The 57,671-nt window shown below is 64.1% G+C and carries 47 protein-coding genes (1 of these 47 running past the window's edge); 21 read left to right on the top strand and 26 right to left on the bottom strand.

Annotated elements, in window-relative coordinates:
• Positions 1-1,167 carry the 5' portion of a DUF885 domain-containing protein gene (locus NN4_RS30365; protein WP_222595199.1) on the bottom strand. 93 nt of this gene lie to the left of the window's left edge, so only the first 1,167 of its 1,260 coding nucleotides appear in the window; it begins with the start codon at positions 1,165-1,167; its stop codon lies beyond the left edge, outside the window.
• The gene (locus tag NN4_RS30360; RefSeq protein ID WP_147138706.1) at positions 1,164-2,876 is read right to left on the bottom strand and encodes an ABC transporter substrate-binding protein; all 1,713 of its coding nucleotides are present in this window, start codon (positions 2,874-2,876) and stop codon (positions 1,164-1,166) included. The genes NN4_RS30365 and NN4_RS30360 overlap by 4 nt, the downstream gene beginning before the upstream one ends.
• A 97-nt stretch (positions 2,877-2,973) precedes the next feature.
• Here NN4_RS30360 and NN4_RS30355 point away from each other — a divergent pair, with 97 nt between their 5' ends.
• From NN4_RS30355 to NN4_RS30340, 4 genes are all read left to right on the top strand, one after another.
• Positions 2,974-4,683, top strand: a complete 1,710-nt coding sequence (locus NN4_RS30355) for an ABC transporter substrate-binding protein (RefSeq protein ID WP_147138704.1) — start codon at positions 2,974-2,976, stop codon at positions 4,681-4,683.
• Between the two features lie 106 nt (positions 4,684-4,789).
• Positions 4,790-5,275, top strand: a complete 486-nt coding sequence (locus NN4_RS30350; RefSeq protein WP_147138702.1) for an SRPBCC family protein — start codon at positions 4,790-4,792, stop codon at positions 5,273-5,275.
• 138 nt (positions 5,276-5,413) lie between these two features.
• Positions 5,414-5,944 carry an SRPBCC family protein gene (locus NN4_RS30345; protein WP_222595198.1) on the top strand — a complete coding sequence of 177 codons (531 nt, stop codon included), beginning with the start codon at positions 5,414-5,416 and terminating at the stop codon, positions 5,942-5,944.
• Between the two features lie 31 nt (positions 5,945-5,975).
• A complete protein-coding gene (locus NN4_RS30340) occupies positions 5,976-7,322 on the top strand; it encodes a cytochrome P450 (protein ID WP_147138700.1) in 1,347 nt (448 codons plus the stop codon).
• A gap of 62 nt (positions 7,323-7,384) precedes the next feature.
• On the opposite strand, the gene NN4_RS30335 is transcribed toward NN4_RS30340, so the two are convergent.
• A complete protein-coding gene (locus NN4_RS30335) occupies positions 7,385-7,927 on the bottom strand; it encodes an EF-hand domain-containing protein (RefSeq protein WP_147138699.1) in 543 nt (180 codons plus the stop codon).
• 105 nt (positions 7,928-8,032) lie between these two features.
• On the opposite strand from NN4_RS30335, the gene NN4_RS30330 reads away from it, so the two are divergent.
• Complete coding sequence (locus NN4_RS30330; RefSeq protein WP_246181169.1) at positions 8,033-9,004, top strand: NAD(P)/FAD-dependent oxidoreductase; 972 nt, start codon at positions 8,033-8,035, stop codon at positions 9,002-9,004.
• A gap of 63 nt (positions 9,005-9,067) precedes the next feature.
• Here NN4_RS30330 and NN4_RS30325 read toward each other — a convergent pair whose 3' ends face one another.
• The 9 genes from NN4_RS30325 to NN4_RS30285 form a co-directional block, all read right to left on the bottom strand.
• The gene (locus NN4_RS30325) at positions 9,068-10,324 is read right to left on the bottom strand and encodes an MFS transporter (protein WP_147138698.1); all 1,257 of its coding nucleotides are present in this window, start codon (positions 10,322-10,324) and stop codon (positions 9,068-9,070) included.
• Between the two features lie 40 nt (positions 10,325-10,364).
• The gene (locus NN4_RS30320) at positions 10,365-11,189 is read right to left on the bottom strand and encodes an SAM-dependent methyltransferase (RefSeq protein ID WP_147138696.1); all 825 of its coding nucleotides are present in this window, start codon (positions 11,187-11,189) and stop codon (positions 10,365-10,367) included.
• Positions 11,190-11,510: 321 nt separating this feature from the next.
• Entirely contained in the window at positions 11,511-11,948 is a 438-nt protein-coding gene (locus tag NN4_RS30315) for an SRPBCC domain-containing protein (RefSeq protein ID WP_147138693.1), read from the bottom strand.
• Between the two features lie 307 nt (positions 11,949-12,255).
• The gene (locus NN4_RS30310) at positions 12,256-12,789 is read right to left on the bottom strand and encodes an EF-hand domain-containing protein (RefSeq protein WP_147138691.1); all 534 of its coding nucleotides are present in this window, start codon (positions 12,787-12,789) and stop codon (positions 12,256-12,258) included.
• A gap of 235 nt (positions 12,790-13,024) precedes the next feature.
• The gene (locus NN4_RS30305; RefSeq protein ID WP_147138688.1) at positions 13,025-13,399 is read right to left on the bottom strand and encodes a hypothetical protein; all 375 of its coding nucleotides are present in this window, start codon (positions 13,397-13,399) and stop codon (positions 13,025-13,027) included.
• Positions 13,389-14,078, bottom strand: a complete 690-nt coding sequence (locus NN4_RS30300; RefSeq protein ID WP_147138686.1) for a response regulator — start codon at positions 14,076-14,078, stop codon at positions 13,389-13,391. The genes NN4_RS30305 and NN4_RS30300 overlap by 11 nt, the downstream gene beginning before the upstream one ends.
• Entirely contained in the window at positions 14,079-15,671 is a 1,593-nt protein-coding gene (locus tag NN4_RS30295; RefSeq protein WP_147138685.1) for a sensor histidine kinase, read from the bottom strand.
• Positions 15,672-15,716: 45 nt separating this feature from the next.
• On the bottom strand, positions 15,717-17,447 hold the full coding sequence (locus tag NN4_RS30290) for an ABC transporter substrate-binding protein (RefSeq protein ID WP_147138682.1): 1,731 nt from the start codon (positions 17,445-17,447) through the stop codon (positions 15,717-15,719).
• Positions 17,444-18,772: an aminotransferase class V-fold PLP-dependent enzyme gene (locus NN4_RS30285; RefSeq protein WP_147138681.1), complete on the bottom strand. Its 1,329-nt coding sequence runs from the start codon at positions 18,770-18,772 to the stop codon at positions 17,444-17,446. Before NN4_RS30285 ends, NN4_RS30290 begins: the two co-directional genes overlap by 4 nt.
• A 330-nt stretch (positions 18,773-19,102) precedes the next feature.
• Between NN4_RS30285 and add the strand changes: the two genes are divergently transcribed.
• Together add and NN4_RS30275 are read left to right on the top strand one after the other, a co-directional pair.
• A complete protein-coding gene (gene add / locus NN4_RS30280) occupies positions 19,103-20,191 on the top strand; it encodes an adenosine deaminase (protein ID WP_222595197.1) in 1,089 nt (362 codons plus the stop codon).
• Between the two features lie 5 nt (positions 20,192-20,196).
• Positions 20,197-21,495 carry an ABC1 kinase family protein gene (locus NN4_RS30275; RefSeq protein WP_186818708.1) on the top strand — a complete coding sequence of 433 codons (1,299 nt, stop codon included), beginning with the start codon at positions 20,197-20,199 and terminating at the stop codon, positions 21,493-21,495.
• Here the strand turns inward: NN4_RS30275 and NN4_RS30270 are convergent.
• Positions 21,482-22,135 (bottom strand): NHL repeat-containing protein, encoded by a 654-nt coding sequence (locus NN4_RS30270; RefSeq protein ID WP_147138679.1) that lies wholly within the window; start codon positions 22,133-22,135, stop codon positions 21,482-21,484. The two genes, NN4_RS30275 and NN4_RS30270, sit on opposite strands and share 14 nt — an antisense overlap.
• A 66-nt stretch (positions 22,136-22,201) precedes the next feature.
• Between NN4_RS30270 and NN4_RS30265 the strand changes: the two genes are divergently transcribed.
• The 6 genes from NN4_RS30265 (at position 22,202) to NN4_RS30240 (ending at position 28,264) form a co-directional block, all read left to right on the top strand.
• A complete protein-coding gene (locus NN4_RS30265) occupies positions 22,202-22,900 on the top strand; it encodes a crotonobetainyl-CoA--carnitine CoA-transferase (protein ID WP_246181168.1) in 699 nt (232 codons plus the stop codon).
• A gap of 33 nt (positions 22,901-22,933) precedes the next feature.
• Entirely contained in the window at positions 22,934-24,253 is a 1,320-nt protein-coding gene (locus tag NN4_RS30260; protein ID WP_147138675.1) for an aminotransferase class V-fold PLP-dependent enzyme, read from the top strand.
• Between the two features lie 15 nt (positions 24,254-24,268).
• On the top strand, positions 24,269-25,141 hold the full coding sequence (locus NN4_RS30255) for a class I SAM-dependent methyltransferase (RefSeq protein ID WP_147138673.1): 873 nt from the start codon (positions 24,269-24,271) through the stop codon (positions 25,139-25,141).
• A 5-nt stretch (positions 25,142-25,146) separates the two neighbouring features.
• Positions 25,147-26,277, top strand: coding sequence for a trans-sulfuration enzyme family protein (locus tag NN4_RS30250; protein ID WP_147138671.1), 1,131 nt, complete (start codon positions 25,147-25,149; stop codon positions 26,275-26,277).
• On the top strand, positions 26,274-27,188 hold the full coding sequence (locus NN4_RS30245) for a homocysteine S-methyltransferase family protein (protein ID WP_147138670.1): 915 nt from the start codon (positions 26,274-26,276) through the stop codon (positions 27,186-27,188). Before NN4_RS30250 ends, NN4_RS30245 begins: the two co-directional genes overlap by 4 nt.
• 377 nt (positions 27,189-27,565) lie before the next feature.
• Complete coding sequence (locus NN4_RS30240) at positions 27,566-28,264, top strand: winged helix-turn-helix transcriptional regulator (RefSeq protein WP_147138667.1); 699 nt, start codon at positions 27,566-27,568, stop codon at positions 28,262-28,264.
• 12 nt (positions 28,265-28,276) lie between these two features.
• Here NN4_RS30240 and NN4_RS30235 read toward each other — a convergent pair whose 3' ends face one another.
• Genes NN4_RS30235 through NN4_RS30215 form a run of 5 tightly spaced genes read right to left on the bottom strand, consistent with a single transcriptional unit; the run spans position 28,277 to position 38,732 of the window.
• The gene (locus tag NN4_RS30235; RefSeq protein ID WP_147138666.1) at positions 28,277-28,753 is read right to left on the bottom strand and encodes an acyl-CoA thioesterase; all 477 of its coding nucleotides are present in this window, start codon (positions 28,751-28,753) and stop codon (positions 28,277-28,279) included.
• Between the two features lie 3 nt (positions 28,754-28,756).
• Positions 28,757-34,669, bottom strand: coding sequence for a type I polyketide synthase (locus NN4_RS30230; protein ID WP_147138664.1), 5,913 nt, complete (start codon positions 34,667-34,669; stop codon positions 28,757-28,759).
• Between the two features lie 3 nt (positions 34,670-34,672).
• Complete coding sequence (locus NN4_RS30225) at positions 34,673-35,734, bottom strand: RnfABCDGE type electron transport complex subunit D (protein WP_147138661.1); 1,062 nt, start codon at positions 35,732-35,734, stop codon at positions 34,673-34,675.
• A complete protein-coding gene (locus NN4_RS30220) occupies positions 35,731-37,710 on the bottom strand; it encodes a CRTAC1 family protein (protein WP_147138659.1) in 1,980 nt (659 codons plus the stop codon). The genes NN4_RS30225 and NN4_RS30220 overlap by 4 nt, the downstream gene beginning before the upstream one ends.
• A complete protein-coding gene (locus NN4_RS30215) occupies positions 37,707-38,732 on the bottom strand; it encodes a DUF1702 family protein (RefSeq protein WP_147138657.1) in 1,026 nt (341 codons plus the stop codon). Before NN4_RS30215 ends, NN4_RS30220 begins: the two co-directional genes overlap by 4 nt.
• A 500-nt stretch (positions 38,733-39,232) precedes the next feature.
• Here NN4_RS30215 and NN4_RS30210 point away from each other — a divergent pair, with 500 nt between their 5' ends.
• From NN4_RS30210 to NN4_RS30200, 3 genes are all read left to right on the top strand, one after another.
• Positions 39,233-39,973: a helix-turn-helix domain-containing protein gene (locus NN4_RS30210; RefSeq protein WP_147138655.1), complete on the top strand. Its 741-nt coding sequence runs from the start codon at positions 39,233-39,235 to the stop codon at positions 39,971-39,973.
• A gap of 450 nt (positions 39,974-40,423) precedes the next feature.
• Complete coding sequence (locus NN4_RS30205) at positions 40,424-41,872, top strand: MFS transporter (protein ID WP_186818707.1); 1,449 nt, start codon at positions 40,424-40,426, stop codon at positions 41,870-41,872.
• A gap of 486 nt (positions 41,873-42,358) precedes the next feature.
• Positions 42,359-43,540 (top strand): acyl-CoA dehydrogenase family protein, encoded by a 1,182-nt coding sequence (locus NN4_RS30200; protein ID WP_222595196.1) that lies wholly within the window; start codon positions 42,359-42,361, stop codon positions 43,538-43,540.
• A gap of 63 nt (positions 43,541-43,603) precedes the next feature.
• Here NN4_RS30200 and NN4_RS30195 read toward each other — a convergent pair whose 3' ends face one another.
• The 7 genes from NN4_RS30195 to NN4_RS30165 all read right to left on the bottom strand — a co-directional run bounded on the left by NN4_RS30195 (position 43,604) and on the right by NN4_RS30165 (position 49,111).
• Positions 43,604-44,293 carry a methyltransferase gene (locus tag NN4_RS30195; RefSeq protein WP_186818706.1) on the bottom strand — a complete coding sequence of 230 codons (690 nt, stop codon included), beginning with the start codon at positions 44,291-44,293 and terminating at the stop codon, positions 43,604-43,606.
• A 19-nt stretch (positions 44,294-44,312) separates the two neighbouring features.
• On the bottom strand, positions 44,313-45,554 hold the full coding sequence (locus NN4_RS30190) for an adenosylhomocysteinase (protein WP_147138650.1): 1,242 nt from the start codon (positions 45,552-45,554) through the stop codon (positions 44,313-44,315).
• Between the two features lies 1 nt (position 45,555).
• Complete coding sequence (locus NN4_RS30185; protein WP_281289429.1) at positions 45,556-46,140, bottom strand: phosphoribosyltransferase family protein; 585 nt, start codon at positions 46,138-46,140, stop codon at positions 45,556-45,558.
• Between the two features lie 13 nt (positions 46,141-46,153).
• On the bottom strand, positions 46,154-46,798 hold the full coding sequence (locus NN4_RS30180; protein ID WP_147138646.1) for a beta/alpha barrel domain-containing protein: 645 nt from the start codon (positions 46,796-46,798) through the stop codon (positions 46,154-46,156).
• 80 nt (positions 46,799-46,878) lie between these two features.
• Complete coding sequence (prs, locus tag NN4_RS30175) at positions 46,879-47,901, bottom strand: ribose-phosphate diphosphokinase (RefSeq protein ID WP_147138644.1); 1,023 nt, start codon at positions 47,899-47,901, stop codon at positions 46,879-46,881.
• Entirely contained in the window at positions 47,898-48,521 is a 624-nt protein-coding gene (locus NN4_RS30170; RefSeq protein ID WP_147138641.1) for an HAD family hydrolase, read from the bottom strand. Before NN4_RS30170 ends, prs begins: the two co-directional genes overlap by 4 nt.
• Positions 48,521-49,111 carry an LOG family protein gene (locus tag NN4_RS30165; RefSeq protein WP_281289431.1) on the bottom strand — a complete coding sequence of 197 codons (591 nt, stop codon included), beginning with the start codon at positions 49,109-49,111 and terminating at the stop codon, positions 48,521-48,523. The genes NN4_RS30170 and NN4_RS30165 overlap by 1 nt, the downstream gene beginning before the upstream one ends.
• A 79-nt stretch (positions 49,112-49,190) precedes the next feature.
• Here NN4_RS30165 and NN4_RS30160 point away from each other — a divergent pair, with 79 nt between their 5' ends.
• Positions 49,191-50,339, top strand: coding sequence for a LacI family DNA-binding transcriptional regulator (locus tag NN4_RS30160; protein ID WP_147138638.1), 1,149 nt, complete (start codon positions 49,191-49,193; stop codon positions 50,337-50,339).
• Positions 50,340-50,354: 15 nt separating this feature from the next.
• Positions 50,355-51,914 (top strand): glutamine-hydrolyzing GMP synthase, encoded by a 1,560-nt coding sequence (guaA, locus tag NN4_RS30155; protein WP_246181166.1) that lies wholly within the window; start codon positions 50,355-50,357, stop codon positions 51,912-51,914.
• A gap of 19 nt (positions 51,915-51,933) precedes the next feature.
• Here the strand turns inward: guaA and NN4_RS30150 are convergent, their stop codons facing one another.
• The gene (locus NN4_RS30150; protein WP_147138636.1) at positions 51,934-52,992 is read right to left on the bottom strand and encodes a LacI family DNA-binding transcriptional regulator; all 1,059 of its coding nucleotides are present in this window, start codon (positions 52,990-52,992) and stop codon (positions 51,934-51,936) included.
• Positions 52,993-53,790: 798 nt separating this feature from the next.
• Between NN4_RS30150 and NN4_RS30145 the strand changes: the two genes are divergently transcribed.
• The 3 genes from NN4_RS30145 to NN4_RS30135 all read left to right on the top strand — a co-directional run.
• Complete coding sequence (locus NN4_RS30145; protein WP_147138634.1) at positions 53,791-54,945, top strand: nitric oxide synthase oxygenase; 1,155 nt, start codon at positions 53,791-53,793, stop codon at positions 54,943-54,945.
• Positions 54,938-56,251, top strand: coding sequence for an APC family permease (locus tag NN4_RS30140; protein WP_147138632.1), 1,314 nt, complete (start codon positions 54,938-54,940; stop codon positions 56,249-56,251). Before NN4_RS30145 ends, NN4_RS30140 begins: the two co-directional genes overlap by 8 nt.
• A 214-nt stretch (positions 56,252-56,465) precedes the next feature.
• A partial coding sequence (locus NN4_RS30135; RefSeq protein ID WP_147138716.1) for a Tm-1-like ATP-binding domain-containing protein occupies positions 56,466-57,671 on the top strand: 1,206 nt, incomplete at its 3' end.

The raw sequence follows: 57,671 nt of genomic DNA, 5'->3' as shown, positions 1-57,671 counted from the left end.
TTCGGCGACAGGCTGATTCGCCGGTTTGTCGTCCAACCACGCGCCGACCAGCCGTGCCCCCTCGATGTAGGTGACCGTGTAGGCCCGCCACAGCGGGTCGGTCAGGAAGCTCACCATGTGCTGGGCTCGGTCGCGCGGCAGCAGCAGCCACCGCTGGAGATAGTCGGTGACGTCATCGATATCGGCGCCGCGGTCGTGCAGCATGATCGCCGCGTCCTGGCGAGCGGGCAACAGCCGCTGAAGCAGTGTCCGCACTCGCTCGACGAGCGCACCGTCGCTGGTTATCCCTTCTCCGGCAAGGATTCTCGCTGTCCATTCGCCCCACCCCGAGCCGAGGACCGCCACGTGCGCGAGTTCGGCCGTACCCTCCGAGATCAGGCACTGCGGCGTGTTCACCAGCGAGATGAGCTGTTCGCCGTGCCCGTGCTCGCGCACGAGCCCAGCCTCCTTGAGGCAATGATCGGTGTGGTGACCGGGATACGACTCGTGGGTGACGAGTATCGGCAGGGCCGCGATCGCGCGCCCGGCCTCGTCATTGAGCGCGACCTCGGAGCGAAAGCCGCCCAGATACCGGTTGAAGGCGTTCCAGGGCTTGCCGTGCACCACTTCGTAATCGACACGCTCGCCGACCGGCAAGCCGAACAGCGGTTGTGCGAGCACGCGCAGTTCGTCGGAGACAGCCTGCACGGCTCGCTGCAAGCGGTCCGGTGGAATGCGATTGCGCTCGTAGTACGCGTCGAGCCGCTCCTGCAAGCCGCCGCTGCCCGGTAACAACTCGGCGATCGCCTTGTGCGCGTTCGCATAGCACTCGGGATCGCCGATGGTGAGGTCGACGTCGAAGTACTGACGGATCTCGTCCAGGAAGGGTATGTCCGTGCCGGACAGCCGTTTTGCCACACATTCCAGCGCCGTGAGTTGCGCGGACAGATACCGCTGCCGCGCGTCGGACAGGTCCGAGTCGGCGAGTTCGGCCCGCAGCCCGGCCGCGTGCCGAGCCAACTCGGTGGGATTGGCGGGTGGTTCTTCGTCGACGCGGGCCGAGAGCCGGGGATCGCCGAACCAGCAGTCCACGAAACCGTCGATCAGTTTGCCCAGGCGCAGCCCCAACAGCAGATACTCGCGGACCACCGGCTCGTAGGACGGCAGGTCGTTATCGGGGACGCTCATTCGCCGGTATCGAGCCAGAGGTTGGACAGGTCGAACCAGCGATCGATGGTGGGCATGGCGATCGCATTGCGCACTCTGGCACCCCGGATGTGGGGGATGGTCGGTGCGTGCACCAGGATCGGCACGATGGCCGCGTCCCGCATCACCTGCAGATCCACCGCATGCCACGCCGCGTGCGCGTCGGCCGGATCGGTCGCCGAGAGCGCCTGCTCGATCATGCGGTCGACCTCGGGGTTGCTGTAGCACCCGTAGTTGCCGGTGCCGCGAACTTCGTTGGTCTGCAACATCGGTTGCAGGAAGGCACGCCCGTTGTTGCCGAACCAATCCGGTGTCCACGCCGGGGTCGACATGTCCCAGGCGCCTGCCCGTGCATTGGCCGGATCCCGGAGGAAGGGGTAGAAGTCGGCGTGCCCCAGTGCGATCAAACGCAGGGTGATGCCGATCTTCGCGAGGTCGGTGGCCAGTGCGTCGGCGACCTCGGGGTTCGCGTCCACATCGCGATGCGCGACCGTCAACGTCAGTCCGTCCGGATAACCTGCGGCGGTGAGGAGTTCACGCGCCTTCGCCGGATCGCCTCGATCGCCCGGTGTCGCATAGAGATCGAAGTCCTCGTAGCCGTAATTGCCCGGTGGAATGGCGGAGTGGGCGGGCCACATCACCGTACCGACGCTCAGCTTGTCGAAGATGTCGACCATTGTCGTTTTATCGATCGCGTAGGAGATCGCCTGGCGCACTCCGACTTTGCCCATGGCGCCGTCGGCGTTCGGGCTGACGGTGTTGAGCACGACGTAGGGATTCAACGCGTAGCCGAGGTTGTTACCCGGGTCGGTGGGATTCTCGTCGTAGGTTTCGGTGACCGGGGACGCCCAGGACAGGTCCGCGTGCCCGGCTCTGATCCGCTGCCCGACCTGCTCCGGTGTCGCCTTCTCCATGATGACCTCGACACCGTCCAGATACTGATGCCGCACCGGGTCGGTGTCCCGGCGCCACACCGGATTTCGGGCCATGCGCAGTTCCGCGCCGTGGCGGTAGTGGGTCAGCCGGTAAGGCCCCAACGACCGGACGTTTCGCCGGAACTCGGGACTGTCGGGGACGAAGTCGTCATATTCCGCGGGAGCCGGTGACGCGAACATCATCGAGATGATGTGAATGAAGTCCAGTGCAGGCCGGATCAACTCGAACACCAGGGTCCGTTCGTCGACCGCGGTGATCCCCGGGATATCGCGGGAGTTCTGGAACCGCGCCAGCTCGGCCGCCGTCGGATTCCGTTGCGGCACAGCGGCGGCGTAGTCGTCGCAGTATTCGGCTACGCCTTTGATGGTGCTGGTGTAGTAGTGGATCGCGCCGGCTCGGAGCACAGGGTTGCACATGCGCTTGAACCCACGGACGAAGTCCGCTGCGGTCACCTCGCGCGGCGGGGTGGTGTCCCACAGGACTCCTGGGCGCAGGCGGACGGTATAGGTCAGGTGGTCGCGACTGAGACCGCCGTTGTCGATCGTCGGGATCTCCAGTGCGACATCGGGTACCGGCGTCACTTGGTTCCAGTCGTTCAGATGCGCCACCGGACGATAGGTGAACAGCTGGCGGGTGAACAGTCTGATGATCTGCCCGGACAGCATGTAATAGGAGCTCGCCGGGTCGACATGGTCCATGCTTCCCGGCCCGTACAGGCGCAAGGTGCCGCCGTACCGTGGCTGATCACCGCTCATTGCCGACCTCCTGGTTCGGACCGTGCCGAAAGATCCTCTAGATCACTATATGTAATAGAAGTATACTTTGGGGCGGATGCGGAAAGGTGGTGTGGCAGTGCGGGAAACAACTACTCGAACTGCTAGCTCGACCGAGGAGCAAGCGCCCCGGCGTGGCGGCACGCTCACCCTGGTCGGGGCCGGCGACGTCGACTATCTCGACCCCGCGCTGGCGTACCACACGGCTACCCGCGGCATCGTCCGTGGCTACACGCGGCAGCTGGTCGGCTACGTCGCGAGCCGCAACCGCGCGGAAGCCGGAAAGATCGTCGCGGACCTGGCAACCGAGGTGCCGACCGTGGCGAACGGCCGGATCAGCACGGACGGCACGCAGTATCGGTTCACCCTCGCCGAAGACCTGCGGTGGAACACCCCGTGGGGCATCCGCCCGCTGGTCGCCGGCGATGTCGTCCGCGGGATCAAGCGACTGGCCCATCCACTCGCGAGCAGTCCCGGCCTGGCCTACTACCTGAGCACGATCGATGGCATGACCGAGTTCCGGGACGCGATGGCGGACGCGCCGCGCGACACCATCGCGGAAACCATGGAGCACACCGAGATTCGCGGTGTGCGCGTGCGCGGGGACCGGGAGATCTGGTTCGCCACTCGGTATCCCACCTCCGACTTCTTGAACATGCTCGCCTTGCCGTTCGCCACGCCGGCACCGGTCGAGTACCTGGATTTCGTCCCCGGCAGCCAGGAGTTCAACCGCGTTCTTGCCTCGAACGGCCCTTACCAGGTGGTGAATTACGTTCCGGGAGAACGGATCGTGCTCGAGCGGAACCCCGCATGGGAACCGAAGTCCGATAGCCTGCGGGCCGCATATGTGGACTCCATCGTCGTTCGCGAGGGGATGTCCGAGCGCGCGGCTCACGATCTGGTTGCCACCGGTGCGGCCGACATGCTGTGGGACATCCAACCGCTCACCGAGGAACTCCCGCCACTCCTGCACGGCGATGACCCACGGCTGGAGGTGTGCTCCGCCGGATTGTTCAGCCCCTATCTGGTGATCAACTTCGCCAGCCCCGTCATGGCCGGTCGGGAGGTTCGAGTCGCGCTGCAGTACGCGGTGGACAAGGCCGCGGTATCGCGCGTATGGGGCGGTCCGAGGCTGAACGACATCGCCGATCAGATCCTGCCCCCGTTGTGCACCGCGCATCGCGAGTTCCGTCCGTACGGAACAGAAGGGGGCCGCGGCGATCCGGAGCTGGCCGGAAAACTACTCGCCGATGCCGGCTACCCGGACGGGCTCACGCTGCGGTTGGTCTTCCGCGACCGCGACATCCACCCCGAGACGGCCGAGGTGGTCAAAGCGGCGCTGGCCCGGGCCGGTATCCGCGTCGAACTGGTCGGCGTCTCGATCAACGAGCTCTTCTCGGACTACTTCTCCACCTCGGTCACACAGAAGAGTTGGGACATCGCCCTTACCGGCTGGGAACCGGACTGGTACGGCAACAACGCCAGAACATATCTGCAACCCCTGTTCGACAGCCGGGGTGTGGTCGAGCACGGTGACTGGGGTTCCAACTTCGGCCGCTATCGCAGTGCGAAGGTCAACGAGTTGCTCGGCGCCGCACTCACTTCGGCCGACGAAGCACGAGCCGGTGAACTCTTCCGCCGGATGGAGGCCGAGGTGCTGCACGACGCCGCCGTGGTGCCCATCCTCTTCGCACACCAGTACTGGTTCCACGCAACGACCGTGCGGAACTGGCTGCCTTATCCGGTGCTCAACGGCGATCCGACCAACCTGTGGCTCGACGGAAAGTGAGTCCTCACATGCTCGAATGACGCACGACGACACCCATCCACCGTTACGGTGAATCCGAACCACTACCGAAAGAGTTATCGAATCCCTTCACCGAACAGGAGACACCATGGTTGCGCCGCAGCCGATCCAACCCCCGTCCGTTGACCTCGGCATGCTCATCCGCCGTTCGCCGCACGACGTCTTCGAGGCCCTCGCCGACCCCTCGATCACGTCCAAATTCTGGTACACGAAGAGCAGTGGCCGGATGGCAGAGGGTGCCGAACTCACCTGGGAATGGGAGATGTACGGCGTGGCGCGCACGATTCGGGTTCAGAAGTTCGACCCGGACAGCAGTATCCAATTCACTTGGGACAACTACAATCCCGACGAGCCGACCACCGTCGAGTTCTCGTTCACGCCGTATGAGAACGACTCCACGTATCTGCATATCACCGAGAGCGGGTACGGCGGCGATCTGCAAGCCCAGATCGACGGCGTCCGGGATTCGACGGCCGGATTCGCCTACCTGGTCGCCAGTTTGAAAGCGGCCCTCGAGCACGACGTCACCCTCCGGCTGGTGCTGGACGAGAACCCACCGAACCTGCGGCGGTAATTCGCAGGCGAGGTAGTACGGGTAGCGGGTGACGTCGTGATGCGGTTGCGACCGTGGTGCCGGGGCCAATTCGACTCGGGGCCGGGCAGCCGACCACGATCAGCTATAGCAGCATCGAAGTCCAGAAGGATGAGCACCATGGAATTCACCTACACGACACGCATTGCGACGACACCCGCGCAGCTCTGGGCAGCATTGACCGAACCGGAATTCACCCGCCGATATTGGTTCGGCGTCGGAATGCAATCCGATTGGCGAGTGGGTTCGCCGGTGAAATGGCAGAACATGCCGGAGGAGGAATTCCAGGATCTGGGCCAGGTCGTGCTGGCAGCGGACCCGCCTCGGCTGCTTTCCTACAGCTGGCACCTTCTGCAACCCGCGCACGCCCAACTCTTCGGCTGGACGGACGAGGAATTCGCGAAGTACGCCAAGGAACCGCGCACCAAGGTCACCTTCGAACTCGAACCCGACGGTGACGGCAAGGTTCGGCTGACGGTGACCCACGACGGCTTCGAGCCCGGCAGCGTCATGTATCGGGCGATCAGCGGCCAACTCGAAGGCAGCGGTGGCTGGCCGGGGCTGATGAACAATCTCAAGGCTCTGCTGGAAACCGGAACGGTTCTCGCCACCGTGCCATCGGCCGCCCATACCGCGCGCGGCGACGAATAGCTCGCGGCCCGATTCAGAAAGTGGCGAACCGATGACCACTATTGCTCGACAGCCGGCGATCACGCCCGGCGGCATGCCGCTACTCGGCCACGGGCTCGAGATGAAGCGACGTCCAGGCGAATTGCTGCTCTCTTTGCAGTCCGGCGATCCGGTGACCATGATCCGGCTCGGCCGCAGGCCGATGTACGTGATCAACGACGCCGACCTGATGCGGCAGGTCATGCGCGCACCGGAGATATTCGCCAGGGGCGGCCCGATCACCGAACGGTTCCGCGTGATGTTCGGTAACGGCCTCGGGATCTCGGACGGCGATTTCCATCGGCGCCAGCGCCGCCTGCTGCAGCCGGCCTTCCACCGTAAGCGGATCGTCCATTACTCCTCGCTGATCAGCGGAATAACCGTGGCGACGATGGAAGCCTGGTCCGAGGGTGACACCCTTCGGGTCGAGCGCGAGATGGACGAACTCGCCCTGGCCAATGTGACCCAGGTGATCTTCGCACCGGGTACCGCGCTGGACCAGCGTCGATTCATGGACGCCACCGGAGCCGTGCTCGGCGGACTCTTCCGGAAGATGACCGACACCACCGGCCTGCTGACGAAGCTGCCGACCCCGGCGAATCGCCGATATCGGGAGTCGGAGGAGTATCTGCGGCGGACCATTCACGAGACGATCCGGGCGGGCCGGGCCGACGGCGTCGACCGCGGCGATCTCTTGTCGATGATGCTGCTCGCCCGCGACGACGACGGCACGCCGAGCATGAGCGATCAGCAGATACACGACGAGGTGCTGACCTTCTTCATCGCGGGCAGCAACACCATCAGCAATACCCTGGCGTGGGCCTTCCATGAGATCGCCACCCATCCGGAGGTCGAGCGGCGGCTGCACGAGGAAGTGGACCGGGTGCTCGCCGGTCGGGCCGCCGAATACGACGATGTCGCTCAGCTGGAATACACCCGCCGGGTGCTCACCGAAACGCTGCGCCTGCGCACCCAGGGCTTCTTCCAGACCAGAACGACGACGCGGGACACCGAACTCGGCGGCTACCGCATACCGGCCGACGAGGTGGTGCTCTACAGCTTCTACGCGCTCAACCACAATCCCGAGATCTTTGCCGACCCGAAGGTATTCGATCCCGATCGCTGGTTGCCGGAGCGCGTGACCGGCGCCCAGCGCAACGCGTTCATGCCGTTCGGGGCCGGCGTCCACGGCTGTATCGGTGAGTCGTTCTCCTGGGCCGAGTTGATTATCGTGCTCGCGACGATCGCCGCGCGTTGGCGGCTGGTCTCCGTGCCGGGACATCAGCCCAAGCCGAAACCGGCTGTCACGATGCCGGTGGACGCGCTGCCGATGACGGTGCACCGCAGGGGCGTCGCCTAGGCCTGACGGAGAAGTCCGGCCGGAATGCTCATCCGGCCGGACTTCTCCGTAAAACCTGGCGGCTACAGCTCGCCGGCAATGTGATTTCCCCGCGCGGCCGGATCGTCGCTCAAATAGAATTCTCTGGAAGCCTCGACGTATTCATCCGTGGTGACGTAACCGTCACCGTCGGCATCCAATAGGGAGAATACTTTGTTCGTCTCCTGCTCGGACATTCCGCCTTTGAGCTGAGCCGCCATCATTTCCGGCATGGAAATTCGCCCGTCCTGATCCTTGTCTGCGGCCGCGAACACCGCCATGCTGAACGGTATCGCCGACGATTCGACGAATTTCCGGAATTCCGGATGGTCGCCCCACGCCAGCCATTCGTCGACGGTTACCTTCTTTATGCCGTCGGCGTCCACCGACCCCGGCATATCCCGGAACATTCGATGGGCTTGTCGATGAATTCGGTTCCACTCCGCCGATCGGGGTGGGAGATCGTATGTGTCGCACCACATCTGGGCCAGCGCCGTGACATCCAGTTCGTCCATGACGCCGTCCTGGTCGACATCGTATGCGCCGAACAACTTTCGGAGTTTACTTATTCTCAGTGCACTGGTCATCGCGTTATCTCCGTGTATTCGAACCGGATGCTGGAGTGCTGCCGATACTCGATCAGCTACCAAATGCTATCATCTTATATATCTATCTGACTACAGGAGGCTGGAGTGACGATCCCAGAGTCCGGAAATCGCTGCGATGTAGTGATCGTCGGCGGTGGCGCGGCGGGCTTGAGCGCCGCGCTGATGCTCGCCCGTGCGCGATACACGGTGGTTGTCGTGGACAGCGGCGAGCCGCGCAACGCCACCGCCACGCACATGCACGGGTTCCTGACTCGGGACGGCATGCCGCCGGGGGACTTACTGGTAGCGGGCCGCGCCGAGGTACGGCAGTACGGCGTCGAGTTCGTCACCGGCGTGGCGACGGCGGTGTCGGCGTCGGGCGAGGGTGTCAGGGTGGAGGTCGTCGATTCCGGGACCATTCACGGACGCCGCCTCCTCGTCGCGACCGGCCTCACCGATGATCTGCCCGAGCTCCCTGGACTCGCCGAGCGGTGGGGTCGGGATGTGCTGAACTGTCCCTTCTGCCACGGCTGGGAGGTACGCGACCAGATCATCGGCGTGCTGTCCACGACGCCGATGTCCATGCACCAGGCCATGCTGTTCCGGCAGTGGTCGGCGCAGCTCCGTTTCCTGCCGCACACCGGGCCGACGCTGACCGACAGCGAGGTCGAGGAGCTCACCGCTCGCGATATCGCGATCATCCCCGGCGAGGTGGCGGCGCTACAGATCGCCAATGATCGCTTGACCGGTGTTCGGATGCGTACCGGTGAGGTCGTCGAGCTGCAGGCGCTCGTGTGCGGGCCGCGATTCTCCGCGCGCGGTGACCTGCTCGCGCCGCTCGGGCTGACCCCGACCGCGCACCCGAGCGGGATCGGCGACTACATCGCCACCGACGCCACCGGCCGCACCGCGGTGCCGGGCGTCTGGGCTGCGGGTAACGTCGCCGATCCGGCCAAGCAGCTGATCGGCGCCGCGGCGATGGGTGCCGAGGTCGCGGCCGCGATGATCGACGATCTGATCTCGGAAGAGGTACGCGGCGCCGTCGACGCCCGGCGGGCAGCCTCCGGCTCGCGGTAGCAGCAGACTCCGTAGCCGGCAGGCCCGGCGCCGGCGGCTTCAGCCACCGGCGCCGAGCTGTGCTCACGGAGCCGGTGCGAACGCCCGCCGACGCTCGATAACGACGGAAACGAGGGCGGTGGCCAGCGCGAGCAGCGCGATGATCACGCCGACCCAGATGACATCGGCGATATCCGCGCGAGAAATAACGACGCCGCCGATCGCCGGACCGATCGCGTTGCCGATATTGAAGGCGGACATGACAATTGCGACGGCAAGGGTCGGCGCCGCCACCGCGAAACCGATCACGCGCGAGCTGAGCGCGGCGGTCATCGAGAACGCGCACACGCCGAGGATGGTGATAGCGGCGGCCGCCGCGATCCCGTGGTGCACGACGGCCCGCAGCACCAGCAGCATGACGATCATCGCCACCAGACTGCCGAGGACGTTCTTCATGGCGTTCAACTGTGCCAGCCGGCCACCGACGGTGTTGCCGACGAACAACCCGATACCGAACAAGAACAGCACGATCGGCACCTGGTGCACGCTGATGCCGCTGGCCTCGATGAGTAGCGGCTGGACGTAGGCGTACACGCTGAACAGGGCTGTCTCGAACAGCACGATGGTGGCGAGGGCGACGAAGACCCGAGCCTGGACCAGTGACCGCAGTTCGCGGGCGACCAGCGTGCCCAGCCCGACCGCGGGGCCGTGGTCGCGCGGCAACCTGGGCACGAACAATGCGACGAGTACGGCGCCGATGGCGCTCAGCACGCCGATCAGCACGAAGATGACCTGCCAGCTGAACAGCGCGCCGACCAGGCTGCCGAGCGGTACGCCCGCCACATTCGCCAGCGTCATGCCGCCGAGGATCACCGCGATCGCCTGCGGCATCCGCCCGGGCCCGGCGAGCGCGACGGCCATCACCTGGGCCACCGTCAGCGCGGTCGCGCAGGCCATGGCCGCGATCAACCGCATCGCGAACATGAGACCGAAGACCGGGATCACCGTCAGTAGATCAGCGACGCAGAAGACGGTCACGGCGACCAGGAGCACGGTCTTGCGGTCCCGTCCGAGGGTCAGGACGGCCATCAAGGGGGCGCCGATCAGCATGCCGAGCGCGAACGCCGTGATCAGCTGGCCGACCTGGGGCACGGAGACCCCGAGTGAGCCTGCGATCTGATCGACCAGCCCGGACACGATGAATTCCGAAGTGCCCAGGGCGAATACGCTGGCGCCGAGGACGTACACGCCGATCGGTAGGCGTTTGGAGGTGCGGGGTTCCCCGGTGGTGTGATCTTCCTGCGTAGTCGCTTTGAGCAGCCGCCGTCGGATCTCGGACACGCCCGATCACACTCCTTTTCATATAGTTGTGCCTACGACCTCACGGCTTTCGGCACACGATGAGGTAGTAACCGATCTTTTCGCGACAGAGTTCGAACATTGTCGTGATGCCGGATTCGAAGTTATGGATCCGGTCTTTGCCGTAGGCCGCGACCAAGTCGGCCCGTTGTTCTGCGAATCGAGTCAAAAATGCGTCATAGAATGGGCGCGCGTTGTCGCTGCAATCGAGTTCCTCGATCACCTCGAATCCGGCCGCGACGGCCGGCGCCACGGCCGCACCCATGCTGGTCGGCGGGTCCGGCACGGTGTTCGCCCGGAGTACTTCCCGCTGGGTCGGCGTCACGTCCGCGATCAAGGGGTACTCCGAGTAGATGAATCGGCTGCCCGGCCGGAGCACTCGGAATATCTCGCCCAGCCATTTGTGTTTGTCCGGCGAGTTGGGCACCGAATCGAAGGCGATGGCGGCGTCGAACTCGTCGTTCGGAAAGGGGAGTGCGGCGGCGTCGGCCCAGGTGATGGTGATTTTTTCGGCCAGGCCGGCGCGCGCGACACTGGTGGTCGCTTCCTGGACTTCCCAGCCGCTCACCGTGATGCCGGTGACCGATATGCCGAGTCGCCCGGCCAGCTGAATGGCCGGTTCGGCCACGCCGCAACCCACATCGAGGAGATGCTGGCCGGGGTGCAGGGGTAGTCGTTCGGCGATCATCCGCGTGAGCCTGGTCATGGCTTCGAGGAATGGCGTGTCGTCCTGGTCGTCGTCCCAGTAGCCGAGGTGCAGGTTGCCGCCGACGACCTGCACCAGTTCACCGACACCGTCGTAGTACTCGCCGACCTCATCGGTTGTGTCGCTTGATTTCTCGGCCATGATGATCTCCGCGTCTCTTGCCGGACCGCTGTTCGATTGAGGCCGCAGGGTTCGGTCGACTTCCGCGAAGGAGGCCCATCCCGCCGTGTGGTGCCTACGGATTGAATACTACCGTAATCTATAGTTAGTCGTGATCTATAGCAGTGGATTGCGGCAGCGCGTGGTCGAATTCGCGTGGGGCCCTGACTGATCCGGTTGTGCACGTCTGCGTGGTGACCCGGGACGAGTCCGTATTCTCGCGGGCAAGCCGGCTGCTCGACCACGGCCTGCCGGGAAACGGGCAGGCGGCCTGCGAATCTCGTGGCGCTGGTCGGTCCGAAGCTACTCCGCGTTGGCTTTGAGGACGTCCAACTGCATTTTCCAGCCGCCCTTGTTCTCCTCGGCCCGCTTCGCCCGCTCATCGTCGGGCAGGGCCAGTGCGGCAAAGCCGCTCTCGATCACCCGCACGCGGGTACCGCCGTCGCGCTCGGCGAGCCGGAACTCCACCAGGGTGGAATTGCCGTCGCCGGGCATCGCGCCGGGGAAGGCGGACGCCCACCGATAGGAGATGTAGTCCTGCGGCTGCACGGTCTCGACCCGGACGGGGAACCGGCCGTACTTAGGGTCCTCGATCACGTCGAAATCGCCTTCGCGCCTACGACTTTGACCGGATCTGTCACCGTCGCCGACCCACCAGCCCGGTTCGGTCACCAGCTCCCACACCCGTGCGACGGGTGCATTGATGTCCACCTCGTGCTCGATCTTGTCGGCTGTGATCATCGGGAATCTCCTCTCCGGGCGGCAATACTGTGTGCGGCAGGATGTTCGCTGTGGCGATGGAGTGCAGTCCTAAGGTAGCGCGTTCGGTGCTCTGCCGACGTCGAATCGGTCTCGACGGCAGATCTGTGCTCAATGTCCTAGCGTCGGAGGGCTTTTGCGATGCCGACCGACTTCGCACGGGCGAGAACCGAGTAGGTTGTTCGTATCGTCGTGATGTCGACGGAGATAGCATGCTGCGCGGGGGCCGACGTCATGACGGGACGACAACCCCCGTGCAGGTCTCGGATCTCGTGGCCGGTGCGACCTCTTACAGATGGCCTGCCAATTGAGCCCCTGCGGCTTGGAGGTTATCGCTGCCGAAGAATTCACGAAGCGCCGCGTCGTGCTCGTCGGTAGTGATGTATCCGTCGCCGTCGCCGTCGAGCGCTTGAAACATCTTCAACGCGTCGACCTGGCTGACACCGGAGATCGACTGCAAGGTCATCCACTCGCTCAATGACACGTTGCCGTCACCGTCGGTATCGCCGAGTTCGAAGGTGAGCTGAGCAAGTGGAATCGCGACCTCGTCGACGAAACGGGGATCTTCGTGTGCGGCGATCCATTCCTCGGTGTTGATTACCTTGTCGCCGTTGGCATCCGCGTGCCCCTGCAGGTCCTGCCACAGTCGGTTGGCTCGCTTGATGGTGCTCCGCCATTTGTCGGAGCCGGGTGGAATGTGGAATGCGTCGCACCACCTGTTGATCAACGCGTCGATATCCGACTGATCGATCTTGCCGTCTCTATCGGCATCGTAGCGCTCGAAGTGCTTCGCGAATTTCTGCTGCTGGGCTTTCGTGACCATGGGATTCCCTATCTCATCCAGTCTGCCAGTGTGCGGACCTCTACTATCCCTACTTTACTGCCGGGTCGGCGGCTCTTCAAGAGGTAATTATAGTTTAGTGAAGTTAGTTCGGGCGGCGGCGTCATCGAATGTGAAGCGCGAGCATGTCCGAACGTCGCGAGGGATGAACGCGGCCGTCGGCGGTGGTCGCCAGGGCGCGCGGAGGCAGGCGTGCACGGCGCGAGGCTGCGTCTTCCTACCATCGAGCAAGCATGAAAACGACCGAAAGCACCGCCGTCACCACGCCGATCGTCAATTTCACGAATACTTCGACGAAGAATGCCTTCGTCGCTTCGCCGATGAGATGTCGCGCCGGCAAACCTACGTCCGCGGCGCGCTCGATGGCCAACGATCTGATGGTTTCGATTCGCCAGCCCAACGTCGACAACGCCACCGCCGACACGAAGGCCGCGAGTGCGCACAGCAGCAGCGATCGTTGATTCGGCGGAGCGGGAACCGATCCGTAGGCCTCGGTGAAGGCATTCGCCGCCAACGACAGCACTACGGCACTGGCCAGGTAGAAGGCGCCCGGGTGGACCGAGCCGAGGCTGGCGCTGATCTTACGAATCATCGAGTACCCTCGCCGATTCTGCCTCGAACAATTCCACTTCACGCGCCAGCTCGCCCAGTGCAACCACGCCGCACCTGGCCTTCGCCGCCGCCTCCAGTTCGATGAGTTTCTCGGCTCGCCGGGTCAATGCGGTGCGGCTGTTCGCCGTCGGGTCGCGGCGCTTGGTGCCGCTACCGCTACGGAGTTGTTCCGAGAGTTGCTGTAGTCCATTGATACGACGGCGTAATTCGGTCTGCGCGGCAAGAGAAATGGAGGCGACCTCGTTCCGGGCCATTTCCCGACGTTGCCGATCCGAGCCGGCGAGCAGGTCACTCACCGTGTCGATCAGGTCGGTGGTCCCGTAGCCCTCCCTGTCGACATCACCTTTGATCACGATGTCGCCGACGCCGTATCGGAGCAGGATATTCTTGGCGATCGCGCCTTTCAAGCGAGAGCCCGTCACCACAGCGCGTGGCAAATCGGGCCGGTTGCGAAGGATGTAGGACAAGACTTCGTAACCGGAATAGTCGTCCTCATCGGTGAGGTTGAGATCGATCAGTGCGCAGTCCACCTCGGGATGCTGGAGTTCATCGATCGCCGCATCGACCCTGGTCACGTGTCGTACCTCATGGCCACGAAGTACGCGCTGCACCGCCCGAGCAAACTTCAAATTGTCCTCGAGTAACAATACGATCGCCATCTACGCCCTCCTGCAGATAGGCAGAACGACCAGAAGAGTGGCGCCGGGCGCGCGTTCGACGTCGACTGTGATCTGGCCGCCCAGGTCTGTAACAATTTCTCGTGCTCGGGCCAGGCCGAGCCCACGACCTTCGCCTTTCTTCGAAAACCCTAGTTGGAAAACACCTGCGACATCCTCGGGCTTGATACCGGGGCCTTCATCCGACACGGCGATGGCGACGGACCTGCCGGATACCGTCGCGCTCACCCGCACGCGTCCCTTGCAGTCCATTGCTTCGATGGCGTTGTAGAGCAGATTCTCGAACAGTGCCGTGACATCGCCCTTGACGCCACGGACGAGAACGCCGGCTATGTCATCGAGATCGAGTTCGATGATGCTGTCCGGAAACTCCAGGCCGAGCCGATTTCGCAGTGCGGTCAGTACGCCGCGCACGCTGATGCGGGCCACCTTCTGGGCCCGATGAAGTTCGGCAGGCGCGCGGGCCAGCTCGGTACAGCCTTCGGTGATATCGTCGATCCACTGCTCGAGTTCGCCATCCAATTTCACGCCGCGCAGCTCTAGTTCCTCGCGTATCGCATGAACGTCGCGCAGAATCGGATCCACTGCTTTGCGTATTCGATGGGCGAAGTCACCGTTGAGTCGTAGTCGAGTCGCCTCCGCCCTCGACTCGGCAGCCTCCTCCCGCCGCCTGCGAACTTCGGCGGCGAGTCGTGCGCTCGCCAGCACGGCCGAGGACAGGACGGGTAGCGCGTCTCGCTCGAGTTGGGTGAAAGTATGCGGGGCAGGCACCCGGATCAAATGAAGTCCCAGGAACACGCCTTCGGCGTGCAGTGGAATCATGCCCACCGTGTCGAGCGGCCCTTGGTGTGTGCCGAAAAGCTGCTTGAGCAGTCGGTGTGGGCGGGACCTCGAATCATGGAGGATCGGCTTGGTACTCGATCCGAACCACTCCAGCGCGCGGCCGATGTCCAAGCCGGGTGGAACTCGCCAGCCGGTGCTCCGAAATACCTCGCTGAACTGCTCGCCCCGGCCTGCGAGCCACACACTCGATTCGGCCTGCGCATTGATCGCCTGCCGAACGAGTTCCACGCCCAAGGCGAGAGCAGAGCGCTCGTCCTCGCCGGTACCCGACAACGTCAGGGCGCCCACCAGCCGGCGCAGTTGCTCCGAGAGATCCTCTCGCGCTGCGCTTTCGCTGATATGGATCGCTTCTTCGCGGGTTCTGGTGAGCCATACCGCGTCCTCGAGGGAAACGTCTGTTACCTCGATGCCGGTCTCGGCGAGGAGATGGGAATTTGTGGACTTGTCGAAGAGTGGAAAACGAATCGTGAGTAGCAATCGCTGTGAGCCGGAGAGTACGACATCGTCTACCAGGTTCCGAACCACCGTGCCGGTTCGCACTATATTGTCGTGATCTGCTATCGCCTGGTCGCGTTCGAGCTTGTTCGTCAACAGGTTGACATAGTTCTCGCCGATGGCTTCGTCACCTGAATAGCCGTACAGACGCTCGGCACCACGAGTCCACAGCCTGATGGCGTAGTTGGCTTCGGGGCCCGCCGCCGCCCACATGGATACCGAGGGGTCGGCCGCCATCACGGTGAGGAGACGCGCGTCGTGCTCATCCACTGCTTCTGTCCTTCACATCCACTTGTCGACGGCGTCCGCTCTCCCGGCCGGTGGGACGGTCAGCTCCGTCGGGGGTGGGTCGAGTCGCACGGTGGTCAGGTCGACCGTGAGACCGTGCGTGGGCAGCATGGCGGCGGCGCGAACGCGGCGGCCACCCCATTCCCGGGTCGTGGGGACCTGGAACAGCAGCGGCACGATCGGGGCGTCGGCCAGGGCGACACGTTCGGCATGGCGCCACGCGGTATCGGCCGATTCGCGGTCCGCCGCGGCGAGTGCCCGTCCGATCAGCGCGTCCACTTGGGGATTGCGGTAGCGGCCGAGGTTGGCGGGGGAGCCGGATTGCAGCAGCGGTTGCAGGAAGACGCGACCGTTGTTGTACAGCCAGGCCGGTGACCACGAGGCGAGCGCGATATCCCATTCGCCGGACTCCGCCCGTGCCGGGTCGGCCAGGAGATCCAGATACTCCGATGCGCCGAATTCGACTGGCTCGACGATGATTCCGGCCTCGGCCAGGTCGGCGGCGTATCGGTGGGCGACCAGGCGGGCGCGCTCGGTTGCCGGATGGATCGCGGTGATCCGCAGCTTGCCCGGATGGCCCGCGGCGGCCAGCATTGCCGCGCAGGTGGCAGGGTCGCCGCGATAGTCCGGCGTCGAGTAGGGGTGGAGGTCCTGGTGGCCGTCGTTGTTCGGTGGGACGACCGAGCCCGCGATGCGGATGATCGGATCGTCGCCCAGTGTGGCGATCTCCACCGCGATGGCGGCCTTGTCGATCGCGTGGGCGATCGCCTGGCGCACCGGTACCTTCCGCAATGCGCCCGCGGCGTTGGGGCTGCGGGTGTTGAACACCAGGTAGGGGTCCAGCGCGAAACCGAGATGGTGTTCGACAGGCGTTGCGGGATCGGCGATTCGGGCGCCCCACGCCAGATCCGCACGGTCCGTTCGGATTCGGTGCGCCACCTCGCCGGCGGTGACCTGTTCGGAGATGACTTCGACGCCTTCGACGTGCTGACGCCGCACGAGGTCGGTCTCCGCGCGCCACACCGGGTTTCGGGTCAGGCGTAGTTGGCGGCCCGGGGTGAAATCGATGGGCTGGTACGGGCCGTTCGACCTTATATTGCGGCACAGCTCGACGCTGCCCGGCACGAACAGGTCGTACTCGACCGGCGCGGGCGAGGCGCAGGGCAGCGCCAGCATGTTGATGAAATCCAGTGCAGGCCGCACCAATTCGAAGACTATTGTCTCGTCGTCGAGCACCAGCAGGCCCGGAATGTCATGGGAGTTCTGGTATTCGGCCAATTCGGGCCCGGTCGGCACGGCACCGGCGAACGCGGCGGCATAGTCGTCACAGAACTGCGCCATTCCCCTGATGGTGTCGGTGAAACAGGACAGCAACCCACTGCGGCGCAATGGATTACCCATCCGCTTGAAGCCGCGCACCACGTCATGGGTGGTGACCGGACGCTCGGGGTCGCTGTCCCAGTACACGCCGGGCCGCAGATGGACCACATAGCTCGTATGGCTCGCGCCCGTTCCCGCGTTGTACATGGAGGGAACAGCGGTCGCCAGATCGGGTGTCGGTGCCACGGTCTGCCAATTGCGCAGGTCGGACTGCGTTCGATAGGTGAAAAGCTGCCGGGCGAACAATCGCACGACCCGGTCGATCGGAAACCTCGGGCAGCACACCGGATCCAATTGGTCGAGCACGCCGGGACCGTACAGGCGCAGAATCGTCGGATCGGTCATGACATCTCTGCGGCGAGTCGGGCCATGATGTCGACGGCATTCGCGATCTCGTCGTGGTCGTTGAAGATGTGGGTCGTGATGCGTGACGCGTAGTGCTGGTGTGGCGATCCGGCGACGTCGAACTCGGTCCACCTGGTGAAGAGCCGGTACTCGCGCTGCAGCCGCATGGTGTACTCGTGCACCTTTTTGACATTCCACGCGTCTTCCGGCCGGCGGAACGGATGAAAGGCGATCAACGGCGACTGCAGCGTGGGATCCGCGCCGGGGGAGTACATCGCATCCCGTCCGAAACGCTCGGCGACGAGGTCGCGCGCGTAGTCGGCGAGCAGCATGATCCTTTGCTCGATCCGATCCCGGCCGATCTCGTCCCACATCTCGCAGGCTGTGGCGAGTGCGGCCCCGCGGGCGATGCTGGCACTGCCCGCGCTCTGCACGTAGTCGGCGATGTTGTCGCTCTCGAGCGAGGTTCGTGTCCGAGGCGGCGGGCTGCCCTTCATCGGGTACCAGGTGGAGATGATCGGCCAGAACGTCGGCAGTGGCAGCGGATTGTGTTCCGGATGAATCTTGTTGCGCACGTACAGCAATCCGGTGCCCAGTGGGCCGCACTGGAACTTGGATCCGGAGCAGGAGATGAAATCCGCGCCGATCGCCCGCATGTCGATATCGAGCATGCCGGGTAGCAGCGCGCCGTCGATCACCGTGATCAGGCCGTGCCGGTGCGCGAGTTCGCACAGTGCGCGCATCGGCAGCTTGGTGCCGGTGAACAGCGTGATCCCCGCGAAGGCAAGCACTTTCGTGCGCGGGGTGATCGCCGCCTCGAACAGTTCGATGATCTGCTCGGCGTGCACGTCGTACCCGGTGGGCAGGGTGATCGTGGTGAGCTCGATGCCGAAACGGTTGCGTAGCAGGTTGAAGTTGGACAGCACGGAGTAGCACTCGTGCGTGGTGGTGAGGACCTCGTCGCCGGCGTGCAGATCCAGACCGTGGATGACCCGCGCGACGCCCTCGGTCGCATTGTGGGTGATCACCATCTCGTCCGGATCGACCCCGTAGGCCTTGGCGATGGTGGCTCGGTGGTCCGGGTACATCCCCGGCGGATAGACATCGCCGAGACCGCCGGCCCACTGCCTGGTCACCCGGTCCACGGTATCGAGCACAGCGTGCGGCATCGCGCCGACGGTGCCGGTGTTGAGGTGTATGGCATCGGGATCCAGCGCGAACAGCCCACGGATCTCGGACCACTCTGCGGTGCGCAGGTTCGGCGATCGTTCGGCGATCATCGTCGCTGCTCGGTGCGCTGGGATGGGATCGACGGCGCCGTTCATGGGAACCTCTTCCACGATGGGCTCGGCAGGTTGAGCCGTTCACCTCCGTCGCCGGTCCGCCCGGTCGGCCGACCTTCGGCTGGCCATCGCCTCCGCGCGTGCCCGACGTTCAACTAACTATATGTTACATAAGTTTTCTCCAGAAATTGCGGCTCTCGACTTTTGTGGACCATGGCCTCTGGAAGCAACTCGCGCCCCTGGGGGCTTCGTTTGTTCTCGGACGGATGAGACTGTTCGCGCGCCCTCGCCTAGTTTGCTTCAAAAAGCTATGGTTGATCTCGTGGAGGGCTTCCGGAGCCGAAGTCGGCCTCGTGGCGCACCGTCAGCTCGATGCCTGACGGAGCCGAGCGCCGGCGCAGTGGTGCCGCGATGAGCGGCGACGAGGGCGTGGCGGCATTCCTCGCGGCGCTGCCGAAGGTGGAATTGCATGTGCACCTGCTGGGTTCGGCGGCGGTGGACACGGTAGCCGAATTGGCCGGAGCTCGACCGGATGTCGGGGTGCCTGCCGACCCGGTCGAACTGCGCCGGTACTACCGCTTCACCGATTTCGCGCATTTCATCGAGGTGTACACCGCGGTCAACAGGTTGGTCACCAGTGGTCCCGCCATGGTGCGGCTGGTGACCGGGCTCGGCGACCAGCTGGCGCTGGACAACGTGCGGTATGCCGAGGTGACCGTTACCCCGCTGTCGCACCTGCGCAGGGGTATCGCCGCCGCCGAACTCGCCGAGGCGCTGTCGATCGGTCGCCGTCTCGTCGCCGAACGCCATCGCATCCACCTGAATTGGATCTTCGATGTGTCGGCGGACGACGGTATCGCCGGCGCATTCGCCACGCTGGACTGGGTTCTTCGCTATCAGCCCGACGGGGCGGTCGGGTTCGGGCTGGGCGGCCCGGAACTCGGTGTGCCGCGCCGACTGTTCCGCACCGCGTTCGAAAAGGCAAGAGCCAATGGGCTGCCCGCCGTTCCGCATGCGGGGGAGACCTCCGATGCCGGTGAAATCTGGTCTGCCGTCCGCGATCTGGGCGCGGTGCGGATCGGGCATGGTATCCGAGCGGTGGCCGAACCCGGGCTGCTCGCCTACCTGTCGGATCGGAGTATCACCCTGGAGGTCTGCCCCTCGTCGAATGTCCGCACCGGCGCGGTGCGCGCGTTCGACGAGCATCCGCTGCCCGCATTACTGGCCGCCGGTGTCCCGATCACGCTCGGCTCCGACGATCCCGCGATGTTCGGCACCACGCTGACCCGCGAATACCAGCTGTGCCACGACCGGCTCGGCATTTCCCTTGCCACGCTTGTCGATTCGGTGTCGGCGGGGATCGACGCGGCCTTCTGTCCGGCGCCTGTGGCCAGGGAGATTCGCCGTGACCTCGCGCAGGCGCGGCATCGGCTCGATCGACCGCAGAGAACAGGGAGATGAGGCCAATGCGAGCACGATTCGCGCTCACGCTGCGGGCGGTGCGCGTCACCGGCACCGTCGTCGCGGTAGGCGTCCCGGCGCTGGTCGGCGGTTCGGTTCGCCGATTGCGCTACGGCCCCGCAGCTGGTCGGCGGCATATCTATCATCGGCTGGTCGCGCTGTTGATGCTGCTCGGACCGACCTTCGTCAAGGCAGGGCAGGTGCTCGGTACTCGCCGCGATCTGCTGCCGCCCGCGCTGTGTGACGAACTGTCGCTCTTGCAGGATTCCGTCGCGCCACTGAATGTGGCGCAGACCGCGGTCGCCTTGGCCGAGGCCTACGGCACCGAGGTGGATGACGTGTTCGCCTCGGTCGATCCGCGACCGGTCGCGTCCGGCAGTGTGGCGTCGGTGTATCGGGCGCGGCTGCGCTCGGGGCAGGATGTCGCGGTCAAACTGCGCAGGCCCGGTATCGAACGGACCATGTCCGAGGATCTCGCGCTGATTCGGGGCGGGTCGGCATTCGTCGCGCGGCTGCCGGTTTTTCGCGGCGTTCCGGTCGAGGAGGTCGTCGCGAATATGGCGGGCGCGATCCTCGGGCAGCTCGACTTCGAACGGGAGGCCGACAATCTGCGGCGGTTGCGCAAGAACCTCTCCGAGGTGCCGCGGGTCTGGGTGCCGAAGGTCTACCCCGAGGCCTGTCGGCCGCGGTGCATCGTGATGGAGTTCATCCCCGACCTGGCGGTGGGCACGGCCGATCAGTGTTCGCCGGTCACCCGTCGGCGCTTCGCGGCGTCCGGGATGGCGGCGATGTATCAGATGCTGTTCGTAGACGGCTTCGTGCACTGCGACATGCATCCCGGCAATCTCTACTTCACGCGCAGCGCCCAGGTGGTGGTGCTCGACGCGGGCTTCAGCGTCCAGCTCACCGACCGGCTGCGGCGCCTGTTCGCCGAGTTCTTCATGAACATGGCGATCGGACGCGGGCACCATGCCGCCGAGATCGTCATCCGGAGCGCGGCCAGGATCGCCGAGGACGCCGATCTCGCGGGCTTCACGGTGCGGATGGCGGATCTCGTCGAGCGCAGCCACGGCCAGCCCGCCAGCGAGTTCAGCCTGATCGCCTTCGCCATGGAGATGTTCGACCTGCAGCGCCGCTTCGGCATTCACGCCGCGCCCGAGCTGATCTTCCCGCTGTTGTCCCTGTTGGTGATCGAGGGGACCATCCGGGAACTCGATCCGAACATGGATTTCCAGGAGGCGGCCAAGCCGCAGCTCATGCGCGGCCTGTTCGGTACCGACGGCGGCCGTCCTACGCTCGGTTGACCAGCACCGAGTCGAGTTCGACGGCGCGCAGCGCGCGGGCGGGGAAATCGCAGTACCAGAGGTGACGGCCGTCCCAGGTCATGCCGGTCGGGTGGCCGGGGACGCGGAACGAGCCGGCCTCCGCACCGGTCTGCGCGTCCAGCGCTCGGACCGTCGAATCGCCGAAGTCGCCGTGCAGCACCATGCCATCGACGTAGGTGAGGCCCGAGGGGGACTCGCCGCCCACCGGGTATTCGCGTTCGATCTCCATGGTCGCGTAGTTCCGCAGCTGCACTACGGTCGGGCCGCGCAGGCACATCCACAGCCCCTCCGGGCCGAATTCGATCCCGGTCAGCCTGCCACTGGCGGGCAACACCGCCTTCTCGCCTGCGGATTCCCCGGTTTTCGGGTCGATGAGCAGGAGCCGTTTGGGGCGCCCGCCGACCTGGACCAGCCGCGCGCCGTCGTAGCCGAGGTCGGCACGGACGCGGGCACAGGCCCAGGAGCGCGTGACTGTCCCGTCGGCCGGGTCGATGGCGAAGATCGTCCCCGCGTCCTGGTCGGAATGCCACAGCATCGAGCCGTCCCAGGTGAGCCCGCACAGGTAGGCGGTGGGCGCGGGCAGTGTTCTGACGACGGGTGCTGATTCGCAGTAGGTCATCTCGGCCTCTCCTGACCTGGCGGCAATCTAACTTCAAGAATATATTGTGAACTAGAGGTGATGCTGATGGAAGCCGATCTGGCCGATCTTGCGCAGGCGTACGTCGATCGCCACCGGCCCGCGAGCGGATACCGGATCGCCGCATCGTCGACAGGCACGCTCGACTGGGACGAGGACTACTGCCGCCGGGTGGCCGCATACTTCGAGCAGGCCCCACGACTGGCCTACGACGCAGCCCTCGCTCAGCGCTACGACCGGTTCAAGCGGGAGAACCTTCAGCAGTACCAAGTGGTTGTCGATGCGGGAATCACGGTGCGGCCGTGGCTGGTTGCGGGCCAGCCCTACCGGCGCTCGGCCGAGCTGCGCGCGTCCGTGCGGAAAGCTAATGAGCTCTACGTATATTTGACGACCTCCGGCCATGGTCCGGTGTCCGACAACGAGTTTCACCCGATGCTGGAACCGTCCGGCATCGTGATCGACGGTGTAGCGCTCAGCCACAACGACGTGTTCCGGGTCGTGCACGACGTCTTCGGGCATGTGCTGTCCGGACGCGGGTTCTCCGCTCGGGGCGAGTTCGAAGCCGCTTTCTGTCACATGGGGATGTACTCCGCCGATGTGCATCCGGTGCTGTTCACCGAGCAGATCGCCCAGATCTGCTGGTTCTTCTTCGGCCCGCGCGCGCCCGAGCGTCGGTACCCGCCGCAGAAGGTGTTCGAGTTCCCCGGTCACTATCTCGCCGAGTTCCGGAAACTGTTCAAACTCTAGGCAAAAGTAGCTTCATTTAGATATGGTGATCTTATGACTGATCTGGTGAGCAACGGGAAGATCAGCACTTCGACACTGGGGGAGTCGGTCCGGCCGGACTTTCCCATCCTGGGGCGGCGCTTCGGCCCGAATCCGTTGGTCTACCTGGACAATGCGGCTACCTCGCAGAAGCCGCGCGCCGTACTGGACGCGCTCGTGAATTACTACTGCGACGTCAACAGCAATATCGGCAGGGGCTACTACCAACTCAGCATGGCGGCCACCGATGCCTATGAAGCGGCACGCGACAACATTCGACGCGCGATCAACGCGGAGCACGCCGACGAAGTGGTTTTCACCCCCGGCACGACGGCGGCCGTCAACCTCCTCGCCGATACCTTCGGCCGCTCCGCGGTGGCGGCCGGCGACCAGGTCGTCGTCACCGGGATGGAGCACAACTCCAACATGCTGCCGTGGCGGCGGCTGTGCGAGACCACCGGCGCCGAGCTCGTCGTGGTTCCGGTCGGCGCCGACGGGCGAGTAGCGATCGATAGGTTCGCCGGAGCGCTCGGATCTCGGGTGCGGCTCGCCGCCGTCGCGCATGTATCCAACGTGCTCGGCACCGTGAACCCGGTCCGGGAAATGATCGGCGAGGCGCATCGGCACGGAATTCCGGTGCTGGTCGACGGCGCCCAGGCGGTACCGCACCGCCCGGTGGACGTCCGCGACCTCGACGCCGACTTCTACTGCTTCTCCGGGCACAAGATCTACGGTCCGATGGGCATCGGCGTGCTGTACGGCAAGCGGGAGTTGCTGTCCCGGCTCGCGCCCTATCAAGTGGGTGGCGGCACCGTGAAGGGCGTGACCCTGGACGAGCCTGTCGCCTACGTTCCGGTGCCGGCCCGGCTCGAAGCGGGCACGCCGCACATCGCCGGAGCGATCGGACTGGCCGCGGCGTTCGATTACGTGCAGCAGCTCGGGTGGGACGAAATCCAGCGCCACGACGACCTGCTGGTGTACGCCGCTATCGAAGCGCTGCACAGCATTCCGCGAGTTCGTATTCTCGGTGACCCGGCGGCCCAGCCGAGCGGGATCGTCTCGTTCGTCGTGGACGGCATCCACCCCTACGACGTCGGCGGCCACCTGGATCGGCACGGTGTGGCGGTGCGCAGCGGGGTGCACTGCGCCAACGTCTTCATCGATACCTTCGGCGAAGTCGGCACAGTTCGCCTGTCGTTCGCGGTGTACAACACCGAAGCCGAGATCGATCTGGTCCGGCGCGCACTCACGACCGTGCAGCCCGGGTTCTGGACCGCGGAGCATCCCACCGAACGGTTCCTGGCGATCGATCCGTCCACCCAGAACCAGCATTGACGGGACAGGTGTGTCATGACGACTGCCGAATTCGATCCGGTGAGCTTCAAACGGACCCAACGCGCCAACTGGAATGCGATCAGCACAGGCTGGGTGTCCTGCTCGGACGACTTCGAAACAGGCGGCGCACCGGTGACCGCACGGTTGCTCGAACTCGCCGGCGTGCGCCCGGGGCATCGGGTGCTCGACGTCGGCACCGGCACGGGCGAACCGGCGCTGTCCGCCGCCGCCGTCGTCGGCTCGACCGGAGTGGTCACCGGAATCGACCTCGCCCCGGACATGATCTCCCGGGCCCGGGACCGGGCCCGCGGTGTGGACAACGTCGAATTCGCGGTCGGTGACGTCGAATCGCTGTACTTCCCCGCCGCGTCGTTCGACGTCGTGCTCAGCCGATGGGGCTTGATGTTCGCGGTCGATCATGTCGAGATGTTCCGGACGCTGGCGCGGGTGCTGGTGCCCGGCGGCACGCTCGCCGCCGCCGTATGGGCCGCTCCAGGGTCGGCGGCGCCGATGATGTCCCTCGGCTTCCAGGTGATCGCAGGCCGGCTCGGGCTACCACCCCCGCCACCGGGGGCGCCGGGACCGTTCAGCATGGGCGACCCGGCGGAGGTCGGCGCCGAGTTGACCAAGGCCGGTTTCCGCGAGGTCGAGGTGACCGCGTTCCGGGTGCCGTTCGTGCTCGAATCCCCGGAGCGCTTCATCGAATTCAACAAGGTGGTCATTCCGCCCGGCCTGAAGACCATGCTGCGGGAGAGATTCGGCAGCGCCGACGATCCGGAGACCTGGGCGGCAGTGGGCAAGGCCGTCGAGCCCTATCGCACGTCCGGCGGCAAAGTCGCCCTGCCGAGCAAGGCCTTGCTGCTGCGGGCCGTCGCGCCGATCGGCTGATCGCCATGCGCTTCGACACCAGGCTCGTGCACAGCGGGCAGCGCCCGTCGCCTGGCACCGGTGACATCGTCCCGCCGATCCATGTCGCCACCACCTACGATCGCTTCGCGCAGGAACCGTTGCGCCTCTTCTACTCCCGTGGCGAGAATCCGACCAGAGATGCATTGGAAGAATGCCTGGCTTCGCTGGAGGACGCGCGTTTCTGCGCGGTCTTCTCCTCGGGGCAGGCCGCCGCAACCACGATGTTGTCCGTTCTGACGCCCGGGCAGCGAGTGGTGTCCTCCGATGACGTGTACGGCGGTACCTACGCGTTGTTCGCGACCTTGGGTCGCTTCGGAATTCAGGTCGACTACGCGGATCTGACCGACCCGGCCGAGGTGCGGCGAGCGCTGGCGACCGACACCGCGATGGTGTGGGTGGAAACGCCGAGCAACCCGTTGCTGAAGATCACGGATGTGGCCGAGGTCAGCCGATCGGCCCATGCCCGGGGCGCGCTGGTGGTCGTCGACAACACGTTCGCGAGTCCGGCCCTGCAACGCCCCCTGGCGCTGGGCGCGGATGTAAGCCTTTACAGCACAACAAAATTCATTGCGGGCCACGCCGACGTGCTCGGTGGTGCGCTGGTGTGCGACGACGAGGCGTTGCATGCCGGATTCGTCGAACATCGGACGGTGACCGGCGGCGTACCCGGCGGCCTGGACTGCTACCTGGTGCATCGCGGCGTGAAGACACTGTCCTTGCGCGTGGCACGCCAGACCGCCACCGCACGCTCGATCGCCGAGGAGCTGTGCGAACGTCCTGCTGTCACCGAGGTTTTCTATCCAGGTCTGCCGTCGCATCCCGCGCATCGCCTGGCCGGCCGGCAGATGTCGGGACCGGGCTCGATCATCAGTTTCCGCTACCGCGGCGATCCCGAGAAGCTGATGGCGCGAACGCAGCTGTTCGCCTGCGCGGTGAGCCTCGGCGGCGTGCGATCGCTGATCGAGTGCCCGGCTTCGATGACGCACCGCCCGATACCGCGGGCGGTCCGGCACGCGGCCGGCATCACCGACGACCTGATCCGGCTTTCGATCGGGATCGAGGATCCGGCCGATCTGCTCGAAGATCTGACGACTGCGCTGGAAGGTGACTCATGACGAATTCTGCTGCTACCCAAGGATTCCAGCTGCTCGACGGTGGCAACGCGAGTGAGCTACAACGCGCCGGTTTGCCGGTGCGCCCGCCGTGGTGGACGTCCGCGGCCCTGCTCACGGACGCCAACCGGCGGGTGCTGCAGTCGGTGCACGAGGCGTATCTCGCCGCAGGCGCCCAGGTCATCACGGCGAACACCTTCCGGGCAAACCTGCGTGCCCTGAGCCGGACCAAGCTCGATGACGCGGGCCGGGCGTGGATTGTGCACGCGGCCGTGGGGGTAGCCCAGGCCGCTCGGAAACAGGCCGGCGTGCTCGATGCGCGGATCGCCGGATCGATCGGACCCGTCGAAGACTGTTATCGACCGGATCTGGTGCCGTCGGACGAGGAACTGCGCGCCGAACACGGCTGGCTGGTGCGCGAGCTTTCCCGGGCCGGGGTGGACCTGTTCCTGATCGAGACGATGAATACGATTCGAGAAGCCAGGATCGCGCTGGCGCAGGTGCTTTCCGCGGGCGGGCGGGCCTGGGTGTCGTTCGTCTGCGCCGATGACGCGACGCTGCTGTCCGGGGAGCCGCTGACCGGTGCGGTACACGCGGTGTCCCGCGATGGTGCCGAGGCCGTTCTCGTCAACTGCACCTCGCCGCACGGAACGGAAGTTGCGCTGAAGGCGCTGTGCCGCGGCCGGTCGGGGCTGATCGGTGCCTATCCGAATATCGAGGACCGGACCGGCCTACCGGCCTACGAACATGTCGATCGCGCCGTGCCCCCGGGGTTTGCCCCCGACGAGTTCGCGGAACTGGTCGCGCGGTGGTGCGCCGACTACGGCTTGGACATCATCGGCGGGTGTTGCGGCACCTCTCCCGACCACCTCGCCGCAGCGAAACGGTTGTTGAGTACGGCAGTCACGACGTGAGATCTGGGCCGGATGCGTAGTTGTTCGCCGCGTGGCGTAGCGCAGATTACTATATATTAAGATATTCTTACAGCGGAGATGTGCTGTGGGCTGTCGGGCGACGGTCGATCGGCACGTCGACGGCCAGGGCCGAGTGGCTCGGGCAAGCTACGGCCACGTCGGCTGCTTTCCCTCGGCCCCCAGCGTCGAAGTGTTATTTCCGGATGGCATGAGTTCCCGTGAAGCAGGCTGCGGCCGGTCCTGTGTCACCGGTGCCACACCGTTAGCTCGGAAGGTACTGACCGCTGGGTAGGCGGCCGCAGCTACCGGAGGGGAACATTTACCGTAGTATCAATGTCACTAGTAAGTTGTAGTGACCCGAGATCCGAGGTGCTCACATGGGAACGAAGCGCTACGCGCAGATGTGTGCAGTCGCGGCTGCGCTCGACCTCGTCGGTGAGCGCTGGACCCTGCTGATCATCCGCGATCTCATGACCGGTCCGAAGCGATACAACCAGCTACTCGAAGAGACGCTGGTCGGCATCGGACCGAACTTGCTCGCGGCGCGGTTGCAGATGCTCACCGAACACGGAGTGATCCAGCGTGAGTCCGTATCCGGTGACGGCCGCGGCGTCCAATATCGGCTCACGGCCAGCGGTGAGGCGCTCCGGCCGGTGATCATCGGGTTGGCGTCGTGGGGTTTGTCGCACATCTCCTCCTACGAGCAGGACGGACTCGTCCGTTCCGAGTGGGGGCGCTTGGCGCTGGAGGCGATGATCACCGTCGGGCCGCCGCCCGACGTCGACGAGTCGTACGAGTTCCGGATCGGCGACGAAGTGTTCCATGTGCTGTGCGAGAACCGCACCGCTCGCGTCGTCGACGGATCTCCGGATGACCCGGCCCTCGTGGTCACCGCCGACCCGGAGACGTTCATCCGGATCGGCACCGAGCAGCTCGGCATCCTCGACGCGATGCTGTCGGGCAACCTGACGGTCAGCGGTGATTCGACCTCGCTGACGCGCTGCCTCCGACTGCTCGACCTCGAGCTCAACTCGACGACGCAGGCCGATACTGAGGCGCACGCCGACGTCAGCTGATTCGACCATGATTCAGTCGGCGCGGCGCCCGGCGAGCACACGCTCGTTGCCCAGTTGGTGGGGTTCGGCGTAGGGCTCGAGTGCGCGCCGCAGACTCTCGGGTACCCGGGTCGGCTCGACCCGAGTTCCGTTGCCGCGCATACAGGCCACTCGTTGCCGACCACGGGCCACCAGGTGTTCGGTCCCCGTCCGGTCATCGATCTCCAGGTAGGCGAAGGCGAATTCGATCTGCGTCTGGGTGAGGTCGACCAGGGTCATCCGAATGGTGAGGCGTTGGAATGCGGTCAGTTCGGCGAAGTACTCACACTCGCACTTGATGGTGAAAAGCTTGAGGTCCCGGTGGATTTCGTCGAGCACATCGGGCGCGTGCTCCACCAGGAACATTTCCCGGCAGCGGCCCTGCCAGCGGAAGTAGTTCACGAAATAGACGTTGCCGACCAGGTTGGTTTCCTCGAAGCCGACGATGTGGGAGATCTCGTAAGAGCGCACGTATCAACCTTTCTCGGTCACCGAGAACACCACCGGCTGCTGCGGTGTCGGTGACGCCAGGGTGGTGCTGAAGGACCAGACGATGTCGGTACCGTGCCGCAGGGCCAGCCACCCGTCGGCCGCGGCACGGTTCTCCAGGGTCAGTCCTGGTCTGGTGACCGTGCCGCCGAGTTTCGTCACCGCTTCGCGTGCGCTCCAGACCCGCGTCGCGGCGGTGGCGAACGACTCGCCGGTGGCCCGGCAGCACATCTGCGCGAGCGCGACACCTGAATTGCCGAGCAGGCCGGTCCATTGCGCCTGCGTACGCTCCTGGACCGGTTCGATGTCACAGCCGACCGGGCATGCGGCGACCACGGCGACGGTGAGACCGGCACCGTGGGAGAAGCTCGCGTGCCCGTCCGGTATCTCCGGTCGCCCGTCAGGTCGGTGCCGGATGACCACCGCGCGTCCGAGCGCGGCGGCCAGCGCGCGCCGGGTTGCTTCGCGGCGGCCCGACATCCGCGGGTTGGTGTCGTCGTCGGCGACCGGTAGTTGCGCCCGTTCGCGCACGATCGCCAACTGAACCGGCGAAGGGAGCAGGCTATCGAGCCGCCTTTGCAGGTATGGACCGAGCAACTCGGGTATCCACCCGGACGGTGACGCGATCGGTGCGACCGCGGAAAGTTCGAGTGCCTCCCAGACCGCGACGAATGCGCCGTACTCGTCGCGCACGATGACGTCGTATATGTACGTCGACTGTTCGTGGGACCGTTCGCGCGCCGCCAGCACGACTGTCTGGACGTCCGGCGCTATCGGCAAGGACAGCACGCGTGCGACTTTGGACGGCAGCAGGGTCCAGTCGGGCACGCAGACCTGGATGGCGTGCATGAATGCGTCGCGGGCCGCCGGGTCGTCCAGCACCAGCGATTGCGGCAACATCGGGGAGAACCAGCGCTGGTCGCCGACGCGAATTCGGGCGACGCATTGTCGGGCGGCCAGCTGATGATAATCCTCGACGGACCGAAAGGTCGGCCCGTGGAACATGATTCGGTCGTAGAAGTCGGTGTCGACCGCGATGCCGAGGCCGGCCGTCGTCGTGGCGGCGGTGTGCGCGAATTCGGCCAGTCGCTGGAGTGGTTCGGTCGCCGACGTCGATATCGCAAGAGCTGCGCCGTCGGCCGTCATGTCGTGTCGGCAGACGCCGCGGAAATGGTCGATCTGAAATGCCGTGGTGTTCGACCGGATCGCCACCCGGACGGTGTCGCCCGATCTGAGGGCGGCCACCCGGATCGTCATGACCCCCTCCGGCGCCGCGATGATCGGCCGGAGGAATTCGAGATCGTGCAACTGCACCGGGCGCTGTTCGCCGAACAACGCGGTGGCGGCCTGCGCCATGGCCTCCATCCCCAGCACGGCGGGGAACAATGCGTCGCGGGAGAATTGGTGATCGGCGAGATAAGGGTCGGTCGCCGTGGAAATGTCGGCGTCGGCGAGCAATTCGATCCCGGGGATGTGCAGGCGCGGACGCTCCAGAAACCGCAGCAGCGGAAGTTCGACCTCGTCGAATCGGATCGTGGGCAAGCCGCCGGTTCTACCGATCGCAACCACACTGGTCGGGCAGGCCGGAGTGCGCAGCAGATCCAGCATGAGTTCGACACCCACGTCCGTCGGAATCGGCTCGATCCCTTCGCGGACAAGGGAATCCAGCACGCCGAGCCGTTCGCCCATCCCGGTGCCTGCCCAGACCGACCATTCGATGGTGAGGCACCGGCAGGCCGGCTGTTCGCCGGCGAGGGTATCGATGGCGGAGCGCAGCCAGTCGTTGGCGATCGCGTAATGCGCCTCACCGCGCAGCCCGGCCCGGCCGATGATGCTGCCGAAGCCGACGACCAGACGAAGCTCGGCAGGCCGCAGCGATTCGAGTAGGTTGCGTAGGCCGTCGACCTTGGGCGCGATGGTTCGCGCCACGTGGTCACCGGTCAATGATCCGATCGCCGCGGGGGTGTTGATGCCGGCGCCGTGCAGGATGCCGGTGATCGCACCGAGTTCGCGACGGATCGTGGTGATCGTGTCGGCGATCTGGTTCCGGTCGGTCACGTCGGCGGTGAAATAGTGTGCGGCGATCCCGGATTCGCGGAGCCGGGTCATGTTCGTGGCGATATCGGGATCGTCGGCGGGGCTTCGAGCGATGAGCGCAAGCGCGCATCCGGTCTGCTTCGCCAGCGCGACAGCGCATTCGATGGTGATGCCACGAACCCCGCCGGTGACAGCCACCACGTCACCCGCGCCGAGTGGCAGCTCGGCCTGGACCAGCGGCAGCTCGCGAAGTATCGGTTCGGCCCGCTTGCCCGCCTTGTCGTAGTGGACTTCCCGGAAGGTGGTGGTCGCGGCGATATCGGCGCACGCCAGCCGTGCGACGTGCTCGGGTGCCAGCTCGGGGGTTATATGGACGACGGTCGTCCGGACGGCGGGGGCCTCCAGATGCACCGTCTTGGCCAGCGCCGCCGCGTCTCGGCCGTCGTCGACAACGACCAAGCGAGAGCCGGTGTCGATCGCTGATCGAGCGGCGGAAAGCATACGGTCGATGGCGATTTCGGCCGGCTCGGCCGCACCTAGCTTCAGAAGCACACCGTCGCCGAAGCCGGCGGTGTCGAGCCGGTGCCGGATGGCCGCGGCGAACCGATCGTCCTGCGGTGCGAACACCCGCCACCGTCCCGGCTCGACGCCATGATCGGTGACCGGCGGCACGGCGGAGGCGACAAGGTCGATGGTGAACGGCCGCACCCAGATATCAACGCCGGTCAGCTCGTCGGCCTGCTTCGCCGGTGCGTCGTTGCGCGCCGTGTGCGCGAGGTCGTCGATCGCCTCGGCGAGCTGCGCGATCGTCGCGGTGGCAACGTTGGTGGTCGGCTCCGGTATTTCGGCGCCGAGCAGCGCGAGCGCATCCGCGACCAGTTGGGTGATGGTGATGCTGCTCAAATGCAGATCGTCGAGCGGGTGGATCTCGGGGGTGATCTCCTCGATGGGAAGTTCGACGCGCTCGGCGATCAGTCGCTGCAACGTCGGCAAGGACGAGGTGTCGTCCGCCCAGGCCGGGTCGGGTTGATCGGCCACAGCAGGCTGCGCTATGCCGGGCTCGATGGACAGCGCCTGGGGGAGGAACGAGTCGTTCGGTGCTTGCTCGCAAGGGCTTTCGATGAAAACGAACTGCTTGTCGAGCGAGATCGTCCGGTTGAAGCGTTCGGCGGCGAAGCCGTCCAGGTCGGGGCGGGCGCCGAGGACGTAGCAGGCGGCGAGGGTGCGCAGGATCCCGGCAACTGAGTCGCCGTCGGTTTCCATTGCGACAGTAGGAATTCCAGGGCACACATCAGCGGCGAGGGCCGACAGCGTCGAACCCGGCCCGACCTCGACGAGCAGATCGCAGGTCTGTGCGAGCTGCGACAACGCGGCGGCGAACTGGACCGGTGCGCGCACCTGGCGCTCGAGCAGATCGGCGACGGCGTAGCCGGGCTCCAGCGAGCCTGCGGTGACGGTCGAGAACAAACCGGACCGTTTGACCTTGCCAAGATCGATCTCGTCGAGGTAGCGGCGGAAGGCGTGGGCTGCGGGCGCGACCAACGGTGAATGGAACGCATGCGAAACCGGCAGTGTCCGGCAGCGCATTTCGGCTGCGCGCGCGCTCACCAGCACCGCGTCGACGGCGTCGGTCGGCCCCGCGACCACTGTGTGTTTCGGACTGTTGTATCCGGCGATCACCACGGGGCTGCCGTTCAGCAAGGCCGCCACCTGATCGGCGCCCGCGAAGATCGTCGCCATGGTGCCCGGCTCAGCCACGGCAGCGGTCTGCATCGCCTTGCCGCGGAACGCCGCTGTGCGTACGAGCTCGGTTTCGTCGAACACACCGGCCCAGTAGAGCGCGGTCAATTCCCCCAGGCTGTGCCCGACGCAGCCGACGACGTTCATGCCGACGGAGTCGAGCAGTCGCAAGCCGGCGAGCGAGGCCGTCACGATGCGCGGCTGCGCCTCCTCGGTGGCCGCACCTTCGGCGTGAACACCCACCTGCTGGTACAGGTCGGCGATCACGGCGAAGCGGCGAGCGGGTGCGCCGCCGTCGCCGTGCCCGGGGGCGCCCTGCCCGGGAAACATCAGTCCGATGCGCGGTGCGGATCCTATTCCGGCACTGAGGAATTGGCCGGATCCCGGAGCGAACCGGTGCCGTTCACCGGCGGCGAGGACGTCGGCCAGTTCGGTCAACCGGTCCGCGGCCTGTCGTTGTCCGGTGGCGACCACCGCCGCTTTGATCGGTAGCCGGGCGTCGATCCGGATCAGCTCGGCGGCGAGATCGCCGAGTTCGGCGAACGAACAACGCGCGGCGAGTGCGGCGACCCTGCGTAGCTCGGCTGCCAGCTCGGGGGGTGTGGCCGCTGACATCGCGAACAGTTCCGCATCCTGCGCGCTGCGCGCCAGGCGGGTACTGGCCGCGCGCGACAGCGTCCGCGGTGGCAGTCGGCTCTCCAGCACGACGTGGGCGTTGCTGCCGCCGAAACCCAGCGACGAGACGCCGGCCCGCCGGGGAGGGTTCGGGTCGGGTGCGGCGACGGCCGGTGCCGTGGTCTCTTCGCTGGGGTCCGGCCATTCGAATGCGCTGTCGGGGAGCCGAAGTCGATTCTCGACGTCGCCGAGGACCGGATGCGGCCGGTCGGTACCGGTGATCGGCGGAATGGTGCCGTGGTGCACAGCGAGGGTGGTCTTGATCAGGGCCGCAATGCCGGCCGCCGCCTTCGTATGACCGATGTTGCCCTTGATCGATCCGATCGCCACCGGTGGTCTGCCCGCACTCCGGGCGGCGACGGCCGTATTGAACACCTCGAGCTCGGTGCGGTCACCGACCACGGTGCCGGCGCCGTGGCCCTCGAGATAGTCGACGGTGTCCACCCCGAATCCCGCCATCCGGTACGCGCGTTCGATCGCCCGCAGGTGGCCGTTGTGTTCGGGCCGGGTGATGCCACCCCGACCGTCCGAGGAGATACCCCAGCCTGCGATCGTCGCGTATATCCGTGCACCCCTGGCGATCGCGTCCTCCTCGCGCAGCAGCACGAGGATCCCGCAGCCCTCACCCGGCCAGAAGCCGTTCGAACGTTGGTCGTACACGCGCATTTCCGACGTCGACAGGGCGCCGGTCTTCGCGAAGCCGACCAGTTCGAACGGGTCGATGGATATGTCGACGCCACCGACGATCGCGGCGTCGAGGTGACCGGCGAGCATGGCGTCACCGGCCTGTGCGATCGACAAGAGCGACGACGAGCAGGCGCCGTCGACGGTGAAACCGCCACCGCCGAAATCGAAGTGGTTGCAGATCCGCCCGGCGATCGTGTTCGCCAGGCCACCGGCCAGGCTGTCCTCGGTGATCGCCGGGAACGGTGCCTTGTAGTCCGCCTCGTACTCGTCGAGAAAGGCGGCGATCTGCGCCGCGGGCCAGCCTTTGCGGTGCAGTGCGCCGGCCAGGGTGCGACGCACATAGGGCCACCGCAGCCGCATGCCCGAAGCGCGGGTCATATCGCCGGTGAGCGTGTTACCGAGGATGACGCCGGTGCGTTTGCGGTCCAAGCCTTCGCCCGCCGGAAAGCCGGCGTCGTCGAGCGCCGCGGCCGCGGTGTCCAAGGCGAGCCAGTGGACGATGTCGGTGGATCGAAAGGTGTTGGCGGCGACGCGATGTCTGGCCCGATTGAAGGTCCAGCCTTCGATGACCGCCGCATGGGTCGCGTAATGGCGGTCCGCCGCCGCGGAATCACTCGCGTAGTAGTCGGCCGCGTTCAACCTGGCCGGTGGGATCGGCCGGAATGCACGCCTGCGGGCCAGGACGTTGTCCCACAGCTGAGCCGGGGTCGCGGCGTCGGGAAATCGGCACGCCATACCGACGATCGCTAGTCGAACCATCGGTCATGCTCGCTGAATAGTGGGGCCGGGGGACAACACCGGCACCCGGTCGGTGCTTCGGCGTTCAGCGGCACGGCCTTTGGCAGCCTTCGTCCAGTAGGCAATCCAGGCGTAGCTGCCCCGGATCGCGCAGACGATCGTGACGGCGAAGAACAAGGTGTAGACGACGTTGAAGACCATCAGCAGTCCGTAGACGGTGGCGGCCGATGCGCCGAACATGAATTGGGCTCGGGCCGGGAACGGCGTCGTGCCAGGGTCGGTGATCATGTAGTTGGTGAACAGGATGAAGGCGGTGCCGGTCATCATGCCGAGCGCGGCGACCAGGGCGACGTCGAACAGTGCGTGCCGGACCACGGCCTGGATCACGAACCCACCGAGCCAGCCGATGATCAGCGGCACCCGGCGGACCAGGGTGGCGTTGATCACCGTGCCCGCGACGAGCAAGACCAGCGGGACCGCTATCCGGAACATCGTGTTGATGTTCTCGCCGAATTCGTAGGGCGGCGCGATGCTGATCCAGGTGCTGAAGCACAGCAGCGCCACTGTTATCCCGAAGTTGGACGGGTTCAGGAAATGGCGCATCCGCCCGCCGAACGGGGCTTGGAACACATACTTGCTGGTGATCGCCACCGCTACGGCGAACAGGACCGGCCAGAATTGATTATTGGCGTAGAGCAGCATGTTCACCGCCAAGGCGGTGATGTGGGCCGGTAGGAGGAACTCGTACACGCCGCGGGCGCCGCGACCCAGGAATCGCGGTGCGGTGTTACGCGACCACGCGGTGATCATCTCGAAAGCCAGGTCGATCACGTAAGCCGACAAGATCGCCAGAATCGGCCAGAGCGGTGGCTGTTCGAAGCCGAGGATGGTGTAGCCGACGATATTGAGCACGGTCAGCGAGAGGGCGAAATTCCGTAGGGCCAGATAGCGCACATCTCTTTTGGCCGGTTCGGTGGTCGGCGCGGCACCGTTGGTGGTGGGCGGTACGACCGCGGTTGCACCGTTGCCGCGGGGTGGTGCGGAGGGCTGATCGCGAAGGCTGAGTTTACGGTTGAGCAGAGTCATGGTTTCGTGATCCCCTCGGCGATCTCGGTGGCCGTGTCGGTCAGCATCAGCGCGTGCGTGCCGGGCGCGAGCTGGAGTGTCTGGTGATGCCGGGCACCGGCGGTGTCGAGCCACTCGATATCGGCCGCCACCGGGGTGCTGGCGGCGCCGAGTCCGAAGTGCACGTCGAAACTGCGTTTGCCGCTGTGACCGCTGCCGCCGTCGAGTTGGCTGCGGGTGGTCCGGCCGTCGGCGGTGCGCACCGTGACGACCGCGTTGTAAGCGGGCTGCCCGGCGACCGTCGCGGGCGTACCGGTGGCAGGCTGCGCCGGTCGATACAGCCGCAATGTCAACGAGTTGCCCAGGGCCGGTGATTGATTCGCGAAGAACGCGGGCGGCCCCCACTGGCGGGCGACCGCGAAATCGAGCGTGCCGGTGCCGGTGGTGTCGCCGATGGCGACCCCGCGCGTCGGTATCGGCGCGTCGGTGCCGACCTGCTCGGTGATGTCGACGTACTTGCCATTGCGCCCCTTGGCGAACAGTGCCATCGGGTGCCCGCCCGCGATGTCGTCGCCGGGGGCGACTCGCGGCCACATCACCGGGTCGTGCAGCACGACGTCGTTGGTGGTCGCAAGCTCCTGCAGCCAAGCCCATCGGTTGCCGCCGTCGCCTTGGACGAACCCGGAGGTCTGCAGCACGTCGAGGGTTCCGGAGTTGCGCAGATCGGCGGCTTTCATATCCCAGCCCCAGCCCGTCCAGGCCAGTCCGAGCTGTTGCGCCTGTTGCGAGAACGGTGCGTGCCCGGAGACGAGTTCTCGACGCATGTCGTCGGGCGTGCTCGTGTCGTTGCGCCAGACGAAGTTGCTTTCCTGGATGCCCCACGGGGTGGTGATATTGCTGACCAGCATGTCGAATTTTCCGCGATCGTACATATCGACGAAATCGACGCCCATACCTTTGAACGAGTCATGCCCGAGCACGAACGATTTCGGGTCGGTCCAGGTTCGATTGCCCGTTGCCGTGCTGAATCGGATAGTGCCCGGCGTCGACTGGTTGTACAGCAGATGATCGCGGCCGAAGTCGTTGCCGATGTAGAGCTCGGGCAGCAGATCGCCGGTCAGGTCACCCGATCCGAGCGACAGGGTCCAGCCGGTGCTGTCGCCGAACGGGATCGCGCCCTTCTGCTCGACGTATTCCGGGCGTCCGGCGGCGTCGTTGCCGTTCCATCGAAATACGCGCTCGCCCGCGGCGTTCTTCGCATTCGACAACGAGTCGTTCATGACGACGTCGGGACGCCCGTTCGGGTCGAGCACACCGGAGTTCGGGAAGTAGTTCCCGAAGACGATGTCCGGATGGCCGTCACCGTCGAAGTCGGCGATGGACACAGAATTGGTGTTCCACTGTTCGCCGTGGTACTGATCGCGCGTGGTCCCCGACGGGATCAGCTCGGTCGGTACATATTTCGGCGCCGGATCGGTGGCATCGGCCCGGTGTAGGAAGATGATCGGTGTTCGTCCCCAGTAGTAGACGAGTAGATCCATTCCACCGTCGCCGTTGAAATCGCCGGGGGCGCAACCCATCGGCGCCATCGTCGAATCCATCGTGATCGGGTCCGGACGGAGCACGAATGGTGTGAAGCGGTCGGCATGAGGTGCGGTCGGGGTGTAGGTCACGATCACCGAGTCGGTTCGGGTGTCGACGATGCACATGCCGTCGGACCGCCCGTGCCCGACCAGGTCGTTGACGGCAATCGAGGCACCGACCGAGGAGATCCACGAGCGAATGCGGTGATATGACGGGTTCACCTCGCGCACGGATTTCATCGGCAGCTGGTCGTATCCGGGAGGCATGGCGATCGCCATGGATTCGAGCTTGTAGTCCTGCGCCACGGTGTCCGGATCGTCGGTGGCGACCTGTGCTTGCGCGACGAGGAAAGCGGATGCCAGCAGCACCACCGCGGCGATCGTCGGCGCCAGGGCTCTTATACGAGCGTTCATGATTCGGCCTTTGCGGTTGTTTCCGTGGCTGCGGAAGCGGTCGGGTCGGGAGGCTCGGAGGTCAGGCACCGTTGTCGAATCCGCTGTCGCCAGACCTCGTAACCGGCCAGGCCGTCGATGGTGGGCTCCGCGGGCCGGGTGTCGATCGCGATCCTGGATGTGTCATCGACGGGCCGGCCGGTGAAAACTCTTACGGCGGTCTCGGTATTCGGCTGCACGATGCGGGCGCGGGCACGTGCTTCGGCGGCAAAGGTTGCACCCTGCCCGATGTCTTCGCGATAGGGCGATGCCTGCTCGCGCAGCGTGGCGAGCTCGTCGGCGGTGGCACCGCCCGCGTAGGTCGCCGCCAGGCCGAGGCCGGCGAACAAGTCCGGACGCCGGTCAGCCGCGAACGCTTCGATCATCGTGCATGCGACTACCGGATCGGCGCCTGCGACGAACCACATCGCGCGCCCGATCCCCTGATCGATCGCGTGCGGCACATAGTCCGAGTGCCGGACCGACACGACGGGCGGGTTCGGATCCACATACTGCTGTTTCACGTAGCGATCGGTATGGAAATAGGCCTGGTGAAACCCGTAGCCATCCAAGGCGAGCCAAACCAGCACCGGATCGGTCGCGCCGGTGAGCGCCGCTCGGTGCAGTGGCCGCGGGAGCCGGGCCAGTGCCCAGCCGACGCCGACGTAGATCATGTAGAGGTGTTCGTCTGCCGCGGTGAGGAAGTCGGCTACGTGATGGCGGTGGCCGATCGGCAACGCGTCCCGGATCGCCATTGCCATCGCAGCGCCTTCGAACGCGAAACCTCTTCGCTTACTTTCTATTTCGGATAACAACGCCGCAGTCTCCGCTGCCGTGGCACGCTCGGCGCCGACACCGAATCCTTCGATGAACGTCGCGCCGGGCAGCTCCAGACACGCTGCGGCGTAGGAATTACGGGCAGGGAAGCCGCGAACCTGCAACGAGGCCTGTCGCGCGTCCGGCGTCAAGATCTTCCGGCGGAGCCCACCCAGAGTGAAGACCATCTGAAGCCCTCCTTCGCAGAACCTGTACTCAAGGTTCCCATCCGGTCGCGTCTGGGGCTTCTTCCTCGTTGCTCAATCTATAAAACGGAAGTATTCTACCGACCAGTTGCATAACATGAATCATGGTGGCGAACTGAGCCACCGTCGGGCACTCCGTTCGCCTGCCTCGCTGCATCGGGGCCATGGGGCTTGCGTCGGGGCTACGGGTTAAGGGGGTACTCGGAAGTAATGCAACCGCCACTGCGGATTCGACGGCTGCACTTGCCGAGCGTTCATCCCGCAGTTGAGGGGCCACCGGCATTTCGTAATGGCGCGCGGCCTTTGCGGCGACACCTGAATGGTTCGACCTCGGTGCCAGAGGCGGCCGGTCAGTTCCACCATCAGCGGCAGCGGCCACATTTCCTCGCACTAGCAAAGGCGCTATTTCGTAGCTATCTCGCAGCCGAACAGCTGCGGTAGGCTCACTTCTGCTGTCACCGGCTCAGGCATCCTGGATTGTTATGAGTTTGGGAGAGTTCGTGTCCGACCATATTGCTGACAGCATCAAGTACATGTGGGAAAACTGCGGGCAACAGGTTACCTTGGATGACCTCGCCGACGTCGCAAAATGCAGCAAGTTCTACTTCGTCAGACGGTTTCGCGCCGAAACCGGCTGGTCACCCGCCCGTTTCCTCGCCGCAATCCGTCTGGCGCGAAGCAAGAAGTTATTGGCCTCCACGTCGATGAGAGTGTCCGACATCTCCTATGCCGTCGGGTATCTCAGTTACGGCACGTTCACATCGCGGTTCACCGAAGCGGTCGGCCTGAGTCCGTCCCAGTATCGTCGCTACGTTCGCGGCGAGCAGGTTCCGTTGAGATGGTCCGAGCAGCATGACTGCAATCGCGAGACCAGCATGCCGTTATTGTGCGGCAAGCTGTTCGACCCGGAGGGGGCGGCAGTGCGCCGAAGGTACATGAGCATATTCCGCGCGGCCAATCCGCTGACATCGGCCGCCGCGTTGCTGATTGTCGCAAACCAGGGGGCTTTCAGTTTGAACTGTGTACCGCCCGGAAAATGGATCGCTCGCGCGATCGCGGTCTCCACCGTTCGCGACGACAGAAATTGTCGATTAACCCGAGATGTCCGCACGGGAATCTGTGAGTTCCGACTCCGGAAAAATGATCGACTCGAAATCGGTATCACCTTGACCGAACGAACGATTCGGACCGCGCCCTTTTTGCTGGCCCTGCCGCAGCTTTGAATATCGAACCTTTACCGAGGTGATTCAACAAGATCGTGAGCTCGCGACCGTTCGGCCCGGTCAGCAACCGCCTCGATCGACTCAGCCATGCCGACAGGCTATGACCACCGGCGTATCGCGCCGCTATCGGCTCCGCGACCGCGGGGCTGTCGCTCTACGCCGCTGCTCTTACTTGTCGTGCCACTGCCGTTTGGTACGCGGGTTCCGCTTTCAATTCGCCCGCTGTCCGTACGGTAAAGAACGGAGATATCTGTGTGTAGCCAAAGACATTTCGACTCATCGATCGAGCAAACCGACGAAGGACCCCACCCGGCGCCTATTCGGCGGCGTACCCGTGCCTTCTGGTTCGGGCTCGCCGCAACGACTTTGGGTACTGCGCTGCACTTTCCGATGTACTGGGAGTCCAGGCACATGGGTTATCACATGGCGGACATGCCCATGGATACCTCGATGCTTGTAGGAATGGTGTTGATCGTCGTCGGCCTCGTCGTCACCGCCTATGGACTGGTTCCTGTTGGGGCACAGCGTGATCAGGTGGCAAACCTGCGGGTACGTGCGCTCGATGATGCGCCGATCAATCGGGTACATGTGGTTCTGCTGCTGGTGATGGCCGCGGCGATCACCATCGATGTCATGAAGCCGACCACGCTGGCGTTCGTCGTGCCCGGGGTCGCCAAGGAATACGGGCTGAAAACCGCGACCAACCCTGGTGGCGGCCTGCCGGCTGCACTGCTGCCGCTGGCGGGGATCACCGGTACGGTGATCGGCTCGTTCATCTGGGGTTGGCTCAGCGACAAGATCGGCCGCAAGGCGGCGATTCTGCTGGCGGGGGTGTTCTTCGTGGCCACTTCGGTGTGTGGTGCGATGCCGAGTTTCGAGCTGAATCTGCTGATGTGCCTGATCATGGGCATCAGCGCGGGCGGCATGCTGCCGATCGCGTTCACCCTGCTCGCCGAGACGATTCCGGCGCGGCATCGCGGCTGGCTGATGGTGCTGATCGGTGGCGACATCGCGGGCGCTTACATCATCACCAGTTGGTTGTCGGCCACCGTCGGCGACAGCTACGGCTGGCGGGTGATGTGGCTGATCGGGTTCCCGACCGGGTTGCTGACCATTCTGCTCACCCGGTGGATCCCGGAGTCGCCGCGCTTCCTGCTGGCGCTGGGCCGCCGCCGGGAGGCGGAGCAGGTGTTGCGCGTCTACAACGCATCGATTACCGAGGTCGAAAAGTCGGAGCTCACAATCGAATCCGGTGTCAAGGGGGGATACCGTCGTCTGGTGCAGGCGCCGTTCGGCGGGATCACCACTGTGCTGGTGCTGGTCGGTCTCGGCGTCGGCCTGGTCGTCTACGGCTTTCAGCTCTGGTTGCCGACCAACCTGCGCCAACTCGGGTACAGCGGCGTCTCGGCCGATCAGATCCTGCGTGACTCCGCGCTGATCGGTTTCCCGCTCAATTTCCTGGTCGCCTACTGTTATCACCGCTCGTCGAAATGGACGATGGTGATACTCAGTGCGCTGCTTGCGGTTTCGTTGTTCGGGTTCGTCGCGCTCGGAGATCGCATCGCGGACAACAAGATTCTGCTGTACGCGTTGCTCATCCCGCCGATCTGGGGCGCGAGCTCGGTGGTGGCGGTACTCGTCGCCTATGGCGCCGAGGTGTACCCGACGCGAATACGTTCCCGCGGCACCGGTTTGGCGGCAGGCATGAGCAAGGCAGGCGGCATTATCGTGCTCGCGCTGGTGGTGCTCGCCGTTGCGGCACCATCGATTTCGATGACCGCGCTCATCAGCGCCATCCCGATGACCATCGCGGCCGCGGCGGGTGTCGCCTTCCTGGTCGAGACGCGACGGCGCTCGCTGGAGGAGATCACCGCCGAGGAACTGCGGGCCATCGCCTGACGCGCTACGGGTAGACGTGCAGCCAGCCGACCTTCAGCAGCCATGTCGCGACGCCGCAGAGCGCGACATAGACGATCAGCCAGGGGAGCGCCGAGAAGTGCCTTCTCATTCTGTCTCCCGTTCCGACGGTGCGTCAGCTCTGGTTCGACGAATCTGTCAGCGCAGGTACCGGGTGCCACCGCGGTACCCTCATGGAGCCATATACGTTGCGGCGCCAACGGATTGGACCTCTGCCGAGAGCGGAAGGCCGCGATGCCGATCAGGATAACAAGGGAGAACCGAGCTCACTCCGGATTCGACTTGCCCGGGTCCGATTGCCCTGAACACGGTGCAGACCGAGATCGCCGAACCCCCGGGGTCCGCTGAGCCGACCATGCACGTTGCGCGCGAGGGGTTCACATCGGAGAGTGGTGGTTGGTGCGGGAGAGCGTCCGGTGTGGCCGAAGACGCCGCCCCCACTGTGGTTTCGAATCCAGGAGGAAGCGTGTGACAGCCTCGGCTCGGCTACACATCAGCGAAAAATTCCCGGCGATGCTGGAACGGATCGACGCGCTCGGCGAGTCCATCGAAGCGGACGCGGAGGCGGCCGACACACTCGGCAGGCTCACCGCGGACGTCGCGAAGTCGTTGCTGGGCACGGGGATCGTCCGGGCAGGTCTGCCGGAGAATCTCGGCGGCTACGAATTCTCCCCGCGTCAGTTGATTCGCACGATCGAGCGGCTCAGCTACCACGACGCCGCGGCCGGATGGACGATGATGGCGCTGCAGATGATCACCGGCACCACGGCGGCCTATCTCGGTGCCGCTGCCGCCGCTGAGCTGTTCCCCGATGTGGCGAGCGGTGATCACGCCTTGCTGTCCGGCCATGGCACCCGGCCCGGCCGGGCTGTCCCGGTGGACGGCGGCTACCTGGTCAGTGGGGAATGGCAGTTCGCCTCCGGTATGGCGCTGGCCACGCACATCCACAGTGCGATCCAGGTCGAGGACACCGGCGAGCCCCGGATACTGGCGATGCCCAAGTCGCAGGTGACTCTCGTCGACAACTGGGACGTGCTCGGCCTCCGTGCGACCAGCAGCATCGACTACCACTGCACCGATGTCTATGTCCCGCAGACGCACACCTATCGCGCGACCACGATGGACCCCGCCAACGGCGGCGCGATCTATCGCATCGGCATTGTGAACATGTCCGCGATCGTGCACTCCGGATGGGCACTCGGCGTCGGCCGCCGGCTGCTCGACGAATTGAAGCTCTACGCGTCGAAGAAGTCGGGTACGTTCCACGCCGCCGTCGACACCGCGCAGTTCCACGCCGAGTACGCGACCGCCGAGGCCAGGCTGCGCGCGGCCCGCGCGTGGGTGCTGCAAGCCTGGCAAGAAAACGAAGAAACGCTTGCCGCAGGTGAATTGCTGAGCACCGAACAGGAGACGCTGATCCGGCTGGTACTCAACCACACGACGTGGACCGTGCACGACGTCGGCCAGACAGTGCACCGATGGGCCGCGACAACCGCGATCCGGCGCGGCCCGATCGACCGGTTCCTCCGCGATCTCGCCACCGGCACCCAGCACATCACCTCGGGCCCGATAGTCCTGCAGAATTGCGGAAAGTGGCTCAGCGGTGCCCAACCCGAAGCGCACTGGGAGTTCCTGGACCTGGTCGACTGATCACCCGGAACCGACGAACTGTGCGGCGCGGTGCGATCGGCTGATCGCACCGCGCCGGTGGCACTACCCTTCGTCTACCCTGTACACGATGTAGGTCATCAATTGATTCACCTCGATACGCCGGACACGGGCGACCTCTTGTAATTTCAGATCCGCTTCGGCGGCTATCGAGTTCAGCAACTCGATATCTCCGATGTCTGTCGTCCCCAGGAGCTGCTGCCCGCCGTCACGCAGGAACGCGCGACCTTCCGTCATGTACCTGCGCTGCAACGAGTATCCAGGATCGAATACCGCTCGTTCCAGGTCGTTTACGTACTGATACGAAGGTTCGGCTAAGCCCCACGGGACGTTCCAGAAAATCGTGTCGAACGACGAGCTCGGCGGTACCTCACTGAAGAGGTCACTCACCAGGCAGGTCATGCGGTGTGTCACATTGTGTCGCTCGGCATTCACCCGGCAGTTGTCGATCGCAGCGGGGTTGATGTCGAGCGCCGTTACCTGGGCTTTGCCCTGCATCGCTGCCATTACCGATATGACACCTGATCCGCAGCCGACCTCGCAGAACGTCTCACCGGGGTCAGGACACACAATATGACTGAAGACCTCCGTCCCCGAGGTAATCGTGCTCGGGAACACGCCGGGCAGTGACGACCAGGTCAGGCCGTGCATGACGAACTCTTCGGGGTAAGGGTCGACCTCCGACACCCATCGCATCGTTGCCTGAACCTGGGCGATATCTTCGGTGTAAGACAAGCTTTCATCCTTTCTCGGGTCAGGCGTGCGAACGGTCGAACTCGACCTGATCTTCGTGTTGCGTGTCGATGCGGACCGACAGGGCGGACAACTTGTCCCGTGCGACCGACACATCTATCTCGGCGGGCAGCGCCACGACCTCGGGTCCGAGCCGATCTCGGTTCTCGATCAGCCAGGCCAGCCCGCGGAGCTGATCGGAAAACGACATGTCCATCAGCGCCGCGGGATTCCCCTCTGCCGCAGCGAGATTCCCGATGTCGCCGTCGGAGAGAACGAGTACATGGCCGGACGAGCCCGCGTCGTAGCGATAGACGTTACGCCTCACGACCGCTGGCTCGTTGGGGCACAGTTCCTGCAGACCGGCCATGTCCAGTTCGTTTCGGAAGTGTCCGCAATTGACGACGAGACTGCCGCGCAGCAATGCCTTCCAATGATCGCCGCGAATGACGTTGCGGCTACCCGTCGCGGTGATGACGATGTCCGCTACGGCACAACCGTCCAGGGCAGGCAGCACGGCATGCCCGTCCAGATGAGCCTCCAACGCCGCAATGGGATCGATCTCGGAAACCAGCACCTGGGCGCCCAGGCCGCGCGCCGCGCGCGCAATGCCTTTGCCGCACATGCCGTAGCCGATGACCAGAACGCGCGAGCCGGCGATCAACGTGTTCGTCGAGCGCATGATCGAGTCCAGCGCGCTCTGGCCGGTCCCGTAACGGTTGTCGAACAAGTGTTTTGTTGCCGCGCCGTTGATGTTGACGACCGGAAACCGTAGCGTTCCCTCCTCGGACAGCGCGCAGATGCGGCGGACACCCGAGGTGGTCTCCTCCAGCGCACCGATGATGTCTAGTTGCCGGAACTGTTCGTCAACGTGGAGTAGCCGAATCAGTTCCGCCCCGTCATCAATGATGACGTCGGGCCGTGTCCGCAGCACGGACCGGAAGTTTTGGGCGTGTTCTTCGATTCCGATGCTTTCTCGATTGACCACTTCGATGCCGTCGTGTTCGAGCGACGCCATCACCGCCGCGTTCGCCGTACGGGGATTGGACGAACAGACGACGACCGACGCGGTGCCCGCGGCAGCGAGCGCCCGCGCCAATGCGGCGGTCTCCGAGGTGATGTGTACTGCGATCGCGCAACGCAGTCCACTGAATGTGTCGGTCTTCGCAAACGCCTGTGCGCTGGCGGTCAACACCGGCATTCGTGCTTCGGCCCATTCGGTCAGGAGCTGGCCTGCTTCTACCGATGACGACAGCCCCGCCATGTCAGCAGACCTCACTCGGGTTGACCGGCAGATGGACGAGGTGGGTTACGTCCGCTCGCCGCTCTCCTTCGGTGGCCACCACCAATGTCTGTACGACCTGTCCGCCTGCCTGCGCCACGAGCGTCGTCATCGCCTGCTGAGTGGCGCCTGAGCTCAGTACTTCATCGATGACAGCGACTCGCCGACCAGCGATGAGTCGCTGGTCGGCGTCGTCGAGGAAGAGCTCCTGAAGTCCGGGCGTCCCGATGGTCCCGACCGTCACCGAGACCGGGGAGACCATATGCGGTCGCCGCTTCTTACGAGCGATAGCACAGGGCAGGCCGGTCGCCGTCGCCACGCCGTGTGTCAGCAGGATGCCTCCCGCTTCCGCACCGACCAGGACCTCTACGGCGTCGGAAATCTGCTTGGCGAGTTCCTTGACACAATGGTCGAGAAGTTCCACGTCGCCGTATAATTTTAGGAACGCTATTTCGAGATCCGGTGCCACGGGCACGATAGGAAGATTCCGTACGAGGTGATCTCCAAAAGTTACGGACAGGGAAGGTGCCGAAGAATTTTCTGGACCGGCTGAGTCAATGGTGTTCATGAGAATGCCTTTGTTATCGATGGGTGCCGACGAGCGCTGGCGCCACAATGTCGTGATATTCCTGCTCGGAAAATCTGCGATTCTTGAATGCACTGCTACCGAGGACGAATTGGTGAGCTCCTGCATCAAGCAGCTGTCCGATCGTCCGGGCCCCTACCGCGCCGTCGACCTCGACACGTTCTATGACGCGTCGTTGCCGGAGTGTGTCGGCGTCGGCGATGTTCTGTAACGCGGAAGCGATGAAGGGACGGCCCGCACCGCCCGGCCTGACGGTCATGACCGTGATTTGCGAGGCGGTCACCGATTCGGCCAGATCTACGTCTATGCGCTGATCGGCATTGACCACGACACCGATCTGGGCGCCGTTCTCGCTGGCTTGCACGAGTACCTCGGCAACTGCCTCATCGATCTGGGACTGATGCACCAGGATGCGGTCGGACCCGAGTAACCGCACCTCATAAACGTATTCTGCGGGTCGGCCGACCATCAGATGCGTCTCGACGGTGAGGTCGAAATGCTCTTTGATATCGGCTATCAAGGTGGGTGGAAGTCCCAGATTCCCATAGTGTGGATCGATCAGGTCTATATGGACGGCCTTGACACCGGCGCCGATCATCCGTTCGATCTGACCGTGCAAAGTGACCTGGTCGAGACACATCAGAGAAGGTATAAAATTGATATGGGCAGGGCCGCCCGTTGACGTTCGCAAATCGAATCCTTCGAGTAAGTCGCTGTTGACTAAGCGGAAAACGCTCGGCCACCACGGAAATCTTCGGCGAAAGTTTCGTCGGTGTTCAATGCGGCAAGGATGTCAGTGGCGAGTTCGGCAACCGGAGGCATATGCGGGACCATCCGAAGCCCCTCGACGGGCGCGGCCAGAGTCACGGTCGCCAAGCCGATCAGGCAGCCCGCCGAATAGAGCTCGTTTATTCGGCGGATGCCGACCGGTGTCGGCCTGAGGTGTGAACACGCCACATACATATCGAGTGCGGGCCGGTGCCGCCGGAGCTCGGTGGCGAGGGCCACGATGGTCCCAGCGCTGGCCACGAGATCATCCACGACCGCGACCGGTGCCGCGTCGGATTCGATGCCGGCCGCGTCGACATTCAGCACCACGTTCTCTGCGTCCACCCGCTGCTTGGCGGCCACGACAAGTTCGCATCCCAGCCGCTCGGCGACTGGTTCAGCCAAGCGCACAGCCCCGCCGTCAGGTGCGACGAGGTACTTCGGCCGCACCGGTGCGAGCGCGGCGACGATCGGCGCTATCGGATCCACGGCGGTGAATCGCAGTGGGCGGTAGAGCATCTCGATACGCTGGGTGGCGCCGGCGGCGATGGTCACCACCGCGTCCGCTCCGGCGGAACGGAGCAGCCGCCCGATCAGTTCTGTCGTCGCGGGGCGGCCACGTTCCAGATCCGGGCGATCCTGCCGGGAGTAGGCCAGGAACGGCACGAAAACGATGATCCTTTCGGCGCCGGCCGTCTTGCAGCCGTGGATGGTGGCCAGCAGCGCGAGTAGTTCGTTGTCACTGAAAGGTGCATCGACGGAAAGGATCTGGCAGGCGAGAACTCGGCGACCGCGGAGCGAGCGCGCGATCTCGACGCACACCTCTCCGTCAGGGAAGCGCCGATCCACCGAGCGGAGTCTCTCGTTGGTCGGCAACGCCGCCATGATGTTGTCGAACAGGGCTCTGAGTAGGCGCGGTCCGTGAGTTTCGAAGGCCAGGCACGTCACGATTGATCTATTCGCGGCCGCACTCATGCCTGATCCACGTCATCCGACAGCGCAAGCATCATTGCATCGAATAGGTCATCCCCGCGGTATCGGTGGCGGGCGAGAGACTCGATCTGGTTGTCACCGTTGACCGCGACGGTTCGTGAAATCGCCTCGAACAGTGGACCGTCGGATGCCGAGTCGCCGAACGCGAGGATGCCGTCCGGCTCGATCTGATACTGGCGCGCGACTTCGAGGGCGATTGTCGGCTTGTCCTGTGGCGTGATGATTGTGTCGGGATAGGCCGAGCCGTGGATATGATCGAACTCTCCGAAATGGGCCGCGAAAGCCTTCGGGGCCATGGTGATCAGGCAGGTGGCATAGCCATGCTGGGCAAGGTGGGCGAGTGTGCGGTCGATATTTCGAATCTTCCGGGCAGCGATGTGCGCCGTCCGATAGAGCTCAGGGCCATGGACGGCCCAAGATGCATGGGTGATCTGCGCGAACTCGACAGCGGACAGGGAGCCGGCCGAGTAGCGTGCCTCCAGGTCGATCACCAGGTCGGTGGTTCCTGAAATATGTGCGATATATTGGCATGCCGTAGCTCCGGGCAACAACGTGCCATCCATATCGAATACGGCAAGCTTGCGTGACTCGTTCGACTCCATCACCGTGTGTCCATCCGCGAATCGCTGACGTAGTTACCAGCCGCGAACAGGGAAGGCGGGGCCGGTATGTGCGTGTCCAGTCGGTCCAAGAGTGCTTCAGGCTCATCGTCGACCAGAATGAAGTCGGCATATTGCGATTTGACGAACTCCATTTCTACGCAGTGTACGATCCATTTCAACAGGGGATCGAAGTATCCGTCGATATTGAGAAGCCCGATCGGTTTTGCTTGGAAACCGAGTTGGGTCCAGGTGATGATCTCGAACAACTCGTCTGCGGTGCCGAAACCGCCGGGTAGGGCGATAAACTTTTCGGCCTTGTCCGCCATGCGAGCCTTGCGCTCGTGCATCGACTCGACTATTTCCATCGCCGTCAGGTGTGGGTGAGCGATTTCATGTTCGACGAGGCCACGCGGTATCACACCCGTCACAGTCCCCCCATGTGCGAGAGTAGCATCGGCAAGTATTCCCATGAGCCCGGTGCTCGAACCGCCGTAGATAAGCTCGTCGCCCCGACTTCCGAGAATTTTACCGAGACGCATCGCAGCGTCTGTAAATATCTTGCCGCGGCCATAGGATGCGCCACAGAACACAGTCACTCGGGCAACCAAGATTTCCGCACTCCTCCACTGTAGTGGATCATGATGTCATACGTATGATACCCATCACATCATGCGTATGAGCCTTTTGGGCGTCATACGTATGAATGCCTGCTATCATACGTATGAACCAGATCGCGTCAAGACCCCGGATCGGCACGTACGAGGAGTGGGTAGCGAAGGGAACGGCATGAGCGGAGCTCAGCAAAGGCCACGCAAGGTCACCAGTCAAGACGTCGCACGTGCGGTGGGTGTGTCTCAATCGGCGGTATCGATAGCGCTCAGCAACCACTGGCGCGGGCGTCTGGCCGCGGGCACGGTCGATGAGATCAGACAGATGGCCGCCAAGATGCACTACACGCCCAACGTCGCTGCGCGAAATCTGCGGCAGGGGACAGGTGGCTTGGTGTTCATGTTGGTGCCAACTCTGGGAAACCCGATGTTCGCCGAGATTCACGCCGGTGCGTCGGCGGAGGGCGTGAAACATGGTCGCGGACTGGTTGTTTGGCCAGTGCCCGACGGAGGGAGTCCGGCCGCTGACGCCCTGAGTGGTGCGAATGGGGTTATCGGATGCTCGCTCGACCCCGCTACGTTGACCCGGCTCGCCAACGGTCAGCCCACGGTGGCGATCGACATGGATCCGGCGGTCGATTGCCCCGTGGTCAACGCGGATCTGGGCTCCGGCATGCACGAAGCGCTCAACTATCTGAAATCTCTGGGGCATTCTTCGGTGTTGCATTTCGCCGGAGATCCAGCATCGTGGACATTTCGGCGCAGGTCGGAGTCTTTCGACGAACACAGTTCCGCACTGGGTATTCAGGGAGCCCGGATTAGGGTAGCTCCGACCGTGGCCGACGCCTACCGTGCCGCAAACAATCTGATCGCTGGATATGGCAGTCGAACACCGTGGACGGCCGTTGTTTGCGACACCGATCAGATCGCGACGGGTATGTATTTCGCAGCGGACAGACTGGGCTGGAAGATTCCGCAGCAGATTTCTGTCGTCAGCTTCGAGAATTCAGATGTCGCTGAGCTTCTGCAGCCGAGTTTGACCAGCGTAAGCATTCCTGCAAAAGCGCTCGGCGAGCGGGCTATGCAGAAGTTGATCACACTGACGGCGGGAGGAGCGCTGGAAGTGGACACATTGCCCACCGCATTGATCGTTCGCGAGTCGGCAAGTAAATCATGCACTATGGGAATTTCGTTGGACGCAACCGAATAAGAATTGGAGTCAATTTTGAAGAGCGCTCGTCGGCCCGTCGTCATCATTGATTTCGGCGCACAATACGCGCATCTCATAGCCCGCCGTGTGCGAGAGCTCGGTTACTATTCGGTCGTGGTCTCGCACGATACCGCCGCTGTGGAGATCGAACAGTCGAAGCCGTTGGCCCTGATATTGTCCGGTGGTCCGAGCTCGGTTTATGCTCCGGGTGCGCCGGCGATCGATCGGAAAGTTCTCGAATTGGGTGTTCCGGTATTCGGTATATGCTACGGATTCCAGCTCATGGCCTTGCTGCTCGGCGGACAGGTAGCCCACAACGGTGTTGCGGAGTACGGCAGAACGGACATTCGGGTAAAAGGCGGTGCTTTGCATGGCGGGTTACCCACCGAGATGCCTGTCTGGATGAGTCATCGCGACGCGGTAGTGCGGGCGCCTATCGGGTTCGATGTCATGGCTTCGAGTGATCGAACCGCGATCGCGGCATTCGAGTCGCCGGCGCTGCGAATGGCGGGTGTTCAATATCATCCAGAAGTACATCACACACCCCACGGTCCAGAGGTGCTTCGGAGGTTTCTGGAGGTCGTCGCCGACTGTGCGCCGAACTGGTCGATGGGTGATGTCGCCGGTGAACTAATTGATGACGTCCGAGACAAGGTTGGTGACGGTAGGGCGATCTGCGCCCTGTCGGGTGGTGTCGATTCGGCGGTCGCCGCGGCCGTGGTGCACGCGGCAATCGGTGACCGGCTTTCCTGCGTACTTGTCGACAACGGGTTGCTCCGGGAAGGCGAACGCGAACAGGTGGTGCGTGATTTCGAAGGGGCGACCGGCGCCGTACTGACGGTTCGGAACGAACAGAAGCGGTTCCTCGACAGCTTGGCCGGAATTTCGGAGCCCGAGCTGAAACGTAAGGCGATCGGCCGATCGTTCATCGAAAGCTTCACCGACGCGGTATCGGAAATGGCGGCCGACGACGGTTTCGATCGACACTTCTTGGTGCAGGGAACGCTCTATTCCGACGTCATCGAGTCCGGCGGCAGCGGTAACACTGCGGCCAACATCAAGAGCCACCACAATGTCGGCGGACTGCCGGAGGAGATGCGCTTTTCGCTGGTCGAGCCGCTGCGTCAGCTGTTCAAAGACGAGGTACGCAGGCTTGGCGCAGAACTCGGTCTGCCGAAGTCGATCATAGGCCGCCAGCCCTTTCCTGGCCCGGGTCTGGCAATACGAATCGTGGGCGAAGTGACGCAGCAGCGCCTCGAACTGGTCCGGAAAGCTGATGCGATCGTCCGCGAGGTGATGGCGAAGGAACCAGCAGACGCCGACGTATGGCAGTTCCCCGTCGTTCTCTTGGCGGAGGTGCGCAGCGTCGGTGTCATGGGGGACGGTCGCTCGTATGGACATCCACTCGTGCTGCGGCCGGTAACAAGCGAGGATGCGATGACCGCTGACTGGACTCGGCTGCCGCACGAACTCATCGCGGCGCTATCGAATCGGCTGACGAACGAACTTCCCGAGGTGAACCGCGTCGTGCTGGATGTCACGAGCAAGCCCCCTGCGACGATCGAGTGGGAGTAGGGCTGACAGGGTGGCCTCTTTACGCTCCGCCCGATTCGGGAGGCGCGATCGGGCGGATACCTGGGGCCGCCATCGGCGGGGCACTTGTCGAGCCACGGATGACGAGCGATGTCGGCAGCAGCGTGGCGGCGGCATGATCGCCACGGACTTCTTGGATCAGCGCCCTGATTCCGAGCGTTCCCAGCTCATCGCCGGGGACGTGAATCGTCGTCAACGGCGGACGCATCACCGCGCTGATCGGGGTGTCGTCGAAGCCGATCACCGAGATATCGCGGGGAATGCCGAGGCCGGCTTCGTGTGCGGCCCAATAGACACCGAGTGCCAGCTGGTCGTTGTCACACACGATGCCCAACGATTCGACGTAACCCTGCATCAGCGCCAGTGCGGTGCGGTATCCATCTTCGATGCTCGGCCTGCTGGTGGCGCGCAAGGAAGTGAGGCCGTGCGCTGCGCATGCTGCGTCGAATGCGGAGCCGCGCTGGCGGAATGTCCACGTGGTGCGGTCAGCGGCGAGGTGGACGACCCGACGATGACCGAGCTGGGCGAGATGTGTGACGGCGCGGGAAGCGCCACCCGTGATGTCCGCATTGATCGCGCAGACATTCGGTGGTGGCGCGCCGTCGATGACTACGAAGGGTAACCCGTCGACGAGTTCACTTATTCTCGCCGGATCCACCGAGCAGGCCAGAATGCCATCCGCAATCTGTCGGCTGGAGGGAAAAGGCGTCATCTCGTCGTCGGCGTCGAGTGGATACACGACGATGCTGACGCCGCTCATGGCCGCCTCGCGAACCGCTGCGGAGTGGACGGCGGCGAAGAAGGGGTTGCTCAGCACAGGTACGACCATGAGTACGGTATTCGTACTTCCGGTGCGTAGGCTGCGTGCCGCCAAATTCGGCCGGTAACCCATGCGTTCGGCGGTGCGCAATACGCGCATGGCGGTCAGTTCTGAAATTCGACCGTGCCAGCGTTCGCTCAATACGATGGAAACCGTCGATTGTGAGACGCCAGCAGCTTTCCCTACGTCGCGGCTGGTGACTCGCTGTGTGGATCGTGATCTGCCATCGCGATCGCTCATCAGCACCTCTCGTGTCCAATAAGAATAAATGCACCCGAAGTTTACCGCGTTGACGTCGAAAAGACGGCCGAAAACCGCGCGGCAGTGTGATCGCGACACATAATTCTATGCTCGACCAAGAATGTCTCTGTTGGCGACCACTACATCTGTACGTTCGCTGCCGGTCCGAACGTTCGGCCGGTACGGGGACGCGGTCACCTCGTCGTCGATCGCGCGGTGCTCGGCGGCGTTCTGCTGCCTTGGCTGTGACGGATGTGGTTGTCCACCAACTGTTCCCCACTAGCCGTGGCGTTTGATGAGGTCGGTGCCGTAGCTTATCCCGGCGTCGCCGCTGCCGATGTAACAGGTATCGCCAGGTTCTGTTACCGGATTATGAACAGATCGCGAAGGATTTGTCATGAGACAACCTCCTCGTAAGACGCGCGGGGCGTCGACGGTCTTTCGAGTGGATCAGTTGCGCAAAGTCATACGTGTGACTAACATGAGTGATATGACGTTTGTTCGGGAGAGGGAAGGAACCTCTTGTAGCGTTTCTCGGTGAGATATTCACTGTATTCTCGTGTGAAATATGCGTCAGACTTCAGGTTGTCGCTGACCAAGTGAAGGGTGGCAGCGAGTACTTGATGTCTGCTGGTGGCAGAAATTTGGCGCCCGGTCGAAGGTGTATTCCGTATGCGACGAGCACTATGCGTGTACGCCCGGCAGTAATTGTGCTTCCGTTCGATAATTTTATGCAAGTGGGGAGATGTTCGGATGAGTGTCCATTTATCTGATAGCGGCGATTCTTGTACTTACTCAATGAATAATGAGGATATCTGTAGTGCGACTCCCGGTATAGCGGGCGTGACGCCGGAGAGCTCGCTGATCGGCGAATTTCAACAACTTGGTAAAGCGCTGAAAGAATTCGTCACAGTGCCAGATTCCAGAATATACGGTATTGGTGAGCAGATAGCAGAAAGCGGCTCGTACGAACTCACCGGGGAAGAGCTTCGGTTGGGCGCGATGCTTGCCTGGCGCAATCATGCCCGCTGCAATGGCAGGATGCATTGGCGCACTCTGCAGGTTCTCGATTTCCGTCGAGCCAATACGGTCCAAGACGTCTTCGAGGGGTGCTTGGAGCACCTCGAGTACTCGACCAACAACGGTGCCCTCCGTGCCGTGATCTCCGTGTTCCCGCAGTCGAGTAACGGTATGGGGTTCGAGATTTTGAATCCCCAGCTGATCAGATACGCGGGATATCGCCGAACGGACGGGTCGGTGATCGGTGACCCGCTGCATCTCGAGTTGACCGATTTGGCCCTCGAGTGGGGTTGGGTACCTGCGCGAACGGCATTCGATGTGCTGCCGTTGTTGATCAAATCCCCGTCTGGACAGATATCGATGTACGAGATTCCTCCCGAGTACATCATGGAAGTGCAGATCGAACACCCGGAATACCCTGGAATCGGGGAATTGGGTTTGCGATGGCACGTTAACCCCGCTATCAGTGACAAAGTACTGTCGATCGGTGGCCTCGAGTTCCGCGCTGCTCCGTTCAGTGGATGGTACGTCTCGTCCGAGATCGGCGCTCGGAACCTTTCGGATGAGAGCCGCTACAACATGCTGCCGTGTGTGGCTCGCGCTATGGGCCTGGATACTCGGCGGGACGCGACATTGTGGAAAGATCGTGCAGCAGTGGAACTGACATACGCTGTGCAATGGAGCTATGGCAAGGCGGGCGTTCACATCGTCGACCACCATACCGCTGCGAAACAGTTCATCAAGCACGTGGAACGTGAACATCGGAGTCTAAGGAAAGTTCCTACCGACTGGTCCTGGATCAACCCACCGATCTCCGCGTCCACCACACCCACATTTCATCGCGCATATGACGACCCGGATTTTGCACTCCGTCCGAATTTTTTGACGCGAGGCATGCAGTCCGCACCGGCGGAATGCCCGGCGCATGGTTGATTCGGGAACTAAGAAAATAGGAACCCCAGCGGCACTAGCGTTCGCGGTATCGATCGTTACCGGCAGCGGTCTGCTTGCCCTGCCCGGGCAAGTAGGGCTCGTCGCCGGGCAGGGCGCACTCTGGACCTGGATCATAGGATCTGTGCTAATGGCCGGCATTCTGTGGTGTCTGTATCGTCTGGAGACGTATGTTGACGGTAGTTCTGGAATCCACGAGCTGGTACAAGCCGGCCTCGGACGGCATGTGGCCGACTATGTAAAGGTTTTGCTGGTCGCTACATTCAGTGTCGGTATTCCTGGCATAGCGCTCGTCACCGGTAATTATATCTCGACGATGTTCAGCTGGACGCATCTCATCCCGGTGGTCGCCATCGCTGCGACGGTAAGTTCTGGCCTGGTAATGTGGCTCGGCACAAAATCCTCATCACTATTTCAAACAACCACAAGCTTGCTGTCATTATTTATTGTCGTGTGTGTCGTGTTGGGTGCGTTGTGGAAGCATGGTAGCGCCAACGCTCTCGACAATGTAGGCGCTACTCCATCCGCGGCCTCGATCAGCGCCGTCGGGATGGCCTTTTTCGCTTTCGCCGGTTGGGAGTTGGTGACTTTCCTGAGCAAGGACATGCGAGGAGGGCGTGGAGCCTATCGCGCAGTGTTGGCGGCCAGTTGGTTTATTGTCGTGGGGTTATATTTGCTGCTGGTAGTGAGCAATAGCCTATCTTCGGGTGACGACGACGTCTTGTCGCTCGCGGCTCCTGCGTCAATTCTCGGCATCGACTCGACCACCATCTACTCTCTTGCCGCGCTTATTATGCTGGCGAGTCTCTTCGCGAACTTGTACGGATATGTCTCGTTGATCCACACGTTCTCGATCGAGAGAGCTCTGCCCACGGTTCTCTCGATGCCTCTGTTCCGGGATAGCGCTGTCGTAGCTCTGCCTGCGGGTATCGGAATAATATCAGTCGTCAGTGTGCTGGGCTTCTTCCGGGACGAGGCTGCCGCAGTTCTGTTTTCGATAGCCGGGGTCAATTTCCTCCTGATCTACCTCCTTGCGTGTGGTTCATTATTACGTCTCTGTCGATCACTGGCCGAACGAACGATCTCGGTCGTCGCTCTGGGTGGTGGACTCGTGATGCTTGTCGCCTCGTGGCGTGACCTGATTTTAGCGATTGTGATTTTCGTCTGTGTACTTCTATGGCGAGGTATGCGGTATGCGAAGGCGAGTACGGCGCTGCCGGGCATGAATTCTGCACGCCGCCTGAACCTCCGAAATCACTCAAAACAGGGGATGAAGGGCGCCGAGTAGGGCCGCCGCGCCAACTCGACACGCCAGTAAGTGACGGACAGTGAGCGATCGGTGTGGAGCCGTGCGCACCGAACCGGTATCCACCTCGAGGTATCGAAAGCGAGTGCCGGGCCACTCATCTCGCCGATCAGCCCTCGCAGGCACGTTGTTTGGGCCAGATTATGAGTCGGGAGTCTTCCGCGTTGTGAGATAGGAGGAGCGGCGCGTGGCCATCATGTTGTTGGGAACCTTCGACACCAAGGGGGAGGAGTACGCATACGTCCGTGACTTGATCGCCGAGCGCGGCAAGGAGGTCGTTCTGGTCGACGCCGGTGTCTTGGGGACCTCGGCCCTCGTCGCCGACGTGGACTCGTCAGCGGTCGCTGCGGCGGCGGGCGCCGATCTGGCGGTGCTCAGGCGCCGACGTGACCGTGGTGTTGCCCTCGAGGTGATGGCGGCCGGCGCCACTACCGTCGCCGAGCAGCTGTACGCGCAGGGTCGGCTCAGTGGCGTGCTCGCGCTGGGTGGTAGCGGCGGTTCCTCGATTGCCGCGACGGTCATGCAAGCGTTGCCCGTCGGCTTGCCGAAGCTGCTGGTCTCGACAATGGCTGGTGGAGATGTCTCGCCGTATGTCGGGTCGACCGACATGACGTTGATGTACAGCGTCGTCGACGTGGCGGGAATCAACTCGATCTCCCGTCAGGTGCTGGGTAACGCCGCGGCGGCGATCGCGGGAATGGCCGACGCGTACGCGACCAGACGATCGAATCCTGCTGGGGCACAGGACAAGCCGCTTGTCGCCGCCACCATGTTCGGCGTCACCACCCCCGCCGTGGATACCGCTCGACGCCGGTTGGTGGAACTGGGGTACGAGGTGCTGGTATTCCACGCCACCGGCTCCGGCGGTCGCACCATGGAGAATTTGGCCGCTCACGGGCACTTCGCCGGTGTCCTCGACCTCACCACCACGGAGATCGCCGACGAGGTCGTCGGCGGGGTGTTGTCCGCCGGGCCTGATCGGCTCACCGCGGCGGCAAAGGCGGGCATTCCTCAGGTCGTCAGCCTCGGCGCCTTGGACATGGTGAACTTCGGGCCGAAGGACACCGTGCCGGAGCGGTTCCGCGAGCGAAACTTGCTCGTCCACAACGAGACAGTCACGTTGCTGCGCACGAGTGCCGTCGAAGCGGCCCGCATCGGTGCCGTGCTCGGCCGGAAGCTGGCAGCGGCCACCGGGCCCACCGCGTTGTTCGTCCCTCGCGGCGGACTGTCCGCGGTCGACGTGGACGGCGGACCATTCTGGGACCCCGCGGCGGACGCGGCGTGCATCGACTCGGTACTCGACGCGGTGGCCGGAACCCGCGTCGAGGTGATCGACAGCGACCAGGACATCAACGGCTCGGCGTTCGCGACGGCGGCCGCCGAGCATCTGCATCAACTGATC

This window comes from Nocardia ninae NBRC 108245, from assembly GCF_007990755.1.
Lineage (GTDB): Bacteria > Actinomycetota > Actinomycetes > Mycobacteriales > Mycobacteriaceae > Nocardia > Nocardia ninae.
This window is presented reverse-complemented; position numbering and strand designations above follow the sequence as displayed.

What these genes read in the sequence shown, in the direction of transcription:
- NN4_RS30360 (WP_147138706.1), bottom strand. Translation starts at nt 2,876, where the DNA reads ATGAGCGGTGATCAGCCACGGTACGGCGGCACCTTGCGCCTGTACGGG.
- NN4_RS30350 (WP_147138702.1), top strand. Translation starts at nt 4,790, where the DNA reads ATGGTTGCGCCGCAGCCGATCCAACCCCCGTCCGTTGACCTCGGCATG.
- NN4_RS30345 (WP_222595198.1), top strand. Translation starts at nt 5,414, where the DNA reads ATGGAATTCACCTACACGACACGCATTGCGACGACACCCGCGCAGCTC.
- NN4_RS30340 (WP_147138700.1), top strand. Translation starts at nt 5,976, where the DNA reads ATGACCACTATTGCTCGACAGCCGGCGATCACGCCCGGCGGCATGCCG.
- NN4_RS30335 (WP_147138699.1), bottom strand. Translation starts at nt 7,927, where the DNA reads ATGACCAGTGCACTGAGAATAAGTAAACTCCGAAAGTTGTTCGGCGCA.
- NN4_RS30320 (WP_147138696.1), bottom strand. Translation starts at nt 11,189, where the DNA reads ATGGCCGAGAAATCAAGCGACACAACCGATGAGGTCGGCGAGTACTAC.
- NN4_RS30315 (WP_147138693.1), bottom strand. Translation starts at nt 11,948, where the DNA reads ATGATCACAGCCGACAAGATCGAGCACGAGGTGGACATCAATGCACCC.
- NN4_RS30310 (WP_147138691.1), bottom strand. Translation starts at nt 12,789, where the DNA reads ATGGTCACGAAAGCCCAGCAGCAGAAATTCGCGAAGCACTTCGAGCGC.
- NN4_RS30305 (WP_147138688.1), bottom strand. Translation starts at nt 13,399, where the DNA reads ATGATTCGTAAGATCAGCGCCAGCCTCGGCTCGGTCCACCCGGGCGCC.
- NN4_RS30300 (WP_147138686.1), bottom strand. Translation starts at nt 14,078, where the DNA reads ATGGCGATCGTATTGTTACTCGAGGACAATTTGAAGTTTGCTCGGGCG.
- NN4_RS30295 (WP_147138685.1), bottom strand. Translation starts at nt 15,671, where the DNA reads ATGGCGGCCGACCCCTCGGTATCCATGTGGGCGGCGGCGGGCCCCGAA.
- NN4_RS30290 (WP_147138682.1), bottom strand. Translation starts at nt 17,447, where the DNA reads ATGACCGATCCGACGATTCTGCGCCTGTACGGTCCCGGCGTGCTCGAC.
- NN4_RS30285 (WP_147138681.1), bottom strand. Translation starts at nt 18,772, where the DNA reads ATGAACGGCGCCGTCGATCCCATCCCAGCGCACCGAGCAGCGACGATG.
- add (WP_222595197.1), top strand. Translation starts at nt 19,103, where the DNA reads ATGCCTGACGGAGCCGAGCGCCGGCGCAGTGGTGCCGCGATGAGCGGC.
- NN4_RS30275 (WP_186818708.1), top strand. Translation starts at nt 20,197, where the DNA reads ATGCGAGCACGATTCGCGCTCACGCTGCGGGCGGTGCGCGTCACCGGC.
- NN4_RS30270 (WP_147138679.1), bottom strand. Translation starts at nt 22,135, where the DNA reads ATGACCTACTGCGAATCAGCACCCGTCGTCAGAACACTGCCCGCGCCC.
- NN4_RS30265 (WP_246181168.1), top strand. Translation starts at nt 22,202, where the DNA reads ATGGAAGCCGATCTGGCCGATCTTGCGCAGGCGTACGTCGATCGCCAC.
- NN4_RS30260 (WP_147138675.1), top strand. Translation starts at nt 22,934, where the DNA reads ATGACTGATCTGGTGAGCAACGGGAAGATCAGCACTTCGACACTGGGG.
- NN4_RS30255 (WP_147138673.1), top strand. Translation starts at nt 24,269, where the DNA reads ATGACGACTGCCGAATTCGATCCGGTGAGCTTCAAACGGACCCAACGC.
- NN4_RS30250 (WP_147138671.1), top strand. Translation starts at nt 25,147, where the DNA reads ATGCGCTTCGACACCAGGCTCGTGCACAGCGGGCAGCGCCCGTCGCCT.
- NN4_RS30245 (WP_147138670.1), top strand. Translation starts at nt 26,274, where the DNA reads ATGACGAATTCTGCTGCTACCCAAGGATTCCAGCTGCTCGACGGTGGC.
- NN4_RS30240 (WP_147138667.1), top strand. Translation starts at nt 27,566, where the DNA reads ATGGGAACGAAGCGCTACGCGCAGATGTGTGCAGTCGCGGCTGCGCTC.
- NN4_RS30230 (WP_147138664.1), bottom strand. Translation starts at nt 34,669, where the DNA reads ATGGTTCGACTAGCGATCGTCGGTATGGCGTGCCGATTTCCCGACGCC.
- NN4_RS30225 (WP_147138661.1), bottom strand. Translation starts at nt 35,734, where the DNA reads ATGACTCTGCTCAACCGTAAACTCAGCCTTCGCGATCAGCCCTCCGCA.
- NN4_RS30220 (WP_147138659.1), bottom strand. Translation starts at nt 37,710, where the DNA reads ATGAACGCTCGTATAAGAGCCCTGGCGCCGACGATCGCCGCGGTGGTG.
- NN4_RS30215 (WP_147138657.1), bottom strand. Translation starts at nt 38,732, where the DNA reads ATGGTCTTCACTCTGGGTGGGCTCCGCCGGAAGATCTTGACGCCGGAC.
- NN4_RS30210 (WP_147138655.1), top strand. Translation starts at nt 39,233, where the DNA reads ATGAGTTTGGGAGAGTTCGTGTCCGACCATATTGCTGACAGCATCAAG.
- NN4_RS30205 (WP_186818707.1), top strand. Translation starts at nt 40,424, where the DNA reads ATGCTTGTAGGAATGGTGTTGATCGTCGTCGGCCTCGTCGTCACCGCC.
- NN4_RS30190 (WP_147138650.1), bottom strand. Translation starts at nt 45,554, where the DNA reads ATGGCGGGGCTGTCGTCATCGGTAGAAGCAGGCCAGCTCCTGACCGAA.
- NN4_RS30185 (WP_281289429.1), bottom strand. Translation starts at nt 46,140, where the DNA reads ATGAACACCATTGACTCAGCCGGTCCAGAAAATTCTTCGGCACCTTCC.
- NN4_RS30180 (WP_147138646.1), bottom strand. Translation starts at nt 46,798, where the DNA reads ATGTGTCTCGACCAGGTCACTTTGCACGGTCAGATCGAACGGATGATC.
- prs (WP_147138644.1), bottom strand. Translation starts at nt 47,901, where the DNA reads ATGAGTGCGGCCGCGAATAGATCAATCGTGACGTGCCTGGCCTTCGAA.
- NN4_RS30170 (WP_147138641.1), bottom strand. Translation starts at nt 48,521, where the DNA reads ATGGAGTCGAACGAGTCACGCAAGCTTGCCGTATTCGATATGGATGGC.
- NN4_RS30160 (WP_147138638.1), top strand. Translation starts at nt 49,191, where the DNA reads ATGCGTATGAGCCTTTTGGGCGTCATACGTATGAATGCCTGCTATCAT.
- NN4_RS30150 (WP_147138636.1), bottom strand. Translation starts at nt 52,992, where the DNA reads ATGAGCGATCGCGATGGCAGATCACGATCCACACAGCGAGTCACCAGC.
- NN4_RS30145 (WP_147138634.1), top strand. Translation starts at nt 53,791, where the DNA reads ATGAATAATGAGGATATCTGTAGTGCGACTCCCGGTATAGCGGGCGTG.
- NN4_RS30140 (WP_147138632.1), top strand. Translation starts at nt 54,938, where the DNA reads ATGGTTGATTCGGGAACTAAGAAAATAGGAACCCCAGCGGCACTAGCG.